Annotated in this window: 44 protein-coding genes and 2 tRNA genes (1 of these 46 running past the window's edge); 39 read left to right on the top strand and 7 right to left on the bottom strand. The window is 45.5% G+C overall.

Features of this window, described 5'->3' with window-relative positions; all coding sequences use genetic code 11:
- The 6 genes from murG to B5F25_RS07235 form a co-directional block, all read left to right on the top strand.
- Window positions 1-479, top strand: partial view of an undecaprenyldiphospho-muramoylpentapeptide beta-N-acetylglucosaminyltransferase gene (murG, locus tag B5F25_RS07260; protein ID WP_022038907.1) — the final stretch only. 652 nt of this gene lie to the left of the window's left edge; the window shows 479 of its 1131 coding nt (coding positions 653-1131); the start codon falls outside the window, past its left edge; the stop codon is at window positions 477-479.
- The gene (gene murC / locus B5F25_RS07255) at window positions 469-1845 is read left to right on the top strand and encodes a UDP-N-acetylmuramate--L-alanine ligase (RefSeq protein WP_087248616.1); all 1377 of its coding nucleotides are present in this window, start codon (window positions 469-471) and stop codon (window positions 1843-1845) included. The genes murG and murC overlap by 11 nt, the downstream gene beginning before the upstream one ends.
- Window positions 1842-2579 (top strand): cell division protein FtsQ/DivIB, encoded by a 738-nt coding sequence (locus tag B5F25_RS07250; RefSeq protein WP_087210477.1) that lies wholly within the window; start codon window positions 1842-1844, stop codon window positions 2577-2579. Before murC ends, B5F25_RS07250 begins: the two co-directional genes overlap by 4 nt.
- A gap of 3 nt (window positions 2580-2582) precedes the next feature.
- Window positions 2583-4157: a cell division protein FtsA gene (gene ftsA / locus B5F25_RS07245; RefSeq protein WP_087248614.1), complete on the top strand. Its 1575-nt coding sequence runs from the start codon at window positions 2583-2585 to the stop codon at window positions 4155-4157.
- 32 nt (window positions 4158-4189) lie between these two features.
- The gene (gene ftsZ, locus B5F25_RS07240) at window positions 4190-5503 is read left to right on the top strand and encodes a cell division protein FtsZ (RefSeq protein ID WP_022038903.1); all 1314 of its coding nucleotides are present in this window, start codon (window positions 4190-4192) and stop codon (window positions 5501-5503) included.
- A 126-nt stretch (window positions 5504-5629) separates the two neighbouring features.
- Window positions 5630-6079 (top strand): GatB/YqeY domain-containing protein, encoded by a 450-nt coding sequence (locus B5F25_RS07235; protein ID WP_022038902.1) that lies wholly within the window; start codon window positions 5630-5632, stop codon window positions 6077-6079.
- Between the two features lie 73 nt (window positions 6080-6152).
- Here the strand turns inward: B5F25_RS07235 and B5F25_RS07230 are convergent, their stop codons facing one another.
- Entirely contained in the window at window positions 6153-10118 is a 3966-nt protein-coding gene (locus tag B5F25_RS07230; protein WP_087248612.1) for a hybrid sensor histidine kinase/response regulator transcription factor, read from the bottom strand.
- Between the two features lie 517 nt (window positions 10119-10635).
- Here B5F25_RS07230 and B5F25_RS07225 point away from each other — a divergent pair.
- The 10 genes from B5F25_RS07225 (at window position 10636) to B5F25_RS07180 (ending at window position 30934) form a co-directional block, all read left to right on the top strand.
- Window positions 10636-13776: a TonB-dependent receptor gene (locus tag B5F25_RS07225; RefSeq protein ID WP_087248610.1), complete on the top strand. Its 3141-nt coding sequence runs from the start codon at window positions 10636-10638 to the stop codon at window positions 13774-13776.
- Window positions 13777-13797: 21 nt separating this feature from the next.
- The gene (locus tag B5F25_RS07220) at window positions 13798-15672 is read left to right on the top strand and encodes a RagB/SusD family nutrient uptake outer membrane protein (RefSeq protein ID WP_087248608.1); all 1875 of its coding nucleotides are present in this window, start codon (window positions 13798-13800) and stop codon (window positions 15670-15672) included.
- 180 nt (window positions 15673-15852) lie between these two features.
- A complete protein-coding gene (locus B5F25_RS07215; RefSeq protein ID WP_087248606.1) occupies window positions 15853-18702 on the top strand; it encodes a SusC/RagA family TonB-linked outer membrane protein in 2850 nt (949 codons plus the stop codon).
- Between the two features lie 69 nt (window positions 18703-18771).
- On the top strand, window positions 18772-20526 hold the full coding sequence (locus tag B5F25_RS07210) for a RagB/SusD family nutrient uptake outer membrane protein (RefSeq protein WP_087248604.1): 1755 nt from the start codon (window positions 18772-18774) through the stop codon (window positions 20524-20526).
- Window positions 20527-20557: 31 nt separating this feature from the next.
- Window positions 20558-21601 (top strand): DUF5627 domain-containing protein, encoded by a 1044-nt coding sequence (locus tag B5F25_RS07205; protein ID WP_206423537.1) that lies wholly within the window; start codon window positions 20558-20560, stop codon window positions 21599-21601.
- 32 nt (window positions 21602-21633) lie between these two features.
- Entirely contained in the window at window positions 21634-23847 is a 2214-nt protein-coding gene (locus tag B5F25_RS07200) for an endo-1,4-beta-xylanase (protein WP_087248599.1), read from the top strand.
- A gap of 593 nt (window positions 23848-24440) precedes the next feature.
- Complete coding sequence (locus tag B5F25_RS07195; RefSeq protein ID WP_087248597.1) at window positions 24441-26051, top strand: glycosyl hydrolase; 1611 nt, start codon at window positions 24441-24443, stop codon at window positions 26049-26051.
- Window positions 26052-26081: 30 nt separating this feature from the next.
- On the top strand, window positions 26082-28157 hold the full coding sequence (locus B5F25_RS07190) for a hypothetical protein (RefSeq protein WP_087248596.1): 2076 nt from the start codon (window positions 26082-26084) through the stop codon (window positions 28155-28157).
- Window positions 28158-28266: 109 nt separating this feature from the next.
- The gene (locus tag B5F25_RS07185; protein ID WP_022038933.1) at window positions 28267-30708 is read left to right on the top strand and encodes a glycoside hydrolase family 95 protein; all 2442 of its coding nucleotides are present in this window, start codon (window positions 28267-28269) and stop codon (window positions 30706-30708) included.
- A 25-nt stretch (window positions 30709-30733) separates the two neighbouring features.
- Complete coding sequence (locus B5F25_RS07180; RefSeq protein WP_162614371.1) at window positions 30734-30934, top strand: hypothetical protein; 201 nt, start codon at window positions 30734-30736, stop codon at window positions 30932-30934.
- A gap of 133 nt (window positions 30935-31067) precedes the next feature.
- Here B5F25_RS07180 and B5F25_RS07175 read toward each other — a convergent pair whose 3' ends face one another.
- From B5F25_RS07175 to B5F25_RS07165, 3 genes are all read right to left on the bottom strand, one after another.
- Window positions 31068-31871: a helix-turn-helix domain-containing protein gene (locus tag B5F25_RS07175; protein ID WP_162614370.1), complete on the bottom strand. Its 804-nt coding sequence runs from the start codon at window positions 31869-31871 to the stop codon at window positions 31068-31070.
- A gap of 39 nt (window positions 31872-31910) precedes the next feature.
- Window positions 31911-33179, bottom strand: a complete 1269-nt coding sequence (locus tag B5F25_RS07170) for an ATP-binding protein (RefSeq protein ID WP_087248590.1) — start codon at window positions 33177-33179, stop codon at window positions 31911-31913.
- A 99-nt stretch (window positions 33180-33278) separates the two neighbouring features.
- Window positions 33279-33500, bottom strand: a complete 222-nt coding sequence (locus B5F25_RS07165) for a hypothetical protein (protein WP_087248588.1) — start codon at window positions 33498-33500, stop codon at window positions 33279-33281.
- On the opposite strand from B5F25_RS07165, the gene B5F25_RS07160 reads away from it, so the two are divergent.
- Together B5F25_RS07160 and B5F25_RS07155 are read left to right on the top strand one after the other, a co-directional pair.
- On the top strand, window positions 33494-34798 hold the full coding sequence (locus B5F25_RS07160) for a hypothetical protein (RefSeq protein ID WP_140406882.1): 1305 nt from the start codon (window positions 33494-33496) through the stop codon (window positions 34796-34798). The genes B5F25_RS07165 and B5F25_RS07160 overlap by 7 nt on opposite strands.
- Window positions 34799-35057: 259 nt before the next feature.
- On the top strand, window positions 35058-36926 hold the full coding sequence (locus tag B5F25_RS07155; RefSeq protein ID WP_087248585.1) for a glycoside hydrolase family 97 protein: 1869 nt from the start codon (window positions 35058-35060) through the stop codon (window positions 36924-36926).
- Between the two features lie 25 nt (window positions 36927-36951).
- On the opposite strand, the gene recO is transcribed toward B5F25_RS07155, so the two are convergent.
- Window positions 36952-37674: a DNA repair protein RecO gene (recO, locus tag B5F25_RS07150; protein ID WP_087248583.1), complete on the bottom strand. Its 723-nt coding sequence runs from the start codon at window positions 37672-37674 to the stop codon at window positions 36952-36954.
- 191 nt (window positions 37675-37865) lie between these two features.
- Here recO and B5F25_RS07145 point away from each other — a divergent pair.
- The 19 genes from B5F25_RS07145 (at window position 37866) to B5F25_RS07060 (ending at window position 49622) form a co-directional block, all read left to right on the top strand.
- Window positions 37866-37937: transfer RNA gene (locus B5F25_RS07145), tRNA-Glu, on the top strand.
- Between the two features lie 43 nt (window positions 37938-37980).
- On the top strand, window positions 37981-38235 hold the full coding sequence (rpsT, locus tag B5F25_RS07140; protein WP_022039305.1) for a 30S ribosomal protein S20: 255 nt from the start codon (window positions 37981-37983) through the stop codon (window positions 38233-38235).
- Window positions 38236-38421: 186 nt separating this feature from the next.
- Window positions 38422-38505: transfer RNA gene (locus B5F25_RS07135), tRNA-Leu, on the top strand.
- 243 nt (window positions 38506-38748) lie between these two features.
- The gene (locus B5F25_RS07130; protein WP_087248581.1) at window positions 38749-39651 is read left to right on the top strand and encodes a hypothetical protein; all 903 of its coding nucleotides are present in this window, start codon (window positions 38749-38751) and stop codon (window positions 39649-39651) included.
- Between the two features lie 239 nt (window positions 39652-39890).
- On the top strand, window positions 39891-40178 hold the full coding sequence (locus tag B5F25_RS07125) for a helix-turn-helix domain-containing protein (protein ID WP_087248579.1): 288 nt from the start codon (window positions 39891-39893) through the stop codon (window positions 40176-40178).
- Window positions 40179-40183: 5 nt separating this feature from the next.
- Window positions 40184-41260: an AAA family ATPase gene (locus B5F25_RS07120; RefSeq protein ID WP_087248577.1), complete on the top strand. Its 1077-nt coding sequence runs from the start codon at window positions 40184-40186 to the stop codon at window positions 41258-41260.
- Window positions 41261-41420: 160 nt separating this feature from the next.
- Window positions 41421-42386, top strand: a complete 966-nt coding sequence (locus B5F25_RS07115; protein ID WP_087248575.1) for a toprim domain-containing protein — start codon at window positions 41421-41423, stop codon at window positions 42384-42386.
- 145 nt (window positions 42387-42531) lie between these two features.
- On the top strand, window positions 42532-42915 hold the full coding sequence (locus B5F25_RS07110; RefSeq protein ID WP_087248573.1) for a MobC family plasmid mobilization relaxosome protein: 384 nt from the start codon (window positions 42532-42534) through the stop codon (window positions 42913-42915).
- The gene (locus tag B5F25_RS07105; protein ID WP_087248571.1) at window positions 42881-43801 is read left to right on the top strand and encodes a relaxase/mobilization nuclease domain-containing protein; all 921 of its coding nucleotides are present in this window, start codon (window positions 42881-42883) and stop codon (window positions 43799-43801) included. The genes B5F25_RS07110 and B5F25_RS07105 overlap by 35 nt, the downstream gene beginning before the upstream one ends.
- Before the next feature lie 5 nt (window positions 43802-43806).
- Window positions 43807-44526: a hypothetical protein gene (locus tag B5F25_RS22430; protein ID WP_087248569.1), complete on the top strand. Its 720-nt coding sequence runs from the start codon at window positions 43807-43809 to the stop codon at window positions 44524-44526.
- A gap of 133 nt (window positions 44527-44659) precedes the next feature.
- On the top strand, window positions 44660-45385 hold the full coding sequence (gene tssD / locus B5F25_RS07095; protein ID WP_087248567.1) for a type VI secretion system tube protein TssD: 726 nt from the start codon (window positions 44660-44662) through the stop codon (window positions 45383-45385).
- A gap of 15 nt (window positions 45386-45400) precedes the next feature.
- The gene (locus B5F25_RS22215) at window positions 45401-46276 is read left to right on the top strand and encodes a TIGR02594 family protein (RefSeq protein WP_013618437.1); all 876 of its coding nucleotides are present in this window, start codon (window positions 45401-45403) and stop codon (window positions 46274-46276) included.
- Between the two features lie 11 nt (window positions 46277-46287).
- On the top strand, window positions 46288-46764 hold the full coding sequence (locus B5F25_RS07085; protein ID WP_013618436.1) for a hypothetical protein: 477 nt from the start codon (window positions 46288-46290) through the stop codon (window positions 46762-46764).
- Window positions 46765-46770: 6 nt separating this feature from the next.
- Window positions 46771-47418 carry a hypothetical protein gene (locus B5F25_RS07080; protein WP_087248565.1) on the top strand — a complete coding sequence of 216 codons (648 nt, stop codon included), beginning with the start codon at window positions 46771-46773 and terminating at the stop codon, window positions 47416-47418.
- A 236-nt stretch (window positions 47419-47654) separates the two neighbouring features.
- Entirely contained in the window at window positions 47655-47942 is a 288-nt protein-coding gene (locus B5F25_RS22425; protein ID WP_241148373.1) for a hypothetical protein, read from the top strand.
- Window positions 47942-48199, top strand: coding sequence for a LysM domain-containing protein (locus B5F25_RS22420; protein ID WP_241148372.1), 258 nt, complete (start codon window positions 47942-47944; stop codon window positions 48197-48199). The genes B5F25_RS22425 and B5F25_RS22420 overlap by 1 nt, the downstream gene beginning before the upstream one ends.
- A gap of 110 nt (window positions 48200-48309) precedes the next feature.
- Entirely contained in the window at window positions 48310-48636 is a 327-nt protein-coding gene (locus B5F25_RS22415; RefSeq protein WP_241148371.1) for a hypothetical protein, read from the top strand.
- A gap of 277 nt (window positions 48637-48913) precedes the next feature.
- Window positions 48914-49105, top strand: coding sequence for a hypothetical protein (locus B5F25_RS22720; RefSeq protein WP_087248630.1), 192 nt, complete (start codon window positions 48914-48916; stop codon window positions 49103-49105).
- Window positions 49106-49163: 58 nt separating this feature from the next.
- Window positions 49164-49622 carry a hypothetical protein gene (locus B5F25_RS07060; RefSeq protein WP_013618430.1) on the top strand — a complete coding sequence of 153 codons (459 nt, stop codon included), beginning with the start codon at window positions 49164-49166 and terminating at the stop codon, window positions 49620-49622.
- Window positions 49623-49881: 259 nt separating this feature from the next.
- Here the strand turns inward: B5F25_RS07060 and B5F25_RS07055 are convergent, their stop codons facing one another.
- A complete protein-coding gene (locus tag B5F25_RS07055) occupies window positions 49882-50991 on the bottom strand; it encodes a PDDEXK nuclease domain-containing protein (RefSeq protein ID WP_087248563.1) in 1110 nt (369 codons plus the stop codon).
- Between the two features lie 25 nt (window positions 50992-51016).
- Window positions 51017-52240, bottom strand: a complete 1224-nt coding sequence (locus tag B5F25_RS07050) for a site-specific integrase (protein ID WP_087248561.1) — start codon at window positions 52238-52240, stop codon at window positions 51017-51019.
- Window positions 52241-52625: 385 nt separating this feature from the next.
- Here B5F25_RS07050 and gyrB point away from each other — a divergent pair, with 385 nt between their 5' ends.
- Window positions 52626-54590 (top strand): DNA topoisomerase (ATP-hydrolyzing) subunit B, encoded by a 1965-nt coding sequence (gene gyrB / locus B5F25_RS07045; protein ID WP_022039830.1) that lies wholly within the window; start codon window positions 52626-52628, stop codon window positions 54588-54590.
- Between the two features lie 186 nt (window positions 54591-54776).
- Window positions 54777-57461, top strand: coding sequence for a 4-alpha-glucanotransferase (locus B5F25_RS07040; protein WP_087248559.1), 2685 nt, complete (start codon window positions 54777-54779; stop codon window positions 57459-57461).
- Window positions 57462-57671 lie beyond the last annotated feature (210 nt).

Below are 57671 nucleotides of genomic sequence, written 5' to 3'. Positions count from 1 at the left end.
TCAGACAATCGGGAGTACAGTTCATCTGGCAAACCGGAAAAATATACATCAGCGAAGCGCGTGCGGCGGTGTCCCGTGCCGGCGAACTGCCGATGCTGCACACCACCGACTTCATTGCAGACATGGCAGCAGCCTACCGTGCCGCCGACCTGGTCATCAGTCGGGCAGGAGCCGGCTCCATCTCCGAACTTTGCCTGCTGGGCAAACCGGTCATCCTGGTACCATCACCCAACGTGGCAGAAGACCATCAGACCAAAAATGCACTGGCACTGGTGAACAAAGAAGCCGCCCTGTATGTAAAAGATGCAGAGGCAGGTGTGAAATTGCTGGATACCGCCATCGCAACGGTACAGCAACCTGACACCTTGAACAAACTGAGTACGAACATCGCCAAACTGGCTTTCAAGGATTCGGCAAACGTAATTGCCGGAGAAGTGTGGAAGCTGGCAGCAACATACAGAAAAGAACATGGACGTTAATACACTGAAAGCAGTATATTTTATCGGAGCCGGAGGTATCGGGATGAGTGCCCTGGTACGCTACTTCCTGTCGAAAGGCAAGACAGTGGGCGGTTACGACCGTACCCCGACCGAACTGACCCGGAAACTGGAAGAAGAAGGAGCCTCCATCCACTATGAAGACAACGTGGAAGGAATCTCCCAAGACTTTCTGGATGCACAGACTACACTGGTGGTATATACTCCAGCCATCCCTGCCGAGCACAAAGAACTGACCTTTTTCCGCCAGCAGGGTTTCGAAGTACAAAAACGTGCACAAGTATTGGGTATGCTCACCCGTACCGAAAGAGGACTGTGTGTGGCAGGTACCCATGGTAAAACAACAACTTCAACCTTAGCTGCCTACCTGCTCGACCATTCACACGTGGGTTGTAATGCCTTTTTGGGAGGTATCTCGAAAAACTACGGCACCAACCTGCTGCTATCGGATACGAGCGATTTCGTCGTTATCGAGGCCGACGAGTTCGACCGTTCGTTCCACTGGCTCACTCCGTATGCCAGTGTAATTACCGCCACCGACTCCGACCACCTGGACATCTACGGCGACCATGCAGCCTATGTAGAAAGTTTCCGTAAATATACATCCCTTATCCGTCCCGACGGTTATCTCATAGTGAAGAAAGGCATCGACCTGACTCCAGACGTACAGCCGGGAGTGACTGTCTATACCTATGCCACAAACGAAGGAGATTTCCATGCTACAAACATCCATACCGACAACGGAGAAATCACATTCGACTATGTATCACCCTTGGGCAACATCAACGGGATCCGGCTGGGAGTCCCCGTCTATGTGAATATCGAAAACGGCATTGCAGCCATGGCACTGGCACAGATAGCCGGAGCTACTGCAGACGAGATAAGAGCCGCTATGCCCGGATTCAGAGGTGTAGACCGCCGGTTCGACTTCAAGCTGAAAAATGACCGGATAGTTTTTTTGAGCGACTATGCCCACCATCCGGCAGAAATACGTCAGAGTGTGTACTCCATGCGGATGCTGTACCCCGACCGGAAAATAACGGCAGTATTCCAACCCCATCTGTACACACGCACGCGAGACTTTTATAAAGATTTTGCCGACAGCCTGTCCTTGCTGGACGAAGTTATCCTGCTCGATATCTATCCGGCCCGCGAAGAACCGATAGCAGGAGTAAGCAGCCGGCTGATTTACGACCACTTGCGTCCTGGTATCGAAAAGAGCCTGTGCCATAAGGAAGACCTGCTGGATACCTTGCGAAACAAGAAACTGGACGTCCTCATCACACTGGGAGCCGGTGATATAGACAATTATGTTCCACAAATTTACGAAATACTGAAAGACCGATGATGAAACGAATTCTTATACTCTGCGTGCTGCTGGTGGTCTCCGCTTACTTGGCTGTAGCGGTCACCTTGTTTAATGCCAAACCCGCCGGACAGGTTTGCAGAGGCATAGAATTGACCATAAAAGACAGCATCGACTACGATTTCATCACACTGAAGGACGTCAATGCCCTCCTGAAACGGAAAGGCCTGTCGCCTGCCGACAAGCCCTTGGACAAAATCAACATACGCCAGCTGGAAGAAGCCTTATCACACCAGCCATTCATTGCCGAAGCAGAGTGTTACCTGACTTCAAGTGGAAAGGTTGCCATCGACATCTACCAGCGCATCCCCCTGCTGCGTGTGATGAGCAACAACGGCGACACATATTATCTGGACCATGCCGGACAAATCCTGCCGGTATCGGGCAAGCCAGTGCATGTAGCTGTGGCAACCGGATTCATCGACCGCAAATTTGCGCAAGACCAATTGTACCAGTTGGGCAAATACTTACAGACGGACGCATTCTGGAATGCACAGATTGAACAAATCAATGTCACTCCCCGGCAAGAACTGGAACTGGTGCCCCGCGTAGGCAACCAGATACTCTTTTTGGGAAAAGCCGAGGATTATCAAGAAAAATTCCGTAAATTGCAGACGTTCTATACAGAAGCGCTTAGCCAAGTAGGATGGAACAAATACGAACGGATAAGTGTAGAGTTTAATAACCAGATTATTTGTACAAAAAAAGAGAAGTAAGATATGGCAGTAACAGATTTTATAGCAGCGATTGAACTGGGATCAAGCAAAATCACCGGCGTTGCAGGCAAGAAGAATGCCGACGGAAGCATTCACATCCTCGCATACGCCAGCGAACACTCTTCTGATTGCATCCGGAAAGGCATTATCTACAACCTGGACAAGACCACACAATGTCTTGCCTCTGTCATCGGCAAGCTGGAAGAACAGTTGCAAGCCTCCATCAAGAAAGTCTATGTAGGCATTGGTGGACAGTCGCTCCGGAGCATCCGCAATACCGAGACCAAACAACTGGATACCGAAGTGAAAATCTCGCAGGCGCTGATAGACGAGCTGATGAAGAACAACCGCGAAATGGCCCTGATGGACCAGGAAATGCTGGCTGTCGAACCTCAAGAATATAAAGTGGGCAACCAACTCACTACCGAACCCGTAGGTATCCCGACGGAACATATCGAAGCACACTATGTGAACATCATCGGGCGTAACACCTTACGGAGCAACATCCGCCAGTGTGTCCGCCAGGCGGGATATGAAGTGGCGGACTACCTGCTTTCACCCATTGTAACTGCCAACATCGTGCTGACAGCAAGTGAAAAACGTTCGGGATGCGCTTTGGTCGACCTTGGTGCCGACACAACCACCGTATCTGTATACAAGAACAACATTTTGCGTCACCTTGCCGTAATCCCGCTGGGAAGCAACAACATAACCAAAGACATCGCCAGTCTGCAAATCGAAGAAGAAGACGCCGAACAACTGAAACTGCGTTACGCCAGTGCCTATACCGAACCGTCGGAAGAAGAAGATATCAACCAGGAATATGCCATCGACGGCCGATGCTCCATCCGTGCCCGCAAACTGGAAGACATCGTGGAAGCCCGTACCCTCGAAATACTGGAAAACGTATGGAATCAAATCAAGCTATCGGGTTATAGCAACGAACTGCACGCAGGCATTATCCTGACGGGAGGAGCCTCGCAACTGCCTAACCTGAACAAAGCATTCATAACAGTCACCAAGATAGACAAGATACGCATCGCACAAACCGGAAACATCGAACTGACGGATGACCATCAGGACATCACGCCTAACGGTTCACAAAACACCCTCATCGGACTGCTGGCTGCAGGCAAAGACAACTGCTGCAAGATAGACCCGCACAAAAGTCAGCTGAGCTGGATTCAGCAGCAAGAAGAAGAAGACGAGGTCCAAAAGAAAGCCGAAGAAGAGCGCAAACGTAAAGAAGAGGAAGAACGCAGAAAGAAAGAGGAAGAAGAACGCAAAAAGCAACTGGAAGCAGAACGCATCCGTCAGGAACAGGAACGTGCCCAAAAACGTTTGCGCGAATGTGAAGCATTGATAAGCGAAGCCAAACGACTGGCAGAACGCAAGAAATACAAAGACGCCCTTAATAAACTGGAAGAGGCGAAAAGCCTAAAAGTGGCTGATAAAGAAGCAGAACTGGATGACTTGTATCAGACCATAAACAAGCAGAAATCGGAAAATACGCCGTTCAAGAAACTGTTTAATTTCTTGAAAACCGAAGCGGACGAAATGATGAAAGGAGAAAACTGACAAACGTAAGAACTTAAAAAAAACCCAAAGATATGTCTGACGAAACGATTATGCCGTTCGACTTTTCGAACGGTGGTACACCCAGCATCATCAAGGTGATTGGTGTAGGAGGTGGTGGCGGAAACGCAGTCAACCACATGTATAGAGAAGGAATCCATGACGTTACGTTCGTGGTATGCAATACAGACAATCAGGCACTCAACGAGTCACCTGTCCCCATCAAGCTGCAATTGGGCAGAGAAGGCTTGGGAGCCGGAAACCGTCCCGAACGTGCCAAAGCCGCAGCCGAAGAAAGCATGAAAGACATCGAAAGCATGCTGAACGACGGTTGTAAAATGGCTTTCATCACTGCCGGAATGGGCGGTGGTACAGGTACCGGAGCCGCCCCCATCATTGCCAAGACCGCCAAAGACATGGGCATCCTGACAGTGGGCATTGTCACCATTCCTTTCCTGTTCGAAGGTAACAAGAAAATCGACCAGGCACTGGATGGTGTGGAAGAAATGAGCAAACACGTCGATGCCCTGCTGGTCATCAACAACGAACGTCTGCGCGACGTGTATTCCGACCTCAGCGTAATGAATGCCTTTGCCAAAGCCGATGATACCCTCTCGGTAGCAGCCAAGAGTATAGCCGAAATCATCACCATCCGAGGCAAAATCAACCTGGACTTCAACGACGTAAAGACGGTATTGAAAGACGGCGGTGTTGCCTTGATGAGTACCGGTTACGGCTCAGGCGAAGGACGTGTTACCCAAGCCATCAACGATGCGCTGCATTCGCCGTTGCTGAACAACAACGATATCTTCAATTCTAAGAAAGTATTGTTCAACATCTCGTACAGCACAAACAGCGACCTGATGATGGAAGAGATGAACGAAGTGCACGAGTTCATGAGCCGATTTGGCGATGATGTAGAAACCAAATGGGGACTTTACATCGACGACAGCCTGGAAAGCAAAGTTAAATTCACCATCCTTGCCACAGGATTCGGCATCAAGGACATCCCGGGTATGGACGATGCACTGAACAAGAAACGTACTGCTGAAGAACAGAAAAGACACGAAGAAGAAGAACGCATCCGGCAGATAAAAGAAAAACGCCGGGACGATTACTATACCAATGAACGCCGGAACGACAGAAAGAAGGGCAACTACAAGTATTACATCTTCACACAAGACGATTTGGACAATGATGATGTAATCAGCATCGTAGACACCACTCCGACGTACAAACGTTCGAAAACCGTTCTCGATAACATCCGCCAGCGCGCTACCGACAGTGAAAGTCTGGTACAGAAACCGCAGCTGAACGAAAACGGCTCAACGATGATTACCTTTAGTTAGGTACTAGGTTTTGGGTACCAGGTATCAGGTACTGGCTGACATAGGTTCTAAAATGTATCTAATACCTAGTACCTGACACCTAGTTCCTAGTACCTAAAAAACAACCAATTAAAAACATCATACACTATGGATTTATTCGAACAAATCAGCAATGATATCAAAGAAGCCATGAAGGCAAAAGACAAGGTGAGACTGGAAACCTTGCGCAACGTAAAGAAAGTATTCCTCGAAGCAAAAACCGCTCCGGGAGCCAACGACACACTAAGCGATGAAACGGCACTGAAACTGATGCAGAAGTTGGTAAAACAGGGCAAAGATTCGGCTGCAAGTTATACAGAAGCTGGCCGTCCCGAACTGGCTGAAGAAGAGATGGCACAAGTACGTGTTATCGAAGCCTATCTCCCCAAACAGCTTTCGGCAGAAGAACTGGAAGCCAGACTGAAAGACATCATTGCCCGTACAGGTGCCACCAGCGGTAAGGATATGGGCAAAGTAATGGGAGTAGCCACCAAAGAGCTTGCCGGACTTGCTGAAGGCCGTGCCATATCGGCAAAAGTAAAAGAACTTTTAAACTAACTCCTTAAACGGGCTCTGAGAGGGTGTATCAAAATAGAAATCGGCTTTCATTTTGATACACCCTCAACTATTTTTATTCCTCATTTGCCTCCTTATATTCAGTAGGAGAGATTCCATACATTTTCTTAAATGCACTCGAAAAATGAGTCTGGCTGCTGAAGCCCACCGTATAAGCCACCTGGGTTACCGTAATGTCTTTCTTCTTCAACAACTCCGCTGCCTGAATCAAACGGATATTACGGATGAAATCACTGGGAGTCAACCCCGTCATTCCCTTAATACGGCGATGCAAATGTGTACGGCTCATTCCCACTTCCTGCGTCAGCATCTCCACACTGAGCATCGGATTATTCAAGTTTTTATTGATTACCTTCATAATGCGTTCCATCAACACTTCATCGTTACTCTGCAAGACGATTGGCATTCTTTTCCCCTCCTGGGTCGAACTGCCCGAATATTTACCTTTCAAACGGATACGGTTGGCTATCAGATTACCAATGAGGGTATATAATTCTTCCACACTGAAAGGTTTGCCCAAATAAGCATCCGCTCCTTGTTCCAATCCTTCTATCCGATTGGCAAATTCGGTTTTCGATGTAAGCAGAATCACGGGAATATGATTGGTATTGACATTCTTTTTCAGTTCCTTCAGCATCTGGATACCATCCATTGCGGGCATCATCACATCCGATATGACAATATCAGGTTGCTTGGTAATAGCCTTCTTCAGTCCATCCATACCATTGATGGCTGTATCCACACGATAATATACCGACAGACTGTCAACCAAAAACTTACGCAAATCATCATCATCGTCTATTACAAGCACATGGTAATTGGTCCGGCTTTTTTCTCCCTTTTCTGTTTCTACATGCCAATCATATTCAGGCTTCACCTCTTCCCTCACCGCATAAGGAACAGTTTCTTCCGAACTTGCCAACTCTTCTTTCCGCAAATGCTTGCATCCCAAAGGCAGGCGAACCACAAAACGGCTTCCTTTCACCTCTTTCCGATTCTCGGCAAAAATCACCCCATGATGTAACTTTACCAACGACTGGCACAGGTTCAAGCCAATACCGAAGCCTAACGGTGTGGTAGCCTGATTGGCACCTCCCTGATAAAAACGTTCGAATATCTTCTTCAGTTCCTTTTCACTCAGTCCTTTGCCCGTATCCGATATGGAAATCTCCATATAATCCTGCAACGCACCCGATTCATGCACATCGTGACCCACTTTCACACACACCTCCACCGTACCGCCACTGGGAGTGTACTTCAGTGCATTTGTCAACAGATTCACCAACACTTTATCGAAATTATTCGGGTCTATCCATACTTTCGGCAAGCGTTCGGCAAATTCTGCCTCCAGCCGGATGTCTTTCTGTTTCGCCTGTTCCGAAAACACGTCCAGCAATTCATTGATAAAAGCCTGCATATCGGTTTCCACACAACGGATAATCATTTGCCCCTTGTCTATGCGCCGTATGTCAAGCAACTGGTTCAGCAGGTTCAAGATACGGTTGGTATTATATTTGATTGTCTGAAGTGACTTGTTCGTATCAGCATCGTTGTCTTTTTTCAAAAGCTTTTCCAGCGGAGAAGTCATAAGGGTAAGCGGAGAACGTATTTCATGCGCTATATTAATGAAAAACTGAAGTTTCATTTCCCCGATTTCTTCACGGCGCTTCCGTCTTGCCGCAATATACAACAAGTAACCGACCCCTATTATAAATAAGGTATAGACCAGTTTGGCGACAGTACTCCAATACCAAGGTGGAGCAATACACACCTGTACCGACTTGACCGGTGAAAACATACCGTCCTCACAAGCCCGTATTTCCAAGGTATAGGTACCGGGAGACAAATAGGTATACTGAATTCTTCCTTCCCCCGGACGGGTCTGGTTCCACATCGGTTCAAGTTCTTCCATACGATATTCATAAATAACGTTCCGTTCGTCACGGAAATTCATTGTCGACACATGAAATGCAAAATTATTATCTGCGGCAGAAAGATGAAAACGATCAGCCTCAACAATGCTCCGGTCTACCACCGGATTTCCTCCCGAACAAGTCTGCAAGGTTACTTTCTGGTTACGGATAAACATCTCCGTAATACAAGGAGCCTTGTCCTGTCTGACTGGACGAATGTCATTCGGATTGAAACAAGTAATCCCTTTTTCACCCCCGAAATAGATAGTCCCACTCTTACATTGCGCACGACATCCGCTCAAATACACCTTATCTTCCAGTCCATTACCTGTATAATAGCTCGTTACTTTCCGAGTACCGGAAGCGATATGGGCAATGCCTTGAGCGGTACTGCACCATATTCCACCGTTTTCGTCCTCCACCACTGCCTGGACAATATTGTCAGGCAAGCCCTGCTTCACCGTAAACATTTCATATTTGCCCGATTCCGGATCGTAACACAACAGTCCCTTTTGCATTCCCAGCCAGATTTTATGATCTTTCGCCTCCGTAACACAATAAGTACTTACTCTTACCCATTCTCTGAAAGGCAATCTCAAAAAAGTCTGCTGACGCGTATCATAACAACTTACGCCACCGTGGTGACCTGCCCATATTCTTCCTCCCGAATCGCAGCAAAGAGAGGTAATCCAAAAGTTCACCAGCTCTTCACGACGCGTTAGTGGCGTCTGGTAACCATACATGCGAAATTCTCCCGTCGACAAGCGGTAGTGCAACACTCCCAGTCCCATCACAGAAGCATACAGGTTCTTCTGTCCGTCTTCTATGATGCTACTGATAACATAATCACCCTCAACAGGATACCGCAATTGCAGCCGCATCGTACTCCGGTCCAACGTATAAAGGCCCTGACCGTTCACGCCTACCCAAAACGTACCAGAACTGTCTTCAAACATCGCTCCAGCAGTATGTGCCACAGGTATATAATCTTGTGTGTTCCCCTCGCTGTCAAGCCGGTAAATACCATCATTTTCTATCGAGCACCATAGAGTTCCTTCCTTGTCACAAAACAAAGCTGCAATCTTTCCCGACACGTTTTCAAACCGCACCGGTTTATCCATAAACAGAAAAGGCATGGGAGTATTCGGCAACATCAACAATCCCTGATACTGGCACCCTATCCACAGGTTCTGCAGCTTGTCTTCGAATAAAAAAGACACACGGACACGATTGGCGTCAACGAACGGATTGTATAAGGAACTGTCTGTTATCTCCTCGCTCCCATTCACAATCTGCATCAAGCCATCTCCGCCTGTTCCTATCACAATCGTACCGTCAGCAGTCAGCAACACACGGTTAAAGGTAAAGTCGGTTTTCGTTCCGCGGTAAGGCAAGGGACGAAACCGGTCGCCTGCAGCATCCCATTTATAAACAGTATATTTAGTTACAACATACAAGCACCCGTGCCTGTCTTCCAGCATACCTTTCACACTGATAGGCGGCAAAGCATATAACTTTTCCTTTTTAGTTTCCCCATCCACACATATCACACCTTCCCTATCCGTTCCCAGCCACAAACGCTGCCGGCTGTCTTCGAACAAATTATACAGGTAACGCGGATGATACCCCTCATTCAGGGTCACGACCTTATATCCCACCATAGCATCCGCATCCAACCGGAACAGCCCCATTCCCGAGACCACAAACAGAATTTCTCCGTTTTTCCGCTCAATGATACTTGTGATGTAACCTCCGATACTCGCATCATGCAAACGCACTGTCTGAAAACAATCCTTTTCAGGTACATAACGCTGCAAGCCGTCGTTCGTTCCCACCCACAACCGTTGCTCACGGTCAATCAACAAAGCCATGACATTATTACTCGCCAACGAAGTAGAATCGGCATCATTGTGATAATAGGCAACAAACTGCGTACCGTCAAACCGGCGCAAACCTTTATCTGTACCGAACCACAAAAAATTGTGACGGTCTTGACAACAAGCCTTGATTTCCTGGCAGTCTATTTGTTTCTTATCCAGGAAATTCGTATTCTGCGCAAGAAGAACCTGAGCCAGCACTAAGAACAAGAATGTCAGTATGCTTTTCATTTACTTTGTTTTTTATTACAAAGATATTTGTTTTTTCACACAAAAGCCCGATTTCTGTCAAAATTCACAGAACCATTTAAGTTTTTTACAGGTAACATCCCGGCGATGTTACATGGATGAACGATTATGTTACATCAGTGTACGCGTAGGAACAAGCAAGAATCAATGAAACCTATACATTAATCCCCGTCTGAAACGCAATCCGTAACTTTGCGTAAAATGTTGTAGTAATATGCAGGAAAAATACCACGCATTCAACGTGCTTATTTTCCCTTTACGGCAACGATGGTATTTCAACTTCATTAAACTAAAACCAATGTACCATGAACCAAGATTATTACAGCGACGGATAAAGCCGTCGGAGGAACATTGTTCCACAACCGCTTTGAGGCAATGGCAGGAAATGAAAAACAACTGCTTTCAAACACACGGCAGGCGTGTTTGCCCGGCATTTCCGCAAAGCATGAATGTGTATGAGCGTATTTTTAGTGTGTAACTTTAAACTAACAAAAAACAAATGGAAAACAAAAGAAACATTCGAAAGATTCCTTTCCTGTTCTTGCTGATGTTAGTCAGCTGGCTTCCGGCGTGGGCACAACAGGGTGTTCCGGTGGAAGGTGTGATATTGGACGGGAATGGTGAGACAGTCATCGGTGCGTCGATTGTGGTGAAAGGAGAAAAAAACCTAGGCACCATCTCCGACCTTGACGGACGGTTCCAACTGACAGTTCCCAACGAAAAGTCAGTACTTGTGATTTCATACATCGGTATGAAGACGCAAGAAGTAAAAGTAAAGCCTCACGGCACCATGACCATCACCCTCGAAGACGACTCGAAAGTGTTGGAAGAGGTAGTGGTGGTAGGTTATGGCCAGCAGAAAAAGGCAAGTGTGGTAGGTTCTATCACCCAAACCACCGGCAAAGTACTCGAACGTACCGGTGTGACCAGCCTCGGTGCTGCCCTGACCGGTAACCTGCCGGGCGTCATCACCTCCGCCTCTACGGGTATGCCGGGCGAAGAAGACCCCGAAATCATCATCCGCACAAAGAGTTCGTGGAACAACAGCGCACCGCTCGTGCTGGTAGATGGTGTAGAACGTGAAATGAATTCGGTCGACATTTCGTCCGTAGCCAGCATCTCCGTACTGAAGGATGCCTCTGCTACGGCAGTCTATGGTGTGAAGGGCGCCAATGGTGTCATCCTGATTACCACCAAACGCGGACAGGAAGGAAAAGCAAACGTACAGGTCAAGGCGAACATGACCGCTAAAGTTGTATCTAAACTGCCGGAAAAGTACGATGCTTATGATACTTTCTACCTGATGAACAATTCCATCGAGCGCGAGGCAGCCATCAACCCTAATGGTTGGGCAAATTATACCAATCCCGCCATTATACATAAATACCGCTACCCCGCCAATGCTGAGGAATGGGACCGTTATCCCAACGTAGACTGGGAAGACTACCTCTTCAAGAAAGCAGCATTCGCTTACAATACCAGCGTGAACGTATCAGGTGGTACTGATGTGGTGAAATACTTTGCCGCAGCCGACTTTACCAACGAAGGTGACTTGTTCAAGAACTTCGAGAACGGCCGTGGCTATAACTCCGGATTCGGCTATAATCGTATTAACGTGCGCAGCAACTTGGACTTTACCCTGACCAAGACCACCAAGTTCTCAACCAACCTCTTTGGTTCGAATGCCCAGCGTAAGATTCCTTGGGAGATGGCAGACAATGATGCCAGTTATTGGGCTTCTGCCTATAAGTCGGCTCCCGATGCCATGCGTCCGGTTTACTCCAACGGCATGTGGGGATGGTATGCTTTACGTGACGCCGATGTGCCCAACTCGGCCCGTATATTGGCAACCAGCGGTAGCGAAAAGCGCACTACCACAAAAATCAATACCGACTTTATCTTAGACCAAGACTTGAAATTTGTTACCCCTGGTCTGAAATTCAAAGCTATGTTCTCCATGGACTATACATTCGTAGAAAACAAACGGGGTATCAGTGATATGTATAACGATGCGCAGCAGATGTGGGTAGACCCTGATACCGGTGAAATAAGCTATAAGTTTGACCCTGATTCAGGAACAGGTCTGGACAAGGTGGAAAATCCGATTTACTGGACTACGCAAGCTGGTAGCGCGGATATCAACTCAACTTATCGCAAATTGTATTACCAGCTTCAGCTGGACTATGCCCGTACTTTTGGCAAGCACGAGGTGACAGCATTGGCTTTGTTCAGCCGATTGAAAGAAGCACAAGGAAGCGTATTCTCCATTTTCCGCGAAGACTGGGTGTTCCGTTTGACTTATAACTACAACTTGCGTTATTTCTTCGAAGCCAACGGTGCTTACAACGGTTCCGAAAAATTCGGTCCCGGCTATCGGTTTGATTTCTTCCCTTCGCTGTCTGTAGGTTGGATGCTGAGCGAAGAGAAATTTATGAAGAAACTGAAAGTATTCGATATGCTGAAAATCCGTGCCTCATGGGGACGCGTGGGTGATGACTCTTACGTACAGCCTTGGCAACGCTTTAGCATGAGTAACCGCTTCTTATACCGTGACCAAATTACTAACTCGGGCAATGTCATGATGGGTAGTGTCAGCCCAAGTGCTTCTCCTTATACTTTCTGGCAGATTTCGAGATTAGGCAATCCGGATATCTCGTGGGAAACCGTAGAAAAACGCAATATCGGTTTGGATTATGCCTTCTTCGGCGGCTTGATTGCCGGTTCGGTGGATGTGTTCAATGATACCCGTACCGATATTCTGATTAATGGCAACGACCGTTCTATACCCTCTTACTTCGGTACCACACCGCCTCCTGCCAATTTGGGTAAAGTAAACAGCCACGGTTATGAACTGGAGTTGCGCCTGAACAAAACTTTCCCCAACGGCATGCGCGCTTACATGAACGCCAACATGACCCATGCAGTCAACGAAGTGAAGTTCCGTGACGACCCAGCCTTGAAACCTGCTTATCAGCGGGCTGAAGGTCATGCGCTCGACCAAGTCTATTCGTATATTGACCAAGGCAACCTCGCTACGTGGGACGATGTCATCGGCAGTACCGCGTGGACTACAGACAATGACAACAAACTGCCGGGCGACTACAACATCGTAGACTTCAATGGCGATGGTGTCATTGATACCAACGATAGTGCGCCTTACCAATATTCTTCCATCCCGCAAAACACCTACAGCCTATCTGCCGGTTGGGAATGGAAAGGATTCAGCGTCTATGCTCAGTTCTACGGAGTTAATAACGTAACCCGTGAAATCAACTTCCCGACCTTCCGTTCTACCGCCCACGTGGCATACGTAGAAGGAGACTACTGGACACCGGGAGGCACTGCAACCCTTCCTACTCCGCGTTGGGGGACAACTGTTAATACAGCCGCTAATGGAACCCGTTATTGGTACGACGGTTCGTACATCCGCTTGAAGAATGTGGAAATTTCATATACCTTCAAAGGAAACTGGCTGAAGAAAGCCGGCATCGACTCTGCCCGCCTGTACCTGAACGGCGATAACCTGTATATGTGGACCGACATGCCCGATGACCGTGAGTCGAATACCGGATACAGTTCGAGTGACGGGGCTTACCCCACTGTACGCCGTTTCAACCTTGGCATCGAGATTAACCTATAATTATAATAAGGAGTAACAACTATGAATAAATATATCAGTAAATTCGTTCTGATGTCTGCATTTGCCGTAGCCGGTACAGTGGGTACGACCTCGTGTACCGATTATCTGGACAAAGCACCTGAAACAGAATATGAAGCTACCGACCCCTACAAGAACTTTACGAACTTCCAAGGCTTCGTAGAAGAATTGTATAACTGCATCCCTGTGGTATCGAATAGCGAATACCATACCTGTTTTAATTACGGAGAAGATGAATACTGGGAACCGCAAGAAACCCGCTTGCAATCATTGAACGTGGACAACGGTGACTTTTGGGGATGGACGAGTGCCTATTACGGATATCCGCGTAGTGGTGGGTCTGCTGGTACAACAACCCGTCGCGACAAAGGCGACTTATGGACCAATGCATGGTATGGTATCCGGAAATGCAACGAAGGTATCGCCAATTTGGGCGTATTGACCGGTGCTACACAGGAAGAACGTGATTTGATAGAAGGACAACTTTATTTCTTCCGTGCCTGGTTTCATTTCATGATTATGGAATGGTGGGGTGGCATGCCTTACATTGATACCGTATTGCCACCTGATGTAAACCCAACTCTACCGCGCTTAACTTGGCAGGAATGTGCCGAAAAATGTGTGGCAGACTTTGAACATGCCGAAGAACTGTTGCCCATTGACTGGGATGATACGACGGTGGGTAAAGTAACGTTAGGCAGAAACAACATGCGCATCAATAAAATCATGTGCCTTGCCTACAAAGGTAAAACCCTGCTGTGGGCAGGCAGTCCACTGATGAACTGGGCTTCAGGTGGCAGCCGTGAATACAACCAAGAATTGTGCCAACGCGGTGCAGAAGCTTTGGGAGAAGCCTTGGCTTTGACCGAATCGACAGGCCGTTACCAATTAGCATCTATAGATGAATACAACGACATTTTCTTGGTACATAATTCAGGAGGTAAGTTAAATGGCGTAAACGAAGCGATTTTCCAGGAAAATCTTCAGGATTATGATGCACGTTGGCGATGGAATATGATCAATGATTTCCGGCCGCAAAGTATCGAGACCTCTGGTATCAAGGTATTTCCTACAGCCAATTATGTCAATTACTTCGGTATGCAGAACGGTTATCCGCTTCCTGAGGATATTACCCAGGCTGATGCAGAATCAGGTTATGACCCAACCCATCCTTGGAAAGGCAGAGACCCACGTTTCTACAAGGTGATTATGTTCGATGGCGTGCAATACCGCAGCAGCGGAGGTGCCGGAGGTTCGGTAGAATTATTCACTGGAGGAAGGGAAAGTGAAGAAGTTAACCCAAACAAAGGTTGCTTTACCGGCTATATGAACATGAAACTTTGTCCGCAACTGATGAATACCACCGACGGTTACAAGGAAAACAACATTATGGTATTGAATTTAATGCGTTTGGCGGATGTCTATATGATGTATGCCGAAGCTGCTGCCGTAGGTTATGGTAGCCCACAAGGCAAGGCAAGCACCTATTCTTTGACAGCAGAACAAGCATTGAATGTTATCCGCGACCGTGCCGGAGTGGAACATGTATTGCCGCAGTTCCTGACCAGCACCGAAACTTTCTTGAGCGAAGTACGCCGCGAACGTGCCGTAGAACTGGCATTCGAAGGCTTCCGTTTCATGGACCTGCGCCGCTGGATGTTACTGACCCAACGTCCGTATACATTGAAGACCAAGATTGAATTCGACCGTGCAGACCCCGACAACTACAACTACGACGCACCGGAAGAAAATGCCATCCGTAACTTGCGCGAGGTAACCTTGTTGGAACGCAACTACACCGACCGCCATTACTGGTATCCACTCCTTCGTGATGACACGCAAATGTATGAAGGATTTAACCAGAATCCGGGATGGTAATGATTTAAGTTCTTGAGTTTTTAAGTTCTTAAGTTCTTGAGTTCTTAAGTTTTTAGGTTCTTAAGTTTTTAAGTTCTTAGATTTTTAGATTCTTAAGTTTTTAAGGCTTTAAGTTTTTGAATCCCAGCGATATCAACAAACTTAAAAACGAACAAACGAATAAACTAAAACACACAAACAATGAAAAGAAAGTATCTATATATAGGCTATGCGGTTTCGGCTCTCGCCCTCTTCCCGGCTACGGGTTTGCAGGCACAGGAAGAAACTGCCGACAGCCTGGTAAACGTGGCTTTCGGAACAATGAAGCGGGAAGACGTGACACAAGCCGTCGCTACCCTGAACACATCCGAACTGCTGAAGAAAGTAAACAGCTCGAACAGCCTGATAGGCTTGGACAGTTACATCGGGGGCTATACCGGCAACATTTGGGGACAGGAAGCCTTGGTGCTGGTAGACGGTGTACCCCGCGACGCCAGCAACATCCGCGCTTCGGAAGTGGAAAGCATCTCCATCATGAAGGATGCCGCCGCCGTAGTACTTTACGGTAGCCGTGCTTCGAAAGGGGTGATTCTGATTACCACCAAACGAGGCAAAGAAGGACCGATGCAGATTGACGTGCGTGCCAATACCAACGTATTTGTACCCAAGTCGCTGCCCAAGTATCTGGATGCCGACTGCTACATGACCCTGTACAACGAAGCCTGCCGCAACGATGGTATCGCCGAACGTTACGATGCTTCAACCATCTACCACACCGCCATGGGAACCAACCCCTACCGGTATCCGGACATCGACTTTTACAGTTCAGACTATATCCGGAAGGCGTACAACAACGTGGACGTAACCGGTGAAATCTCGGGTGGTAACGAACGTACGCACTATTACCTGAACTTCGGCATGGACTACAACAACGATCTGGTGAAATACGGCGAAGCCAAGAACAACTACGATTTGCGTTTTAACGTACGTGGTAACGTAGACATGCAATTGGCATCGTGGTTGAAAGCCACCACCAACGCAGCTGTGGTCTACACCAATCAATACCGGGGTAGAGGTACTAACGAAAACAGTTTCTGGACTACGGCAGGAACCCTGCGCCCCAACTGGTTCTCACCCCTATTGCCCATCGACATGATGGACCCCAACTCGGAAAGCATCCAAAGCTACATTGCAAACAGCGACCACCTGATAGACGGCAAATACCTCTTGGGCGGTACCTCCACCGACCAGACCAACCCGTTCGCTAACTTGTTGGCAGCCGGCTACGTGAAGGAAAAGGCACGTATGTTTATGTTCGATGTGGCTTTGCAGGCAGACTTAAGTTCCATCCTGAAAGGCTTGTCGTTCAAGACCGCTTACAGTGTGGACTATACCTCATATTATTCAGAAGCCTTTAATGCCACTTATGCGGTATACGAACCGACCTGGGCACAAGTGAACGGCAAGGACATGATTGTTGCCCTGACGCAGCACAACATCGATAAAAAAGACCCTAACGAATACGTAGGCAAATCCATGTACGACCAGACCATGCAGTTCAGTGCACAGTTCGATTACAACAACACCTTTGCCAAGTACCACAACGTGTCGGCTACCTTGTTGGGTTGGGGTTACCAGACCCAAAGTTCTGCCGATGAAAGTCATGAAAGTAGCGATTACCACCGCACCAGTAACGTCAACTTAGGCTTGCGTGCCGCCTACAACTACGACCACAAGTACTACGTAGACTTCAGCGGTGCCGTTATCCACTCGGCAAAACTGCCGGAAGGGAACCGCAATGCTTTCTCACCTTCGGTTACTTTAGGCTGGCGATTGAGCAAGGAAAACTTCCTTGCCGACAACGTAGACTGGATTGATGACCTGATGATTACCGCTTCGTATGCCAAACTCCACCAAGATTTGGATATTGAAAGCTATTATATGTATCAAGGTTCATTCACCAAAGACGGCGAAAGAGGAGGACACTATGTACAATGGCACGATGGTACTGCAGGCGGTTGGGTTCCGACTTCCATTCTTGGAAACAATCCTGATTTAGATTTCATTACCCGCGAAGAATTCCGCGTAGGTTTAGATGCCACCTTGTTTGATAAGTTATTACATATCAATGCTAATTATTTCCGCAATGATACTAAAGGCTTGCTAACGCAAGGAGCTTCTACCCTTTATCCTTCGTGGTACAACGTAGGTACTAACAATTCATTCTTGCCCTGGATTAACTACAATGAAGACCGCCGCAGTGGGTTTGACTTCTCATTGCAAGCCAACAAGAAATTCGGTGACTTCGAAGTAGGATTGGGTTTCAGCGGCATGGTATTTACATCTACTGCCATGGTGCGTGACGAAGTGTACGAAGAAGATTACCAATACCGTGCAGGCAGACCGCTGGATGTGTACTACGGTTACATCTGCGAAGGTTTCTTCAACGACCAGGCGGATATTGACAACCACGCTACCCAAACTTTCGGTGGTACGGTACGTCCGGGTGACTTGAAATACAAGGACATCAACGGCGATAACGTCATCGACAGCAAAGACCAGGTAGAATTGGGCAAAAACGGTTGGGCTGCCGCTCCTTTCTCTTTCGGTCTGAACCTAACCTTGAAGTACAAGAACTGGTCGCTCTTCGCCATGGGTGCGGGACAGACCGGCTCGGTGGATATGAAGAGCAGTGCTTACTACTGGAACCGTGGTACCAGCAAGTTCTCCGAAGTGGTATGGGGACGCTGGACGGAAGAAACCAAAGATGTTGCCACTTATCCGCGCCTGACCACGGGAGACGGTACAAACAACTATCAGAACTCAACCTTCTGGATGTACAAACGCAACTACTTCAACCTGAACCAGGTTCAGCTGACTTACGACTTTGCCAAAGAGCCGTTCAAGAAGTTGCCCTTTGTGAAAGGGTTGAGCGTATATTGTGGAGGTACCAGCCTGCTGACCATTTCGAAAGAACGCGAACATCTGGAACTGAGTACGGGTGTTCCTAACTGCCGTGCTTATTACGTAGGCTTCAAAGCTTCGTTTTAATGAATAATTAATAATGAGAATATTGCATGAATTATTAATTATCAACTATTAATTATTAACAGAGAAGACATGAAAAAGAAACTCATATTATTCATAGCAACTGCACTGACCCTGTCTGCTTGCGATGACCTGTTTGAACCGGCCATTGAGAATCACCAAAATCCGGAGCAGATGTATGAAGACCAGGAATATATGCGTGGAATCTTGCATACGGTATATAGTCAAGTTCCAGATTGTTACGACAATAGTGAATATGCTACCGATGATGCGGTAACCAACCAGCCGACCAATCAATTCCTGCAAATGGCAACGGGTGCCTGGACCAATACCTCATACAATCCCTTGAGCCAATGGACCAATGCTTACAATGCCATTCAGTACATTCATTTGTATTTGCTTCACGCACCTAACGTAACTTGGTCGACGAATGAAGAACAAAATGCCCTCTTCGCCCGTCGCCTGGAAGGTGAAGCTTACGGATTGCGCGGTATGTTCTACTACTACCTGATGCGTGCCCATGCCGGTTTTGGAACAAGTGGTGAACTGTTAGGTGTGCCCCTGTTCCTGACTTACCAAGTATCCGATGCCGATTTCAACCAACCACGTGCTTCTTTTCAGGTATGTGTAGAGCAAATCAATAGCGATTTGCAGCGGGCAGAAGAATTGTTACCGTTGGAATATGAAGACGTATCAGCTATCCCAGCACAATTCCAAGACATTGCAACTGATGTAAGTAATTATAATAATGTAATGGGAAGCAAAGCACGTGGACTATTTAATGGATTGGTTGCCCGTGCTTTCCGTGCCCGTATGTTAATTCTAGCTGCAAGCCCCTTGTATCAAGACGCAGCCAATAACACAACATGGGAGGATGCGGCAAATGCTGCAGCAGAAGTGATTGATTACAAAGGTGGCATAAGTGGACTGGCTTCGGACGGTATCGAATATTATTCACCTACGATTACCAACGCCATCGGCGATGGAGTTAATCCTGCTGAAATACTTTGGAGAACCAATAAAGATGGAGGAAGCAATACACAAGAAACTCAGAATTTTCCACCAAGCTTATATGGAACAGGATATATGAACCCATCACAGAATTTAGTGGATGCCTTTCCAATGGCAAACGGCTATCCGGTAGACGATGCCCGCAGCGGTTACGACGCCAACAATCCGTATGCCAACCGTGACCCTCGTTTAGACAAGTATATCATCTACAACGGAAGCAGCATCAGTGAGAAAAGTGTTACCATCAATATCACCGATGGCAATACGGACGGTATCAATGTAACAGAAAACCGTTCTACCCGCACCGGTTACTATATGAAGAAGCGCATGCGTTGGGACGTAAATCTTGACCCAGCTGCTTCTACCAACCAGCCACATTACACGCCACGTATCCGATACACGGAAATGTATTTGGATTACGCTGAAGCGGCTAATGAAGCTTGGGGACCGAAAGGTACAGGCAGTCACGGATATTCTGCTTACGATGTAATCAAAGCTATCCGCCAGCGTGCAGGGGTAGGCGGTACAGATGACCCTTACTTGGAAGCTTGTGCAGGCAGTCAGGAGCAGATGCGTGAACTGATTCGTAACGAACGCCGTTTGGAACTTTGTTTCGAAGGTTCCCGCTTTTGGGACGTGCGCCGTTGGAAATTGGATTTGAATGAACCTGTTTACGGTTTACAGCAAAATGGCAACACTTACCAACACTTTTTAGTGGAAGAACGTTCATATCAGGACTATATGTATTTTAGCCCCATCCCGAACTCAGAAATATTGAAATATAGCAACCTGGAACAGAACAGAGGATGGGAGTAAACATTAATGATAAAAAAGAAAGATGACCGACATGAAAAAGAAGAATCTATTATACGTAGGAATGGCTTCGCTGCTTGTTGGAGGTATCGCAACCTCTTGCGAAAGCGGAACGAATGAATTCGAAAACTTTGATTACAGCACCGTGTACTTCGCCAACCAGTTTGCCGAGCGTACACTGGTGTTGGGCGAAGACGAATTTACAGATAACGCTATAGACAACGAGCATAAAGTGTCTATCAAGGCAGCATGGGGAGGAGGATACAACAATCCGACAAACGTGACCATCGACTTCGAAGTAGACGAGTCATTGTGTGACAACCTCTACTTCATAGAGGAAAATCGTCCGGTAGTTCCTATGCCGGCTGAGTATTATACGTTGGCATCCAATCAGATTCATATCCCAGAAGGTCAAATAGGCGGAGGAGTGGAAGTTCAATTGACCGATGCATTCTTTGCCGACGAACATGCTATTGAAAACTATTACGCCATCCCCTTACGGATGTTGCATGTAGAAGGGGCAGACTCTATCCTGCAAGGTACAGCAGGAGTAGAGAATCCGGTACTGACCAATTCTAACCATTGGACAACGCAACCCAAGAATTACGTTATCTATGCCATCAAATATGTCAACGAATGGCACGGTGAATACTTACGTCGAGGCATTGATCAAATGACGGCAAATGGTGCAACAACTTCGAATATACGTCATGAACAATATATCGAAGACGATGAAGTGGTGTATTTAACTACCAATAGCCTGAGCCGTTCCACCCTGGCATTGACCACTCAAGACACGAATGGAAATAACGTCAGCTACAACATTGCTCTTGCTTTTGGCGAAGACGGCAATTGCACCCTGTCTAGTATAACCGATGGCATTACAGTAAGCGGAACCGGCAAATTCATAAAAGACGGTGAAAAGAATAGCTTGGGAGGTAAAGACCGGGATGCCCTCTACTTGGACTATCAAGTGGACTTTCATAATTTGGGCATGCAATATGCCACGAAAGATACATTGGTGCTCCGTACCCGCGGTGTACAAGGCGGAAAGGCTTTTAATGCCGAAGTACGATAAAACTACAGGTTTAACATTTAAACAAAAAGAACATGAAATACATCAATCATAAGTTAATCGGTCTCGCTGTAGCGACGGCTCTGTTTACCGCTTGCGTAGACGAGTACGAATGCAACCTGCAGGTAGAAAAACCCGAAGAGGTGGCAGGCAGCGAGTACCTGGCTACTTTCGATGTGCTGAAGTCATACATCAGCCGGGATGCCAATTCGCCTTTCAAACTGACGGCGAACCTGAATCCAAGCGATTTCACCGCACACGAAGTGGCTTACAGCACCATTATCAACAATTTCGACGGAATAGACGTGGGCAGCACAACCTATATGCCTGCTACCTCTGTCAATGACCAAGGCGCATACGACTTCGGCGGCATGTCGACACTGGCGGATGCACTTGCAGGAACAGACGTAACGGCATACGGCGGAACGCTTGCCTCCTACCAAGGACAACGTGCTTCCTACTATGCCGAACAGTTCGAGCCGACCATCATCCCTTACGAACCGGAGAAGGGACGCACCGTGCTCTTCAACTTCGAAGCGGACGAAATAGGTACAGCTTATCCCATGAGCGGAAACAGTAGTGCTGAAGTAACTACCGACCCGGATGACCCGAACAAGAAGGTGTTGTGCGTAGGCAGGGCGGACGAATTTGCAAGTTATTCATTTGCCAAACTGAATGTAAAACTGCCCGAAGGACGCAAGCTGGGCGACTATGTAAGCCTGGAATTTGACATGCGAGTGGTAGACAGCCACGGCATTTACGGTGCCGGCATGAAAGTCTACATCAATGGACAAGAGTTCAACGTGGGTATGAATGCGGCGACAATAGGTTGCAATCCAAACCAATGGAACCGCGGTGCCGTCATCAAGATGAAAGACGCTACTGCTCCAGGATTCGTATTGCCCGCCAGCTTAGCTGAACTGACCGAATTCGAACTGCAGGTAGGTACTGCTTCAGGTGAAGCCTACTACTACCTGGACAATATCTACATGAACTACGAAGTGGCAGGTACAGGCACCACCGTCATCGACTTTGAAGGCGACGAACTGGGCAAGACCTACCCGATGACCGGCAACAGCTCGTCGGTTGTAGAAAACGACCCGGCAGGCGAAAGCGGCAAGGTGCTCCATGTAGGCACGGAAAGCGACCCTTCCAGCCACTCCTACCCCACCTTCACACTCCAGCTGCAACCGGGCAGAACCCTAGGCGACTATACAGCCATCGCACTGGATATGTACATTATCAACAGCCAAGGCATCTGGGGTGACGGTGTAAGAGTCATCATCAACGGTGTGGAAATGAACTCGGGCAAAGGTCCGGGCAATTTCGGATGTCCCGACAACGCCTGGGGACGCGGCACCGTTTATATCCCCTTCGGTACTGAGAACGGGAACGGTTCGGTCATGATACCGGAAGAGTTGAAAGGACTGACTGAAATCACACTGGCAATCGGTGCCGGTTCGGGTGCTTGGCATGGTTACATCGACAACATCACCCTATACTGGAAGATGGACGACACCATCATCGAAAAGACACCCGAAGAAAAAGCAGACATCCTGACAGCCGATATGAACGCATGGATTGGTGGCATGATGGATGCCGGAGGCGAAGCCGTAACGATGTGGAACATCATCGGCGAACCGCTCAGCCAGACACAAGATGCCAATACATTCAACTTCGGTGAATACTTGGGCGGCGATGTGGAATTCGCCCGCACGGCTGTAGCCATGGCACGCGACACGGCAGCAGTTCCGGTACAACTCTTCGTAAGCCAGACCTTCGAACAAACGGATGACATGGCATCGAAGGCAGACCAGTTGACAACGTTGGTGAACTCGTATGAAGAAGACGGCGAAACCGTCATCGACGGCTACAACATCCTGTTGCACACGGTTTACTCGAAAGACGCAACTATTCAGGCAAGCAATGAAAGCAAGATTACCGCCCTCTTCACCCGACTGAAAGAAGCAGACAAGCCGGTACGCATTTCAGACCTGAGTGTCTGCGTAGAGAATACCGATGGTACACTGATTCAGGCAGGCCAGGTTTCTACCGACGACCGGATAAATGCCGGCAAGTATTTGTCGTTCATCATGCAGGAATACCGCCGCATCATTGATGCAGCCAACCAGTATGGTATCTCGCTCTCGGGTATGAACGAATCGTCATCGGCAAACAAACTCTGCCCATGGACTTCCGGCTGGAACCGCAACTTGTTCTATGAAGGTGTTGTGAACGGACTGAAGTAAAAAAACAGCCCCTCCAAACCTCCCCCCTAAGGGGAGGCTTGGAATACCATCCTAAAGGATTTGTAATCCGGTTTTGAATACAATCTGCATTCGAAGCGGATGACAAATCCTTTATTGAATATTCGCAAACATCCCATGTAGGGGCGTATCGCATACGCCCGAATGCGTCCACTTATCCACGCGAATGTATTCGGGGCGTATGCGATACGCCCCTACAGCATGCGGACATTCATTAATCCTTTCTATGCACATCGTCTCTACCAGGCGACACATACAAATTAATATGATGTGCGCAATTAGCCAATGTAGGGGCGGGGTTAACCCGCCCGTATGCGTCCACGTGGATGTTTTCGGGCAGGCAAACCCTGCCCCTACAAGTTTATTGGCAAATACTGCATCCGCGTGAAGATTATTAATCTTACGCCGTGAAGATTATTAATCTTACAGCATGAAGATTATTAATCTTACAAGAAACGCAGTTAGCAGACTGTTGAAACGTAGAGAAGTAAAAGCACAAGATTGATTAACCGGACACAGAAGAACAATCAATAGTCAACATGCATAAAATCGAAAAACGTAAATAAAAAAACACCATGAAACAACTGAAATCTTTTCTATTCCTGTTTCTGGCAAGCACACTTTTCTGGGCTTGCTCGGACGATGACACCGTGAACAAAAGCTTGTGGGGCGACTCGTATGCCCGTTTCGTACGCAACGCCATGACAGTAACCTCAACCGAGGGCACTGCCGAAGCCATCATCGACTGGCAACAATCAACCTGGGAAATCACTTTGGGAAAAGGCAATATCGTGACCAATGTAACCCCCACATCGGGCGGTGACAACAACGGTGAGCACCAATTTACCAAAGTAACCCTGACCTGTAATGCCAACACTTCGATGGACACCCGTACACAGGTTATCCGCCTGACCGACCGCAACGGGACAACCACCGAGCTGACCATCACCCAAGAAGGTGCGGGCGGTATTGCACTGACCGTAGACCCGGCGGTCAAATACCAGCCGGTAGCAGGTTTCGGCGGCATGTATGCAGTCAGCATCTGGGGCACTCCCACTATTACAGCCGATGAAATGAACAAGATGTATAGTCCGGACGGACTGGGATACTCCATCCTGCGCCTGATGATTTATGCCGATGAAACCCGTTGGGCAGATGACGTGGATGGTGCTAAAATCGCACAAAGCCACGGTGCCACCGTATTTGCCTGTCCGTGGAACATTCCGGCGAAATGGGCAGACAAAGTGGACGATAAAGATCATCTGAAGCCGGAACATTACACGGCATACGCCGACCATCTTATCAAGTATATCAATTTCATGAAACAAAACGGCGTGGACATCTATGCCGTCTCGGTACAGAACGAACCCGATATGGACTTTACTGCCTGGACACCGCAAGAAGTGGTGAACTTCCTGAAGCAGGAAGGCGCACGCATCCGCGAAACCGGTGTGAAGCTGATGTCGCCCGAAGCCTGCGGCTACCAGCCCGAATATACCGACGCCGTGCTGAACGACGCCGAAGCCTTCGCGCAAACCGACATCGTGGCCGGACACCTCTACCAAGGATTCATCGACTTAAGCAGCGATTACGTGAAAGACCGCCACGACTATGTATGCGGACTTTATCCGCGTCTGGGAGGCAAAACCTGGTGGATGACCGAACATCTTTTCAACGACGGAGAGAAAGAAGAAGACCCGTCGATGTGGCAATTCCTTAACTGGGACTACAACTTCTCGCATCTGGCAAAAGAAATCCATATGTGCATGGACGGCTATTGCAGTGCCTACTTATACTGGTACCTGAAACGTTTCTATGGCATGATAGGTGACAACGACCCGCGCAGTCCGGTAGCCGAGGGTGAAATCGCCAAGAACGGATACATCCTGGCTCACTACGCACAGTATGCAACGAACACAACCCGTATCGCCGTGACTTCGGGAAGCGAGAACATCGATGCCACCGCATACATCAACGAGACAGGCAACGAAATAACTCTTGTCCTCCTGAACCAATCGGACCGCACACTGAGCATACAAATCCCGATGGACGGTATCAGTCAAGCTACTGCGGTAGAAACCAGCGAGACAAAAAATATGGAAACCATTGATGTCAACGTAACAGGAGAATTCGTATCTTTGTCCATATCCGGAGAAAGCATTGTCTCGGTACGGATAAAACTTTAACATTGAAAAGAACAAATATTTTGAATCATCATGAATGTACGTAAATCTTATCCCATGAAAGCTGCCTTGGCATTTGCTTTCGGACTGACTCTTGCCACTTCTTGCGGGAGCCAGCAACAACCAAGCCTAGACCCACGACTGATGGGTACGGGTAATCCTTACCTGCCCTTATGGGAACACTTGCCCGACGGAGAACCCCGTGTATTTGAAGATCCGGACAACCCGGGAAAACTTCGTGCTTACATCATTGGCTCGCATGACCTGCGACTGGACAGTTATTGCGGTGCAGACATCCGCATGTGGTCGGCACCTGTGGAAGACTTGACCGACTGGCGTGATGAAGGCCCGATATTCACTTACGAAACGGAAGGCCAATGGGACGTGATGTATGCACCCGACCTTGTAGAAATCAAACAAAAAGACGGTAAGAAAGTTTACTATCTCTATCCGCACAGCCGAGGTGCCAACCGCGAGGCAATGGTATGCAAAGGTGACCGGCCTGACGGTCCGTTTACTCCTGTCAACCTGAATGAAGACGGCACACGCACAGTACCGGGCAGCATTTTGGGCTTTGACCCGTCTATTTTCATCGAAAACATTACCGACCCGAAAGACCCGGATTATGAAATAGGTTTCCGTGCTTACGGCTTCTGGGGCTTCCAGCGTTCACTGGCTGCCCAATTGGACCAGCATACCATGTATTCTGTACGGCCAGGTACCGAAATCATCCCTTATTTCATCCCTGCCAGCTTAAGATATGGCGAGATACGCGACCCGAAGGGAACAAAATATCCGGCACTCTACAAAGAACAGAAACCGGAAGATTTCAACTTCTTCGAAGCATCATCTATCCGACAAGTAGGTAACAAGTATGTGATGATTTTCTCGGGCTATTCCGGTCCCGACTACGGATTGGGAAGCACTAACTCGACCCTGCGTTATGCCTTCGGCGATACTCCGTTAGGTCCTTGGCGCAGCGGAGGTGTATTGGTAGACTCGCGTGGTGTGGTACTTAACGAAGATGGCAGCAAGCTGCAGACCACCAATGCCGCACACAACACGCACGGCAGTCTGCAGGAAATCAACGGACAATGGTATGTATTCTATCACCGTCCTCCTCGCGGATTCGGGTTTGCACGCCAGGCGATGGTGGCACCTGTCACCATCCAATGGGATGAAAAACCCGTGGCAGAAGGAGGCAAAGTAACCATTCATGGCTACGACCCGTATGCCCCCGACAGTATCTGGCAGGCGCAGGCAAGTAACGGAGATACCTATACCGGTGCCGAAGTTACCTCGGAAGGCTTCCAGATATTCGGAATGGACCCCTACAAATATTATTCTGCCGGCTACGCATGCTACTTGTCGAATGTAGGCAGCCAACAGGATGCATGGGACATCTGGAGCAACGATATGCCTATCAACGTAAACGGTGGTGACATCATCGGTTACAAATATTTCGGCTTCGGCGGACTGTACCAAGCTCAAAAAGGCCTGAAGCCTTTTGCCGGTTCCAAAGAGTATGACAAGACTTATTTCAACCTTTTCCTGACCGCTACAACCTCATCAGCCTTCAAAGTAAGCGTATGGCTGGACGGTCCATGGGACAATGACGTGTGGAAAGGCAAGAAAATAGGTGAAATCACCGTTCCGGCAGGTTCGAGCCAAAGCGAAGTGACCAAATTCACACTGGACGTGACTGATGCCGTAAAAACACTCGACAAGAAACATGCCATCTACCTGGTAGCGGAAAGCGATGCTGAAGGACAGGTATGTGTATTGCAGGGACTGGGATTCAGTGCCGATGAAAAGACTTTGGTTTATCCTGCTGCACCGGCTGTCAGCATCCAGGTCAATGGCAAGGAAGTAGAGTTGCCTACCGTTCCCGTCCGTTCTACCAATGCCAACGGTTATACGGGATACGACCAATACGAAGCGACTTATACGCTTCCGGAAGCAACAGAAAGCGTACCTCAAATCACGGCAGCTTCGAACAATCCGGATGTAAAGATTGAAATCACCCAACCGGAAACCAAAGACGGCAAGGCCATCGTGAAGTTCGACTACAGAGGTGTTGTGAAAACATATACTGTGATAATGAATTAATGTCAGTCAGGAGTTATACCATGCACAAATTAATGCCGCGTGAAGTATAACTCCTGAACAAAGTGATAACAGTTAACAGCCGCTGTGTTCAACCAATAAAACATGAAACATGAAAACACGGAAATTGATTTTAGCAATTGTATTTTCGGGACTGACGGCAATAGCCGGCTATGCCGAAGACTTGAAATTGTGGTACAGCCGTCCGGCTACGGAATGGACGGATGCCCTGCCTATCGGAAACTCACGGATGGGAGCGATGGTATATGGCGGTACGGAACGGGAAGAACTGCAACTGAACGAAGAAACGTTTTGGGCAGGAGGACCACACGATAATAACAATTCCCTTGCCCGTTACGTGCTCCCTACGGTGCGCCAACTGATATTCGAAGGAAAGACTTGGGAAGCACAACGGTTGTGCGATGCCAATTTCTTTTCGGGAAAGAACGGCATGAGTTATCTCACCTTGGGAAGCCTTTTCCTTGATTTTACCGGACACAAGGACGCGACAAACTATTACCGCGACTTGAACATCGCCAACGCCACAGCCACTACCCGTTATGAAGTGGACGGAGTGACTTATACCCGAACGGCTTTCGCTTCGTTTACCGATAGCGTCATTGTGATGCGTGTGCAGGCAGACCGGAAAGGCGCTTTGGCTTTCCGGCTTGCTTACGAGAACCCGTTACAGCATGAAGTGAAAGCCGAAGGCAATAAGCTGTCGGTGGTTTGTTACGGCAAAGACCAGGAAGGAGTAAAGGCAGCCCTGCGTGCCGAATGCAGGGTGCAAGTGATTACCAACGGCACCGTAAATTCTTCAGATAAAACTTTGGAAGTGGCAGATGCGGATGAAGCGGTGATTTATATCGCTGCGGCTACCAATTACGTGAACTATCACGATGTAAGCGGCGATGCGGCGACACGTGCAGAAAACCGCTTAGCCCAAGCTGTGAAAGTGCCCTATGAAAAAGCACTGGCTACCCACACCGCTTACTACCAAAGCCTGTTCAACCGGGTACAGCTGACGATTGGCGAACAGACAGACGAAGTTTCCCGGAAGGAAACCGATATACGTATCCGCGATTTCAACCAAGGCAAGGACCAGACTTTACCTGTACTGCTTTTCCAGTACGGACGCTACCTGCTGATTTCGTCTTCACAACCCGACGGGCAACCTGCCAACCTGCAAGGCATTTGGAACCGCAGCGTAAACGCACCGTGGGACAGCAAGTACACCATTAACATCAATACGGAAATGAACTATTGGCCTGCCGAGACTACTAATCTAAGCGAAATGCACCAACCGCTGTTCGCCATGCTGAAAGACTTGTCGGAAACGGGAGCGAAAACAGCACGCGAAATGTATGACTGCCGGGGATGGGTGGCACATCATAATACCGACTTGTGGCGCATTGCAGGTCCGGTAGACTTCGCCGCTGCAGGTATGTGGCCCAGTGGCGGATTCTGGCTAAGCCAGCATTTGTGGCAACATTACTTGTTTACGGGCGACCTGACGTTTTTGCGGGAATATTATCCGATATTGAAAGGCGCGGCATTGTTCTGTCTGGATTTCCTTGCCGAAAACCCGAATACCCGCGAATGGGTCATTGCCCCTTCAGTGTCACCCGAACACGGTCCGGTAACAGCAGGATGCACAATGGATAACCAGTTGGCATTCGATGTGCTTTCGAACGCACTACGCGCTTCCTTGGCTGTAGGCGACGAGACAAGTTTCCAAGACACGTTGCGGCAGACGATTGACCGCTTGCCACCGATGCGGATAGGCAAACACGGCCAACTGCAAGAGTGGACAGAAGATGCAGACAATCCGAAAGACGAGCACCGGCACATTTCGCACCTCTACGGACTGCATCCCAGCAACCAGGTATCGCCCTACAGCCACCCCGAACTGTTCCAGGCTGCACATACCACGTTAGAGCAACGGGGCGACAAGGCTACAGGCTGGAGCATCGGCTGGAAAATCAATTTTTGGGCGCGGATGCTTGACGGCAATCATGCATTCCGTCTGATTAGCAATATGCTGCAGCTCTTGCCGAGCGATGCCGAAGCAAGCCAATATCCCGAAGGGCGCACGTATCCCAACCTGTTCGACGCGCATCCGCCTTTCCAGATAGACGGAAACTTCGGCGCAACAGCAGGCATTGCCGAAATGTTGTTGCAAAGCCACGACGGAGCGGTACATCTGCTTCCGGCATTGCCCGATGTATGGAGCAAAGGTGAAGTGAAAGGCCTGGTTGCCCGCGGCGGCTTCGAAGTAACGATGAAGTGGGACAAAAGCAAATTGCGTGAAGCGGTCATTCTGTCGAAACTGGGCGGCACATTGCGTGTCCGTTCGTATGTGCCGCTGAAAGGCAAAGGCTTACACGAAGCCCAAGGTGAATGCCCGAACCCGTTGTATGCTCCCGCAGCCATCAAAACACCGCAGGTATCACCTGAATTAGGCACTCCTGCCAAACCTGCCCTCCGCAAAGTATACGAATACGACATCGATACGAAACCCGGAAAGCGTTACCGCCTGATAATGGATAACTGAGAAGCTGTTTTGAATTTATCGTGCGATGATTTGGGATGAGTTTTTGAGGCATTTTCGCTTGTGTGATGAGGAAGATAGCGGGCTATCTGACGAAGAACAGGGGCGAAAAGGACCAAAAAATCGCCCAAAGCACACACGAAAACGGATACATCAAGCCAAGAAAAACTTTTTGGAGAAATTCAAAACAGCTTCTGATAATGGCTCGAAAGGAGTTAGAAGGAGTTAATGCCAATAGCGCAGAAGTATTGGCTTCTATCTCCCTCTAACTTCTTGTCGGCTAAATCGGACATTCATTGATATAAAATTTGTGCCGGCGCGGGCCTTTCTGCGTCATCGGTGTTCCATCAGCATGAGTATGTTCAGGCTTCATCCGGATGTTTCGTACCAGTTCCGGTAACCTCCGTGTCTTCGGATGCTTTTTCTCCTGTTTCTGCGTACTCCGTCGGAGTCATCCCATATTGTCTTCTGAACATCGTCGAGAAATGGGTCTGACTGGAAAATCCTACAGCATAAGCCACTTGCGTAATCATAAGCCGCTTTTCCTTCAAAAGCCGTGCAGCCTGACGCAAACGGATATTACGGATAAAATCGCTTACCGCAAGACCAGTTATGTCTTTCATCCGGCGGTGCAATTGGGTACGGCTCATACCGACTTCCTTTGCTAACAATTCCACACTCAGCATGGGATTACCCAAATTCTGGTCAATGACTGTCATTACACGTTCCATCAATATCTCGTCCGTATTTTTCACCTTGAGCGGTTTCACCTTCCCTTCCTGCTCCTGGCTACCGGAATATTTCCCTTTCAGGCGGAGACGATTGCTTATCAGGTTGGCAATGAGCACATCCAGTTCATCCTGACTGAACGGTTTGTTCAGATATCCGTCCGCTCCTTGTTCCAGACCTTCCATACGGCTGGCCAATTCGGTTTTCGAAGTCAACAGCACAACCGGAATGTGGTTGGTGTTGGGATTCTTCTTCAGTTCCTTCAGCAACTGAAATCCGTCCATTTCCGGCATCATCACATCCGACACGACCACATCGGGCAACGTGGCAAGTGCTTTCTGCCATCCTTCCATGCCGTCGGCAGCCACATCTACCCGGTAATGAACCGACAGGCTTTCCTGCAAGAAATTCCGCAAAGCCTCATCATCGTCTATCACAAGCACACGGTAATGTGTCGGATTCCGCTTTCCTTTCTCCTAGACGGGGAAATAGGCAGGTTCCTCCACACGTCCATGTAAGGAAAGATGTTCTTCCGGCTTTCCATCTGCCATTTCTTCTTTTTTCAGATGCTTGTTTCCCAAAGGTAAACGCACCACAAACCTGCTTCCCTGCACATCTTTCCTGTTTTCTGCAAAAATGACACCATAATGAAGCTTTACCAATGCTTGACATAAATTCAGCCCAATGCCGAACCCTTGCCGGGCAGATACACGGCCGGATTCGCTTTGATAAAAGCGTTCGAATATCTTCTTCAGTTCTCTTTCATTCAAGCCTTTACCTGTATCCTCTACTGCTATCTCCAAATAATCGCGCAAAGGTCCTGCCGCATCCGGAGCACTGCCCGTCTTCACACTGACACAGACGGTTCCTTGCTGCGGAGTATATTTCAATGCATTCATCAAAAGGTTCACCAGCACTTTGTCGAAATTGTCCGGGTCTACCCATACCAAGGGCAAATCATCTGCAAACTCCACTTGCAGGGTAATGCCCTGCTGGCGTGCCTGCCCTGAAAAAGCATCCAACAGCTCATTCACAAAATGCCGTATGTCAATCTCCGCAAAATGCAACCGCATCTGCCCTTTGTCTATCCGCCGTACATCGAGTAACTGATTCAGCAGCCCCAATATGCGATTGGCATTGTAACGGATAAGCAGCAATGATTTATGCATTTCAGCATCACTGGCTTTTTTCAGCAAATCTTCTACCGGAGAAACAATCAATGTGAGCGGAGAACGTATCTCATGGGCAATGTTGATAAAAAAGCGCAGCTTCATTTCTCCCACTTCCTCGCGGCGTTTGCGCTGCACGGCAATATACCACAAACAACATGCACCTATTATAAATAAGGTATAGAGTATCCGGGCAAACGGACTAAAATACCAAGGGGGAGCTATATGCACCTTCATCGCCCTGACAGGCGAACAAAAACCATTTTCGCACGCCCGTAACAACAAAGTATAGTCACCTGGAGGCAAGTGATGATACTGTATACGACTCTCACCCGGCAACGTCCGGCTCCAGGTATCACCGAATTCTTCCAACCGATATTCATAAAAGATACTTTCCGCATTCCGGTAATCCATCATCGAAACCCAAAAAGCAAACGAGTTGTCAGAATAAGAAAGGTGAACACCTGTAGCCCTCACCAAATCTTCACTGACAACCGGATGCTTGCCTGAAAGGGTCTGCCGATTTACCAACCGGCCATTGACCTGCATCCCGGTAATGACCGGCGTACGTTCCATCCGCACTTTTCGGATACTATCCGGATGAAAACAAACAATTCCTTTCCCACTCCCGAAATAAATGCTTCCATCTGTAGCCTGTGTATAACGTCCTTCCAGCTATACGTTTCCTTGCCAATCATCTCCCGCATAATAATTGACAACCTCCTTCGTATGTCCATCAATGCGACTAATTCCCCGCATCGTACTGCACCACAAATCGCCGTGACCGTCTTTCACCAGTCCACAAATCACATCATCTAAAAGGCCTTGCCCGGTCATCATCACCGAATACTGGTTACGTGTAACGTCATAGCAAAGCAAACCGTTACGCGTTGCCATCCAGATACTCCCGTCTTCTCCCTGCCGACTGGCAAGATGCTTATTTCCAACTGGTGTATTATCCCACCGTAGCTTCTGCCGGAATAGCTAACATCTACACTGCCACTACACGCAACCATCTTTATGCAAAGCAGGGCAGACCTTTGGCCAACCTGTATGCGAAGCAAGCTGAAGAATTGTTCGAAAAAGACAAACGGCTGACATGTTATTACAATGATACACTGGCAAACGGCAAATGGAAAAACATGATGTCGGACATACACATCGGTTACACACAATGGTCCATGCCCAAACAAGCACTGCTTCCTTCCTCACAACAAGTCACCCTGCAAGACACCCCATCTTTAGGCATTTGCCCGGAAGGCTGCGAGGCTACCGACTATACGGACAAACTGGCATTGCCTCTATTTGACGCATTGCTTGACCAAACCTATTATATTGACCTCTTCAACCGAGGAAAAGGAAACATCAATTTCACGGCAACCCCGTCACAAACTTGGATAAAAGTCAGCCAACCCTCCGGGACGGTAAAAACCGAAACGCGCCTCCAAGTCAACATAGACTGGGCTGCCATCGGCAATGGAACACACGAAGCCTGCCTGACCATCAAGAGTGGAGAAACCAACTTTCCTATCGGTATCCGGGCCGTCAAAGGACAAGCACCAGACACAAAGGAAGCCTATTTCGGCAATTTGAGTAAAACCGAATTTTCCATTCCAGCATACCTATATAACAAAAACGTTCCCGGAAAAGATGCCGCATGGACTGAACTGCCCGACTTGGGAAGAGGATATGCCTGTATGGGTATCAGCCCTGTAACAGCTCCTAGTGCCCAGCCTGAGGAAGCCCCATACCTAGAATACCAGATACTACTGCCCGATACTGGAACCGTCTCGCTCTGCATCGGTATCTTACCCACACAAGACGTTTATCCCGAACGAGGCTTGCGTATCGCCGTAGCAATAGACGATGAAATACCGGAAGTGATAGATGCCCGCCAAGGATTCGTGGACACATTCGGCGAATACAATCCAGCCAACTTGGCTCAGTCGCCCAACCTGAAACCACTTCCCAAGCAAGACAAGACCATCAAGCTTACCGGTTCCAAGCAACTTCGCCGTAACGAAGTATTCGACAACCTGCGTATGCTAACCACAAAACTGCATGTAAAGAAAGCAGGTATGCATAGATTAAAACTATATATGATTGATCCGGAAATCGTACTCGAACAACTCGTCCTCTATCCCGACAACCGGTATCCAAGCTATTTTGGAGCACCTGCAGTACGACACCAATAACTCTCATCACAATGAGCCTGTCTTAAAATAAAAGACAGCTTTCATTTGTCATTCTGTCCCAGAGCGAAGGATCTCGAAAACATAAACTATTATATGAGAGCCCCTTCACTCTGAGACAGAATGACCTTACTTTTTCAACAGTCATTGTTTGAAACTATTTTGAATTTCTACATGATAAAATACACCTCTACCAATTGTCACCATCCGCTTTTTTCCGTATATTTGCCTATCCAAACTTATAAAACTGTTAAAACCACCTATGAAACACAAATTATTTGCCATATTCACAACGCTGTTATTTACTTTTACATTGCAAGCTACCGAAATCCATTCACCCAACGGACAAATCAGCGTGACCCTACACTGCCCGGAAAATAATGCAGCAGGCACAGCCTGCCTTTCTATCCGATACGGAGACCAATACATTTTCAACCAAATCCATTTGGGAATACAGACCAACCGACAAGACTTGTCCTCTAAGCTGCGCCTGCAATCGGCATCGGAAACAAGCCTTCACACCGATGATTATCAAATGATCACCGGCAAACGCCAGCACTGTATCAACCATGCCAATGAGCGGAGATTCATTCTGGTAAACGATAAAGAACAATGTCTGACACTTATTATACGGGCATACGATGACGGAATCGCTTTCCGCTACCAGCTGAAAACAGCCCCAAACGGAGAAATGATTACAAACGAATGTACTTCCTATGATCTGGCAACAGGCTCTCCACGCTGGATGCGTCCCCGCTCAGTAGACAACGAAGGCTTTTATCCTTTCAGCACCGAAGGTTGCAAATCCGGCGAATGGGGATATCCCGCCTTAATGGAACCACAGAAAGATGTATTCGCCCTGATAACCGAATCGGATTTACAGCGTATTCATTGTGGAACTTATCTGGTAAACGAAGGCACGGAACGTTATCGGGTGAAAATGGTAGAGGATGCATTATCTGTGACGGGCGAATGGCATTCAGCGTGGCATACACTTATCATCGGTACACTGGCCGACATTACCGAATCGACCTTGACAACCGATGTCGCTACACCCTGTCAGCTAAAGGATACCAGTTGGATAAAACCCGGTAATGCATCGTGGATTTACTGGGCACACAATCACGGGGCACGCAATTGCGCCTTGCTGAAGCAATACGTAGACTTGGCAGCTTCCATGCACTGGCCCTATACACTGATCGATGCCGAATGGGACCAAATGACGGGAGGTACCATCGAAGATGTCCTCGCTTATGCTCATTCGAAAGACATTCGCCCGATACTTTGGTATAACTCAACCACCAACTGGATTGAAGGAGCACCTACTCCACTCTACCGCCTCAACAAGGCAACCGACCGTGAAAAGGAATTTGCCTGGCTGGAAAAGCAAGGAGTGAAAGGCGTAAAAGTGGACTTCTTCCCAACCGACACCCAGCAAGCAATCAACTATTATTTCGACTTACTGGAGGACGCAGCACGCCACCACTTGCTCGTAAACCTGCACGGAGGTACACTACCGTGGGGCTGGCAACGTACCTATCCGCAACTGATTACCTTGGAATCCGTATATGGAGCTGAATGGTATAATAACAACGAACGACTCACCTCACGTGCAGCCTGCCACAACGCGACCTTGCCTTTTACACGCAACGTTATAGGCTCAATGGACTATACACCCGGCACATTTTCTGACTCGCAGCACCCACACATCACCAGTTACGGTCACGAGTTAGCTCTGCCCATCCTTTTCGAATCGGGCATCCAGCATATGCCTGATCGTCCTGAAACGTACCAAAGCCTGCCTGACGAGGTGAAACAGCTTTTATCAACTCTTCCTACAACGTGGGATGATACCAGACTGCTGAGCGGATATCCTGGAGAACACGCCGTTCTGGCACGCAAAAAAGGAAACACATGGTACATTGCCGGCATCAACGGAAAAGACACGCCGGCAATCCTCCGTTTTTCACTGCAACGCCTTTCATTGCCACAACAGACGGCTGTACTTTTCATCGGGGACGGAACAGATGAAAAATCATTCCGCATCGAAAAAAATCTTTCCATAGGAAAAGAGACAGAAGTTCCTTGTCTGGCACGAGGTGGATTCGTAATGCAAATAACCCTCCCCTAACTCTCCTCATCGGAAAAACGCCTGTTTAAAAAAGTTCCTGAAGTACCCGGAATGACTTCAATTCCGGGAAATCAGGAAGATGCAGGCGATAATATTCATGAATGATGTCGAGGCAACGATTGCGCTGGGTACGATTCATCCCAAACAAATACATCGTATCATAGTTCATACGCATCAAATTACAGATGCGCGAAGCCTCAGCAGGAACGACAAACATACCATGCGACGGTGGCTCCGTCACAAAACAGGCATTCAACAAATCAAAACAGCAACCTTCGGCATAATCTTCCATATTCGGATACAACCCCAGAAAACGAGACAAACGCATCAAAAAGACTAAGTGAAAATTAGCAAAACTTTTTTCACACGCATCAAGCCATTGTATCGAATAAACCAAATAAGAAAACAATGATGCACTGGCTCCCTCTTCTTTCAAAGCACGATAAAGAAACTCAGCCAGAAACAGCGCAATAGCAGACTTATAGGGATCGTAAGGCAAGGATTGGAAAACCATCCATGCCTTCGCCTCACGAATGGGATGTACACTGGCACGAGGACGCACCTCGGCTTCGAACTCTACCAACGACAAGGGCTGGAACAGCACCGACCTTACCATTGACTTGCGTGAACGTTGCGCCGGGAACAAGAAGGACATCCTCCCACCCTCACCTGTATAAATACAGGCAATATTTGAACGGTCATTATACTTCAGTGTATGTAACACTACTCCTTGATATTTCTGTAACATGGCTCTACAAATAAAACTAAAGAATCAAAATGTGACACTGATCTCACTTCCATTCACTGTTTTACACTTGCAAAGATATGACTTTTAAGGAGAAAGTATATTTTTTCTGCAGAAAGTTTTGCAGGAATAAAAAATCTTCCTACCTTTGCATCCGCAAATGAGGGATACTTTCCTCGAAAGCATCAAAGGATGGCCCGTTCGTCTATCGGTTAGGACGCAAGATTTTCATTCTTGAAAGGGGAGTTCGATTCTCCCACGGGCTACATAATAAACAGAATCACGAACAATATTTAAAGATTAGTCGAGATGGCAAATCACAAATCATCTATTAAAAGAATCAGACAAGCTGAAAAAAGAAGACTTCACAACAGATATTATGCTAAAACAATGCGTAACGCAGTGAAGAAACTTCGTATGACTACTGACAAGGCAGAAGCAGTAGCAATGTATCCTAAAGTACAAAAGATTTTGGATAAAGTAGCTCAACGCAACATTATCCATAAGAACAAAGCTGCTAACTTAAAGTCAAAACTGGCTGCTCATATTGCTAAATTGGCTTAAGTAATTGTTAGCACAAAAAGATAGCAAGGTTGAATCTTACCGATTCAGCCTTTTGTTATTTGTACTCAGATATTAAATAATAGAAGAGAGATGATGTTAAAAGTATTTTAGAATATTCCAAAACCCCTATAAATATTTGGAACTTTAATATATACTTCTTACCTTTGCACCGCAATTCAACGGAATGCCCAGATGGCGGAATCGGTAGACGCGCTGGTCTCAAACACCAGTGGAGTAAAATCCATCCCGGTTCGACCCCGGGTCTGGGTACGAATAAACCCTGATAATCGACTGATTATCAGGGTTTTCTATTTTTGAAAAGCGTACTAAATGTGTACTTTTTGACGAAAACAAAGAAAAGTGTACTTTCATAGTTTTGCAACCGAGATATTTATTGTTTATTAACTCTTTCTCTTAGCAAATCTTCCTATTTCCCTCTTTTTCTTTCCCTTTTCTGTGTTTGGACGGACTACTTTTTTATCTTTGCGAAATAACGATTAGACAATTACGGCTATGGAAGATTGTAGGGAGAAAAATTTCAGGGAGATACAGAAACTGTTGGACGGTTGTATTGCATACGAGTATGACAAGATGATTCGTGCCCTGACATTGAAACGTGAATATTTTACCAAAGAGCAGGTGAGGGAATATTTAAGGCAGGAAATATTTCGTGTAACCGAGAGCCTTGTTGCCATGCAGCAGAAGTACCGTGCGTTGCGGAATGTAAGAATGGATATGTATATTCCCGACTTCTTGTGGGAAAGTGCCTTCTTCGAGGATTTGACCCCGGTTGAAAGAAAAAAGTATATCAATTTTCCGTGTCCGTCCTTTGACATGGACGAATACCTGCGTGAACCAGTCTGCTATGATGAACAGCTTCCTTACTTTTCCGTTATCATTGATTTTGTGGTATCAACCAAGTTTTTGGACTATTTGCAAGAAAATGAAAAAGCCTTTTATCCTGTTGAAACTACTGAAGAATTAATGCAGTCCAAAGAAGAAGTTCAGATAGAGGAGAAGCTGAAAAAGATTGTAGGCAAATCCAGTCCGTTCCAATCCAAATTAAAATCCTCTGAACTCAAATTGTTAGCCGAATGTCTGAATGAATCCCGAATGTTTACTACTACCGTTAGCCCTAAAATACTCACGGACTTTTTCAACTGTAAATTGGACGGAGTATTGAAAGTCAATAATACCCGGTTGTTTGCCTACCTTATGATGCAGCTAAGCTGCCATAATTACATAGTTTATGAGTGGCAGTCCGTTGTTGCACACAACAAACTGGTATTGGGGAAGTTAAAAGGCGAACCGCTTACACGTACAGACCTGTCAAGTGCGACAGACCAAGCAAAAAGCATTTATCCGAAAGGATACGAAATCATAGACAAATACATCAAACAACTGAAAAAAGGTTGAGCATAGGTTGAACGCTCAAACAAAGGTCAATTAGACTTCATTTTCAAGTCCTTAACTTTGCTCCCGTTAACAAAACGATGCGGCATACAGATGTCGGCATGGGTCAAAACAAAAATGTTTCACGTAAGTTACCCGTAACTTGTGTATTGAAGTTTTGAATACTGCCGATTTTTGCTCCATCAAAAAGGAAACGAGGGTGCGCACCTTCATATTGTTTCACCAAAAAAGTTTCAAGCAATATGGAAAAGACTTTGGAAATGCGAGTGGAAGAACTCGAAAGAATGTTGTTCCTGACCAAGAACGTGCTAAGTTTTGACGAGGCAAGCACATTCTTGAATCTCTCAAAGAGTTACCTGTACAAGCTGACGGCGGGTAACCTTATACCCCATTACAAGCCACAGGGGAAAATGCTCTATTTCGAGAAATCGGAACTGGAAGCGTGGCTGCGTCAGAACCCTGTCAAGACGAAAGCGCAGATAGAGCAGGAAGCGCAGAAGTATATCCTTAACCGTCCCTTGAAGAAATAAAGGCTATGGAAGACAAGAAAACACCCATAACCGGGCAACAGTATGCCGTTATGGAAAAGGAGGACTTCGCAGCCATTTGGAGAACCATTCACCTGAAAGTTACGGACACTTACGAAGTGCCGCCCGAAATTCTTTGGGTGAACGGTTCTACAATCGGTACACTGGGAAATTTCAGTGCATCCACAGGCAAAGCCAAGAGCAAAAAGACATTCAATATCTCAGCCATCGTTGCGGCAGCGTTGAAGAATGACGAGGTATTGAAGTATTCGGCATACCTGCCACCGAACAAACGGAAAATCCTTTATGTGGACACCGAACAGAGCAAATATCACTGTCATAAGGTCATGAAGCGTATTTTACACCTTGCCGGACTGCCAACCGACAAGGACAGGGAGGATTTTATTTTCATCGTGCTAAGGGAACAGACTCCCGACAAGCGCAAGCAGATAATCGGCTATATGCTGGAGAATATGCCTGATGTAGGCTTGCTTGTCATTGACGGAATCCGTGATTTGATGTACGACATCAACAGCCCCAGCGAATCGACCGAGCTGATAAACCTTTTAATGCGCTGGTCAAGCGGATATAACCTGCATATCCATACCGTACTGCATCTGAACAAAGGGGACGATAACACGAGGGGGCATATCGGTACGGAACTGAACAACAAGGCTGAAACTGTTCTGCAAATTACTAAAAGCACGCAAGACGGTAACATAAGCGAGGTAAAGGCTATGCACATACGCGACCGGGAATTTGACCCGTTCGCATTTCGCATCAATGACAGCGCATTGCCCGAAGTCGTGGAGGGGTATGTGTTCCAGCAGCCCAAACAGGACAGGGGCTTTTCACTTACGGAACTTACGGAGAAACAGCACCGTGAAGCATTAGAAAATGGTTTCGGGAAACGTGTCGTACAAGGCTATCCCAATGTCATACAGGCATTGAAACAGGGCTATGCAAGCATAGGTTACGAGCGTGGGCGCAATGTCCTTGTGTCGCTTAACAAGTTCCTTGTAAACAAGCGTATGATTGTGAAAGAGGGAAAGGGCTATCGTTATAATCCCGACTTCCATTATTAAAAGTCGGTTTGGTTTAGTCCGTGTATATATAAGCGGAACGGAATTTCCGTTTTCCATGCCAGCTTCAAATCAAGTTTGGTATGGTACGGGTATATATATGACGGACTAAACAGGACTGACACACTTCTCAATTATCATTAACCATCCAAAAGAAAATGTTATGAACATCGAAGATGCAAAGAAAATATCCATCGTGGACTATCTGAACAGTTTGGGTTACTCGCCCGTCAAGCAGCAGGGTAACGGCTTATGGTACAAATCACCTCTAAGGGAGGAACACGAAGCATCCTTCAAGGTGAACACGGAACGTAACCTATGGTATGATTATGGAGCAGGTAAAGGCGGTAACATCATTGCACTGGCAAAGGAACTTTATTGTTCCGACAGTCTGCCGTACCTGTTAAACCGGATAGCGGAACAAGCACCGCATATCCTCCCGGTCAGTTTTTCTTTTCGCCAACGGAGAGCCGAACCGAGTTTCCAGCATTTGGAAGCCGGAAATTTGACCCACCCGGCATTGCTCCGCTACTTGCAGGGACGGGGTATTGATGTGGAACTGGCGAAAAGAGAATGCAGGGAACTCCGCTTCATCCACAACGGTAAGCCCTATTTTGCAATCGGCTTTCCGAATGTGGCAGGAGGTTACGAGGTGCGCAATTCCTTTTTCAAGGGATGTATCGCTCCAAAGGATATTACTTACATACGGCAGCAGGGAGAACCGAGAGAAAAATGTCTAGTATTCGAGGGGTTTATGGACTACTTGTCTTTCCTTACGCTCCGCATGAAGAACTGTCCGACCATGCCCGACCTTGACAAGCAGGACTATGTAATTCTTAATTCTACCGCCAATGCATCGAAAGCCATTGACGTGTTGAGCCAGTACGAGCGCATCCATTGTATGCTTGACAACGACACGGCAGGATTTCGGGCAACAAAGGCTATTGAAGCGGAATTTTCCTACCGTGCCCGTGATTTCTCACACAATTACAGAGGGTATGCCGACCTGAACGACTACCTGTGCGGCAGGAAGCCGGAGTATAAAAGCAAAGCCAGCCAAGTGCAGGAAACAAAGCAGAAAACCGGACAGCGTGCCACCCCAAAGCAAAAGAAAGGCAGGGGCATTTAGTCTGCCAAGTACACCATCGACAGACGGTTTCATAGGGAGAGCAAGGTTATGTTTCGGTAGACCGAAACCACCTTGCTTTGCTCACCGCAAAGAAAATTTCTCCCGTTGGTCGCAATTTTTAAGACATCATCTAAAACGAAAAAGTATGACAGAGATAAAGGATAAGCCGGGCGGTCGCCCGGTAAAAAAGACACTGGAAAGACAGAACAGGGTAGTCAGTACGAAGCTGACAAAACTGCAATACTACGCAGTCAAAAGGCGAGCCGGAGAAGCCGGAGTAAAGGTCAGCGAATATGTCCGGCAGGCTATTATTACGGCAGAGATCGTTCCACGTTTGAACAGGCAGGATGCGGACACCATCCGCAAGCTGGCAGGAGAAGCCAACAACATCAACCAGTTGGCACACCGGGCAAATGCCGGAGGATTTGCGCTTGTGGCAGTAGAGTTGGTAAAACTCAAAAACGGGATTGTCGAAATCATAAACCAGTTGTCCGATGATTGGAAAAATAAAAAAAGGAAGCGGCTTTAAAGGCTGTGTAAACTATGTGCTGGGCAAGAAACAGGCGGCTTTGCTTCATGCGGACGGAGTACTGACGGAAAACCGAAGTAATATAATCCGCAGTTTCTGTACGCAGGCAGAAATGAATCCCGGTTTGAAGAAGCCGGTCGGACACATCGCATTAAGTTATTCCACCGTGGATGCACCCAAGCTGACGGATGTAAAAATGGTACAGCTTGCGCAGGAGTATATGCGTGAAATGAAAATCACCGATACGCAATATATCATCGTGCGCCATCAGGACAGGGAACACCCTCATGTGCATATCGTGTTCAACCGCATAGACAACAACGGCAAGACCATATCAGACAGGAACGATATGTACCGTAACGAACAGGTGTGCAAGAAGCTGAAAGCCAAACATGGGCTTTACTTTGCCAAAGGGAAAGAACAGGTGAAGCAACACCGATTGAAGGAGCCGGACAAGTCGAAATACGAGATTTACACAGCTGTGAAGAATGAAATCGGAAAATCCCGGAACTGGCAACAGTTGCAGGAGCGTTTAGCGGAAAAGGACATCACAATCCAGTTTAAGCATAAGGGAAAGAGTGATGAGATACAGGGCATATCCTTTACCAAAGGAGAATATACGTTCAAGGGTTCAGAGATAGACCGCAGTTTCAGTTTCTCCAAATTGGACGGACTTTTCGGAGATTCGGGGCTGGTAACCGTCACTGAACATAACGTGCAATGGGTTGATACACCAGTCCGGGGACAGGCTCTGGCACAGGAAAGCAGCAGAGTATCGTTGTTTTCAGGTTGTGTCGGCTTGTTTTCTTCGAATCCGGCAGATGAAGACCCTTATAATCCTTACTTAAAAAAGAAGAAGAAAAAGAAAAGACAACTTAAATTGTAAACGGAATGGACGATAATCTGATTTTAGAGGGGCTTCTCTCAATGGTTACTGAACTGAAAGAGAAGCAGGAAGCGCAAATAACACCAGCCAGTCGGGAGGAAACTCTTGAAAGGTTGGATGCTATCGAACAGGCGTTGTCGGAACTGCACAATAATCCGGCTGTTCCCGAAAAGGATTTACAGGCTATCCGAAGCCAGCTTGACGATATAAGGAACAGGATGCAAGGTCAGCAGAAACATATTGAGGACACCAAGAAAATATCACTGGAAACCTATCGTTGTTTCAAAACAATGATTGATACATTGAACGCTTACAGGACAGAGAAAGAGAGTGTAATCCCCTTACCGTTTTATCAACGGATTTACAATAAGGTTACTTCTTGGATTCGTCCGGGATTGTTTATCTTTTCGGCAGTGCTGGTTCTCTGTTCCGCTTCCATATGGTTGAACATTCGTTTGGTTACACGAATGCAAAAGTTACAGGACAACGATATAAAATATCGCTATTTATTGATGCAGGGACAGGCAGATGGAACGACCCTTGATTTGCTGGAGAACAATTTCAAATGGCAGAGAAATGAGCGTTTTATCCGAAATCTGACGGATTCGGTGATTGATTTTGAATACCGTTTGCGAAAACAAGTGGAAGCGTTGGAACGTGCAAGACTGCTCAACGAACAAGCCGAGCAGTTGAAAAAGGAAGCTGACAAGATGAAGAACCGTTAATGCTGATAATCAGGAAGAAATATATTTATGTTCTTGAGCAGATAAACAGAGATAATCCGCTCAGATAATATCATTCTTCCTGATTTTTTATATATTTGGGATTGATGATGTTAAACATATAAAAGTAAAGAGTATGAATTCTGAAATAACCTTAGAAATAAATAGTTACAAGCATAATATATTAAGGTATGAATATGGCTTTTATCGTAACATTGATTGGAAAGGTAGACCTACTACCGGGATATTGGGTGGAGACATCTATGTAGAGATGGAATCTGATAGCAGTAATGCAGTATTGGAAATGCTGCTTGCCGATATGGACAGACCGCTTCAAAGTTTCTTTTTAAGGTCTGAACCCATACCTGTGTTCGGACGGATAATTCATACCAAGGATGACATAATGTTTCGTGAAATCGCTTTTGATGAAGCGTACCTTTATTTTCACGAGGAGAGTATGAGTGCGGAGGGAAATGCTCCTATGATTACTCGTTTCCTCATATCTCCTACACGATTGGATATTAACAGAACTGTCAAAATGGACAGGAGAGTCAGCACGACTTACGGCTTTTGGTGGGAGGAATATAAGGAGGAAGAAAACTTTAAAGTAATTACTCGTGTTTTAGAAGAGGGTTCAATAGGCGAAATTGTTGAAGTTTATTGGAAAGATGCAAATTCTCATCAAAGAATAAATGAATTTCCTCATAATGGTATAGCTACCTTATGTGCTGTAGTAAAACATGCAACTGAAGGTGATAAGGTTAATTTTATACTTGAATTTGATGATGGCACTTTCAAACGGTTTTCAGGTGTCGTTGATTCAAGAGGTATAGTAGAAGTGAAAAATGTAAAATTGTTATAATTGGAGGATTTTTATATGGTTAAGGTTATTGGTCTTTATAAAGACTCAGAAAAAAGTGCTACTTTAAATAAAGTTCATTTAAAAGCATATTGGGCAGATGAGGATGGTAATAAAATAGACAAAGGGTATTTTGGCTCTACGGTAAGATTATATATTGAAGAATATTGGGCTTACAATGTCCTATTAAAGATATTTTTAAAACAGGAGGACTTTGAAGAGGTAATATTCTTAGATATGTTGAAAAATATAATTCCTGCTTATTTTTTCCAAATGCAAAATTATTTAGAAGTTTGTTTAAAACAGTCTTATGATTATAAGAGTTTATTGTCCCAAAAAGAAATAAAACTATGTTGTGGCATTTCGAATGGATTTGGGTATTTTCAAGAAACTCCTATAATCGCTTCTATGCCAATAATCAACAAAATTCCTTGGATGGATATTGCTATTGGAGAATTAGGTGTTCAAGAAGTAAGAGGGAAGAAACATAATGAAAGAATTATAGAATATCATAGTGTTACTAATTCAAATTTTGATAAAGATGAGATACCTTGGTGTTCCAGTTTTGTTAATTGGTGTTTATATCAAGTTGGAATTGTGGGGACAAATAACGCATTAGCATATTCTTGGTTGCATTATGGAATAGAATTAAATAAACCAGCTTATGGGGCAATAGCAATTATGAATTATTCTCATGTTGGATTTGTGGCAGGAATCAATGACGACCATCGAATTATCTTATTAGGAGGGAATCAAGGGGATGCTGTTACTTTATCTCCAAATTCTTCAAAATTAGTGAAGTCATATAGATATCCAATTGGGTTTACACCTGATTATAATCTTCCTAAATATCATCTTAAAGGAAGAAGTTTGGATGTTTCATCAACGCGATAATAATCATTTTTATGAGCAAATTTATTTTATACATAAGCATGACAATATTAGGCTTTATATTCATGCCATTTTATGCTAATTGCCTGAATATTGATAGTACGAATATAAAATCTAAAACAAAAGACACATTAGTTTTTTGTTATAATTGTGATACATTAAGTCAAACTCTTGTTTTTCAGCGAATAGACGATATAAAAATTGATTTTGAACTAACCTCGTATAATAAGTTAAAAAATGAAATTAAGAGAGTAAATGGTGTAGCTGAAAATAAATACTCATCTGATTATGGCTCAGAAATGGATTTCAATGAAGATGGTGAGATGTATCTTGTTATAGAGTATTTATATGAAAGTGAAGAAATTTTTCTTTCTTTCAGATTTAATAAAGAGTACACTAAGGTTAATGTAGAGGTAGCTGATGAGGTGTTTCCCAATAAATATTGTCCATTACATTCAATCAAAGCATTATCAAAATGTAAAAGTAGGTGATGTGCTTTGGCAAATTTAGTCAAGGATATGGGCATTTTATATCTTATTTTTAGTCTTTTGATTGTTAGTATTACTTCTATTTGTATTATTGGGTATGTAGTTAAAACAAGAAAATATCATTTCTTATGGATTATTGTTGCTTTGATAGTTTTATTGTATTCAGCAAATGGACTTTACAACTATTATCGAACATGTCAAATACCAAGTATTACCCTACTTTCATTTAGGCAAGTTAATGCCGATGAGATTCATAGCATAATACCATATAACAAAAATTATCCAGTATATGTATTGGAATTTAATTCAGACAAAAAATTGGAAGATTTTTCTCGTGCTCCAAAAATAGCTTTTTTATCTCCTTTTATAGAAAGAAAAGACTATCAGTCTATTTTAGAAATAGGAAAAGATTCTGTTTTTGAGAGTATTTATATATATCCAAGTAAAAAAACTAATAGATATGATTATATTGCTTTATTCCAAAATGATAATGAATCCATAGAGAGGCTACAACATTATAATACACTTTATTTTAGGCTGTTTTTTCTTGGTTATTTAGCCCCTATTTATGGTACACAATCTGTTTCTGTTCCAATGTTTGATACACACAGCCGAGATTCAGATCGATTGTTTTTAGACAAATATATAATCCAATAATTGCTTAATACCGAGTGAATTGTATATATTTAATAACAATAAATAGTATTATATACACCAATAATATTGTAGAGGATTTGTATGGTGATTAATTGGGTAAACTTTTTGGAATATGGAGGTGATTAGAAAGATTAGCAATCAAAATGTATAGAAAACACTTAAAATTATTTGATATTTGCGAATATTTTATTAGATTCGTTTGAAATAATACACCATAATTTTAATTATATCCATCTATGAGCCAATACAATAATATTTTTATAAGCAGAGAAGATTTTCTGGATTATAAAACAAAAGGAATTCCGTATACTGGATTTGTCATAGGAGAAGGGTATGCTTTTGTACAATATCAGAATTATTATGAGGACGCGTATGGAACAGTCATAGATATGGATGACAATATATTGCCATACCAAATATGCATACCTAACATTGTTCAAATCCAATGCATTGATACCTCAAAGAAAATGATAAAAAAAGCCTTAGAGGACTATTTAACAAAAATGGATGCGCAAGATATGTAGTGTGTGAAGGAGATACCTTAGCATATATTGCAGAAATGTTTGATGTTACAGTTGAAGAATTAAAAAGATGGAATGACCTGTCAAGTGAGTATTCTATATCCACAGGACAAAGATTATTAATAATTGACATAACGGAAAGAAGGATTATAGATATACCAAGACAGGTTTACAATGGTGAAATAAGAGAATTGAGAGGATTAGCAGCTTTTGAGATGGACATAAACTCTCCTTCTTCAAACATTTTAGAGAAGGGCTAAGGTTATTCACAAAATTCTTTTATGATGGGGTTAATGCCCCTGTAATTTGGATTACAGGACATACACTTGGAGGTTTTTCTTAAACACCACAAGAAAGAGCGCAAGCATTCATGGACTTTGCTCCCACAGCATTCATTGGAGGAGTACTAAGAATTTTAGGACCTTGCAGTCAAATAACAAGTGGTCTTAATGGCTATAATGCTTATGTCAAATCTCCAATGTATAAACAAAATCTTTATAAGCCTAAAGGACACGGATGGCAAAAAGAGGCTGGAAAAATGTTTCAGCAGGCTAAACAACGTTTCAAAATGAGTGAAGAAGGTAAATCATTTATTGACATGGTAGAAACTTTCAACTTTTGGAATGATACCTCAGAAGAACATTTTAATTGGTATGAAACTTCAATAGATACATTAAACAACAAAAACAATAAGTAATAATGAGTGCACCAGGTATATATTATCATGTTGGGAAATTCTTAGTTTGGATTTGGCATAATCATACACAGAAAAAAAAGATAAAATATGAAGATATTATATTTCAATATCCAATAAAACTATTCTGGATAGTTGGCATTATTGCAGGAATATTATTCATCATAATAGGATATGCGTTATTCAGACTGACAAAAGACCTCTAAGAGCAACGGAAAACTATAAATGGCAGTTTATTTCTGAAACGAACCATAAAATGAATATTCAAAAGACGATAATAATGATTGATATTGTAGGACTGGAAAGTATAGGCAAATATATTATTTGGCTATGGAGTAAATATGTAAAACGAAAACATATACCTTATATGGACCTTGAGTTTCATTATCCCAACTATCTCTTTATAGCATTGGGATGTCTTGTAGTTGCCATTTTTTTAGTCATAGCAGTTACTTATTTTTCAATTAAATAAGGAAGAAAAATTGTACTATCCTCAAACTATCAGGTAATCAATAAAAGCTTCAAGTGATATGACAGGCAAATTCATACATTGGATAAAAGAGAACGGTTGGGAAATTGTTGGTATCTTGCTGGCTATGAATATTATTTACGTCTATTTCTCTGATAAATATTACTTTTATAATTCCGAAAATGTACGCTATACCATAGCCAAGTATAAGGATACCAGTTTTCTGGTAGGAAAAAGTCCAAAAACACAATATGATTTTTCTTATGAAGTGAATGGAAATAGCTATAATACTTACACAAGAGCAACTCTTAGCAATTACAATCTTGAGGAAGACAGACTACTTATTAAATATTCAACAAAGATGCATGGAGCAGGAGTTGTTGTAAAAACAGTTGTTCCTAAATGGGTACTTGCGCCACCCAAAGACGGATGGAAACAGTTTCCTCCCGACATAAACTGGAAAGGCGCGGAGCTTGATACTGCCTATATGAAGAAAATGAATCTGGAAATACCTAAATAATGTTCATGCTGTGAAATAAGTTGAAACCAATAGGCTAATCAGCAAGAATTATATTCTTCTTTACACTATTCAGTGTGAATATGTATTTACTTAAAGTCAATTTCTATACGGAATGTCTTTTAGCTTTTTATAATAAGGTTAGTTTATGGCTTTGTATATATCCAAAACAAACTAAACCTATTTCTATTAGCAGCAAAATATTTATGCTGGCGAAAAGAGAAATAGTCTTTTTCTTTTCGCCAGTATTTGTTTGGTTGAATTATTGGCAGTTTGCAGAAGTGATAAACTCCTTTATTTCTTCCTCACTTGGAAGTTCTATCATGTACTTCTGCACGAAGATGTTCGGGTCTAATCCGGCAGTGGCATATTTTACTAATGTATCTCCCTTTTCGGTACAAAGCAAGATTCCGATAGGTGGATTATCATCCGGCAGCATCACTTCCGCTTTAAAGTAGTTAAGGTACATATTGAGTTGTGAAGCATACTCATGGCGAAACTTGTCTATCTTCAATTCCACAATGACATGGCACTTCAAAATGCGGTGATAGAATACAAGGTCAGCAAAGAAATAATCCTCATCAATCAGGATACGTTTTTGCCGGGCTTCAAAGCAGAAGCCATGTCCCATTTCCAGCAGGAAGTGTTGCAGGTTGTCAAGAATGGATTGCTCCAAGTCGCTTTCTGTTACTAAGGCACGTTCATTCAATCCTAAAAATTCTAAAGTAACAGGGGTGTTGATAACATCTTTAGGCTGCAATAAGGCTGCTTGTTGCCGGACTAAAGCGGAAAGAGCTTCCTTGTTTTGGGATAGTCCGCTACGTTCATAGTATAAAGATGCTATTTGTCGTTCTAACTCCTTATATGACCAACAGCCACGAATGGTTTCCATTTCATAAAAAGCTCGTTTTACAGGGTTGTTAATAGCAGAGATGAGCATTAAATTAGAATATGTGAGTTTATTAAAGAGTCTATCTGCCGGAATTATCCATTCTTTTGCAGTTCTCAATTCGGCGGACGGTATCCGCCGAATTGGTTCTATTAATTCGGCACACACTGAGTGCCGAATTTGGATTTGCGATGTAATATATTGTGCAATAGGCTCTTTTAGCTGTGGATAAACAAGATACAAACGCCTAAACTCACGAAATCTACGTTCATTCAGACCTTTTGTTTTCAGACGTTGTTCCAGCTTCTTCAACAGTTGTTCGCCGTATGCTGCACGGTCTTCTCCGTTCTGCTCAAATTCCACGATATAGCACCCCATAAGCCAGTTACGGGCGGTAAGGGCGAGGTTTACAGCGTGTGCGGCTTGTGCCTGCAACGTGTTCTGTATCGTGCTGATATGTTTTACTAATGATTCAAAATCCATAGTTACAAAGATAGGTCTTTTATGGTTAAAACTTTAATTCGGGTAAGCTATTTATCGCTTCCTCTTTTAATTTATCCACTGCACGGGTGTATTTCTCTGTGTGCTTCAATCCGCTATGTCCTAAAAGACTGGCTACCGTCTTGATGTTCGCACCGTTATTCAAAATGTTCACGGCAAACGAGTGTCTTGCACAATGCCAGCTTATGTGCTTGTCTATTCCGGCTCTTTTAACCCAACGCTTCACGGATTTACAGCAACTCTCGTATGAGGGCAAATTGAATATCAGACAATTCTTGTCTGCCGGAGCTTCGCCAATAATAGACAGCAAACCATCGTTCAGGGGAATAACTACACCGCTGCTGGCTGAATGTCCTTTTGTCTTGCTTTGTTCAAATTTCAATAGTCGGTTGGCATAGTCCACGTTTTTATAAGTAAGGTCTTTTACATCGCAGAAGCGTAAGCCGCAGTACAGACAGAAGATGAAAGCCCGTCTGACTGTCGGGTTTTCATTGTCGTAATGGCAAACCATCAGTTTTTGTATTTCTTCGGGAGAAAGCACATCTTTCCGAAGTATTTGGCTATCTACCTTGCAGGTAACACCTTTACATGGGTCTTTCAGCATGACATCATGGTCTATGGCATATCGAACAACTTTCTTGAATCGTTGGAAAATGCTTTTTGCTCCCTCACCCACACTTCGGGATTGTAGGTAAGCAACAAATTGTTCCATCATTTCTTTTGTAATGAGTTCGGGCTTGATACTAAATTCATTCACAGGGTATTGTTCTTTCAAAAAATCCTTGAAACGATTAAGCGCAATTTGCACCATGCGGATATCTTTCTTCGTGTAACTGTTAATATAGGCTTGATAATAATCCAAGAAATTAACTGTCCTGTCTTTCTTCAAGCGGTAACCAAGCATACTTTCCTTGAACTCCTGCTCACGTTCTGCACGTATTTTTGAAGCGAGTTCCAACGTTTCCTTGTTCTGTTGCCGTTCCGCAGGAGTACGTGGCTTGTCTATCAGATACAGGCTAAGGTTTTCTTTTCGCCTGTGATGTTTGACTGCGAATTTTGGCTTTCCTTGCATCTTGCCACTTTCGTAATATACCTGATTGCCGTTTTCATCCAATACGGGCTTTTCCTCTCTACCTAAATAATACTCCAAGTAAAGGCTGATTCTGCCATCCGAAAGTTTATTTTGTTCCAGTTTCGGATTTTCTTTCGTTTTATTTTCTAACTTTGCCATTGTTTAGAGGTTTTATCCCGATTTAGGTACCGTAACCGGGTAAAATTACTAAATAGTTGATTTTCTTTTGTTTTCCGATATTGCAAAGGTACAAAAGAAAATGAGATTTCAAAGTGTACTAAAAGTGTACTGAATAACAGAAAACGGGCAAAATATGGCAAAAATGGAGAAAATAGGAAGTTTGCAAATTGCTGATAATAAGGGAGATAAATTCTTTTATTTTCCTATGATTTCTATGCCTTGTACCGGGTCTGGGTACATAAAAAGGCTGATAATCGACTGATTATCGGCCTTTGTTATTTTCCGTTTTTTTAGAGGAACAAAAGTTCACTATCTCACGAAAAATGCGTATCTTTGACCGTTTTAAAAAGTAGACTGAAAAGATATGAGCGAAGAACTGACCCTAAACAGCGGAAATACGTATTCGGCAAGCAGCATTCAAGTATTGGAAGGACTGGAAGCCGTACGCAAACGCCCCGCTATGTATATTGGCGATATCAGCGAAAAAGGATTACACCATCTGGTGTACGAAGTAGTAGATAACTCCATTGATGAAGCACTCGCCGGTTATTGCACCCACATAGAAGTAACTATCAACGAAGACAATTCAATCACCGTGCAAGACAACGGGCGAGGCATCCCAGTAGATTTTCACCAAAAGGAAAAAAAGTCGGCACTGGAAGTTGTGATGACCGTCCTCCATGCCGGAGGTAAATTCGACAAAGGCTCATACAAAGTATCTGGAGGACTGCACGGTGTCGGTGTATCGTGTGTGAATGCATTGTCTACCCACATGGTGACCAATGTGTTTAGAAACGGAAAAATCTACCAACAAGAATATGCATGTGGAAAGCCACTTTATCCTGTAAAGGAAGTAGGAACAACCGATATTACTGGAACCCGTCAGACTTTCTGGCCTGATGCATCGATTTTTACCACTACCGAATACAAGTATAACATTCTCCAGGCACGTATGCGCGAGCTTGCCTACCTGAATAAAGGTATTACTATTACCTTGACCGACAAGCGCGAAAAAGAAGAGGATGGTTCGTACAAACAAGAGGTCTTTCATTCGGAAGAGGGCGTAAAAGAGTTTGTACGCTTCCTTAATTCAAGCAATACACCACTCATCGATGATGTCATCTATCTGAATACTGAAAAACAGGGTATTCCTATCGAGTGTGCCATCATGTACAACACAGGCTTCCGCGAAAACCTCCATTCATATGTAAACAACATCAACACCATCGAGGGAGGTACGCACGAAGCAGGATTCCGCACGGCATTGACTCGTGTGCTGAAGAAATATGCCGAAGACAGCAAGGCATTGGAAAAAGCCAAGGTAGAAATTTCGGGCGAGGACTTCCGTGAAGGGCTGATAGCAGTCATTTCGGTAAAAGTAGCAGAGCCACAGTTTGAAGGACAGACTAAAACCAAATTGGGCAACAACGAAGTGAGCGGTGCTGTCAACCAAGCCGTGGGTGAAGCTTTAACTTATTATTTGGAAGAACATCCGAAAGAAGCCAAACTTATCGTAGACAAGGTAGTATTGGCAGCTACGGCACGCATTGCAGCCCGTAAGGCACGTGAATCTGTACAACGTAAAAGCCCGATGGGTGGAGGAGGGCTTCCGGGCAAGCTTGCCGACTGCTCCAGCCGCACACCCGAAGAATGCGAACTGTTCCTTGTCGAAGGTGATTCGGCAGGTGGCTCTGCCAAGCAGGGCAGAAGCCGCCAGTTTCAAGCCATCTTGCCGTTAAGAGGTAAAATCTTAAACGTAGAGAAAGCCATGTGGCACAAAGCGTTCGAAAGTGACGAAGTAAACAACATCATACAGGCACTGGGGGTACGCTTCGGTGTAGATGATTCGGAAGACAGCAAGAAGGCAAACATTGAGAAGCTGCGCTACAACAAAGTCATAATCATGACGGATGCTGATGTTGACGGCTCGCACATTGATACCCTGATTATGACTTTATTCTATCGCTACATGCCTGAAGTAATCCAGGGCGGACACCTTTACATCGCCAATCCTCCTCTCTACAAATGCACCAAAGGCAAAATCAGCGAATATTGCTATACCGATGAAGAACGTCAGGCATTTATGCAGAAATACGGTGACGGTACCGAAACAGGTATCCACACTCAGCGTTACAAAGGTTTGGGTGAAATGAATCCGGAACAGTTGTGGGAAACGACCATGAATCCGGAAACCCGCATTCTGAAGCAAGTCAGCATCGAAAACGCAGCAGACGCCGACTACATTTTCTCCATGCTGATGGGGGATGATGTAGCTCCACGACGTGAATTCATAGAAAGACACGCCACATATGCGAATATCGACGCATAAGGCGTTTTTATTAACTTCATATTCATTCACAATTAAAAATCCAGCCCCGCATCTTACACTAGGGGAAGCTCCAGCAATGCATTTTGTTGCTGGAGTTTTTTTTATTCCCACATTGACACATTCCCACATTTGCATATTATCATATAATTCCTTATATTTGACACATAAACTAACCAACAGAATCAGATGAAACTCACATTCCGTATCCAATACCATACTGTTTGGGGAGAAGACCTCCGTGTCATCTTCGATGAAGGTGACCCTCTCTTTCTCCAGCTTTCCACCCGCGACGGAAGCGAATGGAAAGGAAGTTGCGATTATTCGCCTGCCGAGTCCGGACGTCCTATCACCTATCGTTACGGGGTGTTCCGCGACGATATGTGCATCCGCAAGGAACTGGGAGCTATTGCACACACCGTGTATTCGGGCAATGTCCAGCAACATCAATACCTCATAGAAGATTGCTGGCGCGATCTTCCTACCGAAAATTACCGTTATAGTTCCGCCTTTAATGATGTCCATCCACTGACATCGCCCAATCGATTGAGCAACAATGTGGGAAGCTGCATCACTTTCCGTGCCCTTTGTCCGGGATTGCATGTACAAGGACAGGAACTGGGGATTATCGGGAGCTGTAGTGCACTGGGTAATTGGGAGTATTGCCGTCCTATCCGGATGCACGAGGTTGCTTCGGGCGTGTGGCAGCTCACATTGGATGCATCGGCACTAAAATCACCATTCGAGTATAAGTTTGTCGCCATCAACGAGAAGACGGGAGCTGTAGAAGAATGGGAAACGCGTCCTAACCGCCTTTTTCAGATACGTCCGCTTCAACGCGGAGAAACTTATCTGCCTGCCGAAGCAGAAGTATTCTTCAACCGTCCTGCCTGCCGTATTGCGGGAACAGCCATTCCTGTGTTTTCGCTCCGCTCGGAAGGAAGTTGCGGTGTAGGTGACTTCGGCGACCTGAAACGGTTCATCACGTGGGCCATCGAGACCGGACAACGTGCCGTACAGATACTCCCTATCAATGACACTACAATGACTGGTACGTGGATAGACTCATATCCCTATAACAGTATCTCCATTTATGCTTTTCACCCGATGTATATTGACCTGCGCCAGTTGCCTGCATTGAACGATGAAGAAGCAATGAAGGCTTTCGAGCGACGCCGTATTACCCTGAACGGCTTATCGCAGGTCGACTATGAAAAAGTAAACTGCCTGAAACGGGAATACCTGCATACCTTATTCCACCAAGAGCAAGAACAATTTCTGGAAATGCCGGAATTCAAAGCTTTCGTGCAAAAGAACGAAGAATGGCTACAGCCTTACGCTGCATTCAGCGTGTTGCGCGACCGGAATGGCACTGCCGATTTTCGCCGATGGGGAGTGGACAGCGTATACCAAGCAGACCGAGTGCAGCAAATGTGCATCCCCGGAAGTACGTACTACGAAGACATCTGTTTCTACTATTTTTTGCAATACTACTTGCACGTACAACTGCTTGATGCCTGCACCTACGGACGCAGCCAGGGAGTCATCGTGAAAGGTGATATCCCTATAGGTATCAGCCGCAACAGCGTGGAGGCATGGGTAGAGCCTTATTATTTCAATATGAACGGGCAAGCAGGAGCTCCTCCCGATGCTTTTTCCACCAACGGACAAAATTGGGGAATGCCCACCTACAACTGGCAAGTGATGGAGAAAGACCAGTACCATTGGTGGCAACGACGTTTCCGCAAGATGGCAGAATACTTCACGGCCTACCGCATCGACCATATCCTTGGTTTCTTCCGTATCTGGGAGATTCCTTATCATTCTGTCCACGGATTATTGGGGCAATTCGTCCCTTCGCTTCCAATGAGCAAAGAAGAAATACAAAGCTTCGGACTCGATTTCGACAAGGAACGTATGACACGTCCGTACATTGATGACCAGTTGATAGATAAACTTTTCGGTGACAAGGCACACGAGGTGCGCCACACTTTTTTGAAACATCTTCCCAGCAAACTGTATGCCTTGCGACCCGAATACAACACTCAACGTAAGGTCGAGACATACTTTGACGGAAAGGATGACCCCGCCAGTACGGATATGCGCGAAAAACTCTATTCACTCATCAGCGATGTGCTCTTCATCGCTGACCGCGATGACCCTAATAAATTCCATCCACGCATCGCCGTACAGAACGAACCGGTATTCTGCCACCTTTCTGCTAAAGAACAGCAAGCATTCAACCGCCTTTATGATCATTACTACTACCAGCGTCATAATGAATTCTGGTACCACGAAGCGATGAAAAAACTACCCATACTGCTTCAAGCAACCCCGATGCTGGTATGTGGAGAAGACTTGGGTATGGTACCGGGCTGCGTACCTTGGGTAATGAACCAGCTACAAATACTTTCACTCGAAATCCAGCGGATGCCCAAACAAACCGGTATAGAGTTTGGCAGACCCGAGAACTATCCTTACCTCTCGGTATGTACCATCGGCACCCACGATATGACTACCCTGCGCGGCTGGTGGAAAGAAGACTCCACCGTTACCGACCGCTTCTATCATAACGAACTGCACTACTGGGGCACAACACCCGAAGAAGCTCCTGGCTGGTTATGCGAGGAAATCGTCCGCCGTCACCTGCAGTGTCCTTCGATGCTTTGTATCCTGACGTGGCAAGACTGGACCGCAATGGACGAAGCCACCCGTAATGCAGACATTGATGCCGAACGCATCAATATCCCGGCCAATCCACATAATTACTGGCGCTGGCGGATGCATATCACCCTCGAAAAGCTGATGAGTCTTACCGACTTCAATCAACATATTCGCCAGATGATTGCTGAAAGCGGAAGAGCAGACGGATAAAGCTTTTTCTTTAAAACACAGTTTTTCGTTGACTAGTTCTATAGATTGAAAATTCAAAACAGCTAATCTGCGAAAAACTGTGTTTGCTTGCTTAGTTCCTATGTTTGTAATGTGCTAGCAAAATAGCATAAAGCCAAGAGAATTATTAAATTTGTAAATGAAAGAAATAACTTAATACCCCCATGACTTTATGCGTAAACAAAGTAACAC

Source organism: Bacteroides sp. An19 (genome assembly GCF_002160215.1).
Lineage (GTDB): Bacteria > Bacteroidota > Bacteroidia > Bacteroidales > Bacteroidaceae > Phocaeicola > Phocaeicola intestinalis.
The sequence above is the reverse complement of the archived record's forward strand: the minus strand, read 5'-3'. Positions and strand labels throughout refer to the sequence as shown.

Coding starts and splice junctions, on each gene's coding strand:
- B5F25_RS07120 (WP_087248577.1), top strand. CDS start 40,184: ATGGAAGACAAGAAAACACCCATAACCGGGCAACAGTATGCCGTTATG.
- B5F25_RS07130 (WP_087248581.1), top strand. CDS start 38,749: ATGGAAGATTGTAGGGAGAAAAATTTCAGGGAGATACAGAAACTGTTG.
- murC (WP_087248616.1), top strand. CDS start 469: ATGGACGTTAATACACTGAAAGCAGTATATTTTATCGGAGCCGGAGGT.
- ftsA (WP_087248614.1), top strand. CDS start 2,583: ATGGCAGTAACAGATTTTATAGCAGCGATTGAACTGGGATCAAGCAAA.
- B5F25_RS07060 (WP_013618430.1), top strand. CDS start 49,164: ATGACAGGCAAATTCATACATTGGATAAAAGAGAACGGTTGGGAAATT.
- B5F25_RS07040 (WP_087248559.1), top strand. CDS start 54,777: ATGAAACTCACATTCCGTATCCAATACCATACTGTTTGGGGAGAAGAC.
- ftsZ (WP_022038903.1), top strand. CDS start 4,190: ATGTCTGACGAAACGATTATGCCGTTCGACTTTTCGAACGGTGGTACA.
- B5F25_RS07235 (WP_022038902.1), top strand. CDS start 5,630: ATGGATTTATTCGAACAAATCAGCAATGATATCAAAGAAGCCATGAAG.
- B5F25_RS07205 (WP_206423537.1), top strand. CDS start 20,558: ATGAAAAAGAAGAATCTATTATACGTAGGAATGGCTTCGCTGCTTGTT.
- B5F25_RS07230 (WP_087248612.1), bottom strand. CDS start 10,118: ATGAAAAGCATACTGACATTCTTGTTCTTAGTGCTGGCTCAGGTTCTT.
- B5F25_RS07215 (WP_087248606.1), top strand. CDS start 15,853: ATGAAAAGAAAGTATCTATATATAGGCTATGCGGTTTCGGCTCTCGCC.
- B5F25_RS07050 (WP_087248561.1), bottom strand. CDS start 52,240: ATGGCAAAGTTAGAAAATAAAACGAAAGAAAATCCGAAACTGGAACAA.
- B5F25_RS07125 (WP_087248579.1), top strand. CDS start 39,891: ATGGAAAAGACTTTGGAAATGCGAGTGGAAGAACTCGAAAGAATGTTG.
- tssD (WP_087248567.1), top strand. CDS start 44,660: ATGAATTCTGAAATAACCTTAGAAATAAATAGTTACAAGCATAATATA.
- B5F25_RS07220 (WP_087248608.1), top strand. CDS start 13,798: ATGAATAAATATATCAGTAAATTCGTTCTGATGTCTGCATTTGCCGTA.
- B5F25_RS07055 (WP_087248563.1), bottom strand. CDS start 50,991: ATGGATTTTGAATCATTAGTAAAACATATCAGCACGATACAGAACACG.
- gyrB (WP_022039830.1), top strand. CDS start 52,626: ATGAGCGAAGAACTGACCCTAAACAGCGGAAATACGTATTCGGCAAGC.
- B5F25_RS07085 (WP_013618436.1), top strand. CDS start 46,288: ATGAGCAAATTTATTTTATACATAAGCATGACAATATTAGGCTTTATA.
- B5F25_RS22425 (WP_241148373.1), top strand. CDS start 47,655: ATGAGCCAATACAATAATATTTTTATAAGCAGAGAAGATTTTCTGGAT.
- B5F25_RS22415 (WP_241148371.1), top strand. CDS start 48,310: ATGGACTTTGCTCCCACAGCATTCATTGGAGGAGTACTAAGAATTTTA.
- B5F25_RS07180 (WP_162614371.1), top strand. CDS start 30,734: ATGATTTGGGATGAGTTTTTGAGGCATTTTCGCTTGTGTGATGAGGAA.
- B5F25_RS22215 (WP_013618437.1), top strand. CDS start 45,401: ATGGTTAAGGTTATTGGTCTTTATAAAGACTCAGAAAAAAGTGCTACT.
- B5F25_RS07105 (WP_087248571.1), top strand. CDS start 42,881: ATGATTGGAAAAATAAAAAAAGGAAGCGGCTTTAAAGGCTGTGTAAAC.
- B5F25_RS07250 (WP_087210477.1), top strand. CDS start 1,842: ATGATGAAACGAATTCTTATACTCTGCGTGCTGCTGGTGGTCTCCGCT.
- B5F25_RS07110 (WP_087248573.1), top strand. CDS start 42,532: ATGACAGAGATAAAGGATAAGCCGGGCGGTCGCCCGGTAAAAAAGACA.
- B5F25_RS07185 (WP_022038933.1), top strand. CDS start 28,267: ATGAAAACACGGAAATTGATTTTAGCAATTGTATTTTCGGGACTGACG.
- B5F25_RS07170 (WP_087248590.1), bottom strand. CDS start 33,179: ATGGAACGTACGCCGGTCATTACCGGGATGCAGGTCAATGGCCGGTTG.
- recO (WP_087248583.1), bottom strand. CDS start 37,674: ATGTTACAGAAATATCAAGGAGTAGTGTTACATACACTGAAGTATAAT.
- B5F25_RS07200 (WP_087248599.1), top strand. CDS start 21,634: ATGAAATACATCAATCATAAGTTAATCGGTCTCGCTGTAGCGACGGCT.
- B5F25_RS07165 (WP_087248588.1), bottom strand. CDS start 33,500: ATGGCAACGCGTAACGGTTTGCTTTGCTATGACGTTACACGTAACCAG.
- rpsT (WP_022039305.1), top strand. CDS start 37,981: ATGGCAAATCACAAATCATCTATTAAAAGAATCAGACAAGCTGAAAAA.
- B5F25_RS07195 (WP_087248597.1), top strand. CDS start 24,441: ATGAAACAACTGAAATCTTTTCTATTCCTGTTTCTGGCAAGCACACTT.
- B5F25_RS07210 (WP_087248604.1), top strand. CDS start 18,772: ATGAAAAAGAAACTCATATTATTCATAGCAACTGCACTGACCCTGTCT.
- B5F25_RS07190 (WP_087248596.1), top strand. CDS start 26,082: ATGAATGTACGTAAATCTTATCCCATGAAAGCTGCCTTGGCATTTGCT.
- B5F25_RS07225 (WP_087248610.1), top strand. CDS start 10,636: ATGGAAAACAAAAGAAACATTCGAAAGATTCCTTTCCTGTTCTTGCTG.
- B5F25_RS22720 (WP_087248630.1), top strand. CDS start 48,914: ATGATTGATATTGTAGGACTGGAAAGTATAGGCAAATATATTATTTGG.
- B5F25_RS07155 (WP_087248585.1), top strand. CDS start 35,058: ATGAAACACAAATTATTTGCCATATTCACAACGCTGTTATTTACTTTT.
- B5F25_RS07115 (WP_087248575.1), top strand. CDS start 41,421: ATGAACATCGAAGATGCAAAGAAAATATCCATCGTGGACTATCTGAAC.
- B5F25_RS22430 (WP_087248569.1), top strand. CDS start 43,807: ATGGACGATAATCTGATTTTAGAGGGGCTTCTCTCAATGGTTACTGAA.